We start from the raw sequence: 57,671 nt of genomic DNA, 5'->3' as shown, positions 1-57,671 counted from the left end.
CCCTGCACGGTCCAGGCGCCCGGGACGTGGGCCGTGGACCAGGAGCCGCCGACCGGCGCGTCCGGAGCCGGCAGCAACTGGAAACGCCAGTCGCCGTCCAGGGGGAGTACTCCGGTGCGCCGGTCGACGGCGTTCATGGGGAGCCGCCCCCAGGAGGTCACCTCGGGGGCTTCCCAGGGGCGGAGGGCGATCAGGGGATCGGCGGGCCGGGCCCCGGGGATCGACGGACCGTTCATCGGCGGGTGGCTCACTTCTCTGGTGACGTGGGTGATGTGGGTGACGTGGCGGGCCTGGGCAGGACGCGTCCTTCCCAGCCCCAGGCGGGGTCGACGGGGATGCCGAGCCGGTCCAGGACGGTGGGGGCGATGTCGATGAGGCGGGGGGTGTCGAGCAGGGTGCCGCCGGGCGCGCCGGGCTCGGCGAGGATCACGAAGACCTCACGTTCGGCACGCGTGTCGCCGCCGTGGCCGCCGGTGTCGAGGTGACCGTGGTCGGTGGTGACCACTACGGTCCACCGCTCGCCGCGGCGCCGGGCGTCGATCGCCGCCAGCAGGCGTCCGAGGTGGGTGTCCTGGGCGAGCAGGGCGGCGTCGTGGGCGGGGGAGAGCGGGCCGGTGGCGTGGCCGGCCTCGTCGGTGCCGCCGAAGTACACGAACAGCAGGTCCGGGTCGTGCTCGGCGAGCCGGCGGACGGCGGTGCGTGCGACGAGGTCGTCCGCGGCGAGGTAGCCGTCGCGCTCGCCGTCGTAGTGGATGCGGCAGCCGATGGCGGGGCCGAGGGTGCCGCGGTGGACCAGCTCCGGCCAGGAGACCACGGCGGCGGTGCGCAGGCCGGGGCGGGCGGCGGCCGCGCGGGTGAGGAAGTCGGGGTGGCGGCCGTAGTCGGCGCCGTGGAAGTCGTTGCCGGTCACGCCGTGACGGTCCGGCCACACCCCGGTCAGCACGCTCGACCAGCCGGGGCCGGAGTCGGTGTAGGCCATGCTGGTGGCCGGCCCGTCCGCGGCCTGGCCGTCCGCCTCGCCGTAGGGCAGCAGGCTGGTGCCGTGGGCGCCGGCGGCCATCAGGGCGTGCAGGACGGGTGCGTGTGCCGGGGAGAGGGCCAGCCGGTCGTGGCGCAGCCCGTCCATGCCCACCACGAGCACTCTCGCGCGCCGGGCGCCGTCCGGCCCGGCGGACACGGCACGGCGCCGGGCGAACGGCAGGCGGGCCGAGGGCCCCTTACCCTCTGCTCCTGGCGTCCGCTCGGCGTCGGCGTCCGTCACCGGATCCCTCCCTCTGTCTCGCGCGTACCGCGCGGGCCGGGCCGGCCCGCGCGGGTCAGGTGCCCTGCACGGCGCCTTCGGTGGCGCCGGCGATGAAACCGCGGGCGAATATGGCGAACACCAGCACCAGCGGCAGGGAGGCCATCAGCACCCCGGCCATGACCATGCTGTAGTCGGTGGTGTGGCCGACGTTGAGCTGGGCCAGCTCCACCTGGAGGGTCACGTGGTCGGGGTTGGTGAGCACGACGAGCGGCCAGACGTAGTCGTTCCAGGCGCCGACGAAGGCGTAGATGGCGAGGAAGGACAGCGCGGGCCTGATCATCGGCAGCGCGATGTTCCAGTACTGCCGGAAGAATCCGGCGCCGTCGATGCGCGCGGCGTCGAGGAGTTCGTCGGGCACGCCGTTCTCGATGTACTGGCGCAGCCAGAAGATGCCGAAGGCGTTGGCCAGGGCGGGCGGGACCAGCGCCTTGAGCATGCCGACCCAGCCGATGTTCGACATGAGGATGAACTGCGGCAGGATCGCCAGCTGCAGCGGCAGCATCATGAACAGCAGCAGTGTGCCGAAGAGCACCTTGCGGCCGGGGAAGTCGAACTTCGCGAAGGTGAAGGCCGCCAGCGAGTCGATGAAGAGCACCAGGACGGTGGTGACGGTCGCGACGATGACCGTGTTGAGCATCGACCCGAAGAAGTCGATGGTGTTCAGCACGTGCCGGATGTTCTCCAGCAGGTGCGAGCCGAAGGTGAACTTCGGCGGGCTCTTGTAGATGTCCTGGGTGGTGTTGGTCGCCATGACGATCGTCCACAGGAACGGGAAGACCGAGAGCAGGACGGCCGCCATGAGGATGATGTGCGCGGTCAGGCCCTTGGGGCGGCGCAGCCGCCTCGCGCGCGGGGCCGGCCGCGTCGGGTCGGCTGTCGGGTCGGCTGTGGTCACGGCTTCCTCCCTCGTTGGGTGATGCGCCAGTTGACGGCGACGAGGACGATGATCAGCAGGAAGAAGGCCCACACGATGGCCGCGCCGTAGCCGTAGTCGTTGTTGAGGAAGGCCGACTGGTAGAAGTACAGCAGCGTGGTCAGACCGGCCTGTCCCGGGCCGCCGAGGTTCGCGTTGGCGGCGTTGCTGGCGAACAGGACCTGGGGTTCGCTGAAGCTCTGCAGACCGTTGATCGTCGAGATGATGACGGTGAACAGGATGATCGGCCGCATGATCGGGACGGTGATCTGGAAGAACGTGCGGACCGGGCCGGCGCCGTCGACCTTCGCCGCCTCGTAGATCGAGGCCGGGATCGCCTGGAGACCGGCCAGGTAGATGATCATGTTGTAGCCGGTCCACATCCAGGTCATCAGCAGCGCGATGACCACCTTGATCAGCCACGGGTTGCTCAGCCAGGGCACGGGCGAGATGCCGACCGTGCCCAGGATCGCGTTGACCAGACCGAAGTTGTTGCTGAACACGGCGCCGAAGAAGATCGCCACCGCCACGATCGAGGTGACGTTCGGCACGTAGAGGGCGATCCGGTAGAAGCCCTTGAATCGGCGCACCGAGTGCAGCAGCGTCGCCAGCACCAGGGCGCCCAGGAGGGTGGGCACGGTGGACAGCACCCAGATCACCAGGGTGTTGCGGATCGACAGCCAGAAGACCGGGTCCGACCACAGGAACCTGAACTGCTGGAGGCCCACGAACTGCATGTCGCCGAGCCCGTCCCAGCGCTGGAAGGCCAGGTACAGCGAGTAGAAGACCGGGAAGAAGGAGAACGCGGCGAAGATCAGGTAGAAGGGCGAGATCGCGAGGTACTGCCGCCAGTACGACAGCGGCCCGCGCCGCCTGGGCCGGGTGGTGGTGCCGGCGGGCGTGGCGCGCCGCGGGCGGAACCGGGCCGGGCCCGGCCCGCCGCGGTGCTCGGGCACCGCGGCGGGACCGGTGACCGGAGGTGACGTCACCTCAGTTCACCCCCTGACGCCGGGCGATCTGCTTGGCCTGGCTGACCGCGTCGTTCCAGGCGTCGTCGGGCTTCTTGCCCTTGGCCTCGATGTTGGTCAGTTCCGTCATGTACGGGGCCATGACGGCCGCGTCGGCCGGTGCCTCGTAGCTGTCCGGTATGGCCTTGGCGGCCGGTCCGAAGACCTCGATGATCTTCTGGCCGCCGAAGAAGGCGTCGGGGCCGGTCATGGCCGGCATGGCGTACGCGGCCGGGGCGGCGGGGAAGATGGCCGCGTCGGTGAAGCCGCGGGCGTCGTTGGTGGGGCTGAGGATCCAGCTGATGATCTTGAAAGCTTCCTCGGGGTTCCGGCACTGCCGGGGCAGCGCCAGGTAGGAGCCGCCCTGGTTGGACGGTCCGACGGGGTTTGCGCAGACCCGCCACTTGCCCTTGGTCTGGGGCGCCGCCTGCTCGATGTCCAGCGCGTGCCAGGCCGCGCCCAGTTCGGTGAGGAGGCTCTTGCCGACGGCCGCGTTCCAGGAGTTGTCGTTGATCTTGGCGTCGATGCCCAGGGTGTAGGGGCGGATCGCCGTCGTCCACGCGCTGCGGATGTGGTCCTGGTCACCGATGAAGTGGTTGTTCTTGTCGATGAACCGCTGGGTGCCCTGGCCGACCGCGATGTTGAAGACGGAGCTGATGTTGTTGACCAGGAAGGTGCCGGGGTTCTTCTTCTGCAGTTCGGTGCCGAGCGTGAAGTAGTCGTCCCAGGTCTTGACCAGGTCGGCGACCTTGGCGGGGTCGGTGGCCACGCCGGCCTTGGCGAACAGGTCCTCGCGGTAGAAGAGCGCGGTGGGGCCGATGTCGATCGGGAAGCCGATCTGCTTGCCGTCCTTGGTCTGGGCGAGCTTGGTCTTCCAGTCCAGGTACTGGGACGAGACCTTCTCGAAGCCGAGGTCGTTCAGGTCGAGGAAGCGGTCGGCGTTGGGCAGGAAGGACGCCATGTCCTCGCCCTTGATGCCGGTGATGTCGGGCACGGAGGAGCCGCCCGCGGCGAGGGTGGTGGTGAGCTTCTGCTTGAAGTCGCCGCCGATGGAGGAGGCGGTCAGCTTCACCGAACCGCTGAAGTGGGTCTTCGCCTCCGCGACCACCTTGTCGCTGAGCGCACCGCCCCAGTACCACAGGGTGAGGTTCTTGCCGTTCTTGGTACCGCCCGATCCCGAGCCGCTGCCGCAGGCGACGGTCAGTCCGGACGCGGCCGCGGTGAGTGCGGCGGCCTGGAGGAAGCCTCTACGTGAAAGGTCCACGGGTCACTCCTGTTGTTCCTGTTCGTGGTACTGAGGGGCGTTGAGCTGTGGGGCTGTGGGGCTGTGAAGCGGTGGGGTCCGGGGGCGGCCGTGAACCGGTGGGGGTCAGTGCGGCCGGGCGGGCGGGGTGACGGGCGCGTGGTGCACCGGGGGGCCCACGTCCGCCGGCAGGCGGTCGGCGAGGAAGCCGTAGGCCTTCTTCAGTTCGGGATCGGTCAGCGAGCGCCACCAGCGGTCGACGCCGTACCAGCCGGGGGCCGCGAGGGCGCCGCCGTGGTGCCGGACGGAGAGCCCGGCCGCGAGGACCGCGAACCGCAGCCGCTCGGTCAGCGGCCAGCCGCCGAGGGAGGCCGTGACGAAGCTCGCGCCGAACACGTCCCCGGCGCCGGTGGCGTCCAGGACCTCCACGGGGAGGGCCGGGACCTCGGCGTACTCGCCGGTGGTCTGGTCGACGGCCACCGCGCCGTCCCCGCCCCGGGTGACGACCGCCACCGGCACCAGCTCCGCGAGCGTGCCGAGGGCCGCGACCGCGCTGTCGGTGCGGGTGTACGCCATCGCCTCGGTCTCGTTGGGGAGGAAGGCGTGGCACAGGGCGAGCTGGTCGAGGAGGTCGCGGGACCACTCCTGGGTGGGGTCCCAGCCGACGTCGGCGTAGACGTGGGTGCCGTTCGCCGCGGCCTTGGCGATCCACTCGCGCGGCTCGGCCTCGATGTGCACGAGCGCGGTGCGCGCCTCGGGCGGGTCGCCCATCAGTGTGTCCTGCGAGTACGGGGGTTCCTGGCCGTGGGTGACGAGGGCCCGGTCGTGACCGGTGGCGAGCGAGACGGTGACGGGGGTGGGCCAGTCGTCCGCGGTGCGGGAGAGCGAGAGGTCGATGTCCTCCTGGTCGCACAGGACGTCCCGGCAGTACTCGCCGTAGAAGTCGTCCCCGAAGACCGTGGCCAGCGAGGTGCGCAGGCCGAAGCGGGCCGCGGCCACCGCGAGGTTCGCGATGCCGCCGGGGCCGCAGCCCATGCCGCCCGTCCAGATCTCCTCACCCGGTGTCGGCGGCTTTCCCAGCCCGGTGAGGACGAGGTCGTAGAAGAGGAGCCCGGTCAGCAGCACATCGGGCCTGTCGTCGTCCACGCGCGCAGCCTCTCGTCAAAACTCGTCATTTTCGATGACCGGAATCGTGCGCCGATCGAAGAGATTGGTCAATACCCGAGCAGAACTGAGCATGGATTTGATTGAAGATGACGAGTAGTGTTCGCCGCGTGCTGGCAGAACGACGACACCAACTCATCCTGCGGGCCCTTCGCTCCGGTGGCCCCGCGGCTGTGACCGACCTCTCCGAACAGCTGGGTGTGAGCCCGGCCACGATCAGGCGTGACCTGGTCAAACTGGAGGAGGACGGGCTGCTCACGCGTGTCCACGGCGGCGCCGTCGTCGACGAGGGCGACCAGCCCTTCGCCGAGGTGGCCGAGGTGCGCGTGGCCGAGAAGGACGCCATAGCCGCGTGCGCCGCGGCTCTGGTGCAGGACGGCCAGTCGGTGCTGCTCGACATCGGCACCACGGCCTTCCGGCTCGCCCGCCAGCTGCACGGCCGCCGCCTCACCGTCATCACCAGCAACCTGGTGGTGTACGAGGAGCTCGCCGACGACGAGGGCATCGAACTGGTGCTGCTCGGCGGCATGCTCCGCCGCGAGTACCGCTCCCTGGTCGGTTTCCTCACCGAGGACAACCTGCGCCAGCTGCACGCCGACTGGCTGTTCCTCGGCACCAGCGGGGTGCGGCCGGGCGGGCAGGTGATGGACACGACGGTCGTGGAGGTGCCGGTCAAGCGCGCCATGATCGGGGCGAGCGACAAGGTCGTGCTGCTCGCCGATGCCGCCAAGTTCCCGGGCACGGGCATGGCGAAGGTCTGCGGTCCCGGGGACCTGGACAAGGTGGTGACCAACGCGCCGGTGGATCCGGCGACCCGAGCCGCCCTTGAGGAGGCCGGTGTCGAGGTGGTCCTGGCAGGAAAGGCTCAAGCGTGAAACTGACGATTCTGGGCGGCGGCGGGTTCCGCGTGCCGCTCGTGTACGGCGCACTGCTGACGGACCGGGCCGAGGGGCGGGTCACCGAGGTCGTGCTGCACGATCTCGACGCCGGCCGGCTGTCCGCGGTCGCCCGGGTCCTGACCGAACAGGCGGCCGGCGTCCCGGGCGCCCCCGCCGTGACCGCCACGACCGACCTGGACGAGGCCCTCACCGGTGCCGACTTCATTTTCTCGGCGATCCGGGTGGGCGGCCTGGAGGGCAGGGCGAACGACGAGCGGGTGGCCCTCGCGGAGGGCGTCCTCGGCCAGGAGACGGTCGGCGCCGGCGGCATCGCCTACGGCCTGCGGACCGTGCCCGTCGCCGTCGACATCGCCCGGCGGGTCGCCCGGCTCGCCCCCGACGCCTGGGTCATCAACTTCACCAACCCCGCCGGACTGGTCACCGAGGCCATGTCCCGGCACCTCGGCGACCGCGTCATCGGCATCTGCGACTCCCCGGTGGGCCTCGGCCGCCGGATCGCGCGCGTCCTCGGCGGGGACCCGAAGGAGGCCTGGATCGACTACGTCGGCCTCAACCACCTCGGCTGGGTGCGCGGCCTGCACATCGCCGGCCGCGACGAGCTCCCGCGCCTGCTCGCCGACCCCGACCTGCTCGGCTCCTTCGAGGAGGGCAAGCTCTTCGGCGTCGACTGGCTGCAGTCCCTCGGTGCCATCCCCAACGAATACCTGCACTACTACTACTTCAACCGCGAGGCCGTCCGCGCCTACCAGCAGGCCGAGCGGACCCGCGGCGCCTTCCTGCGCGACCAGCAGGCGCACTTCTACGAGGCGGTGACCGATCCGGGTGCCAGGGCCCTGGACGTCTGGGACCGCACCCGCGCCGAGCGCGAGGCCACCTACATGGCGGAGAACCGGGAGACGGCCGGCGCCGGCGAGCGCGACGCCGACGACCTCTCCGGCGGGTACGAGAAGGTCGCCCTGGCCCTGATGCGGGCCATCGCCCGCGACGAGCGCACCACTCTGATCCTCAACGTCCGCAACCGCGGCACCCTCTCGGCGCTCGACGGCGAGGCCGTCATCGAGGTGCCCTGCCTGGTCGACGCCAACGGCGCCCACCCGGTCGCCGTCGCCCCGCTGCCCGACCACGCCACCGGCCTGGTCTGCGCGGTCAAGGCGGTCGAGCGCGAGGTGCTCGCCGCAGCCGAGTCCGGCTCCCGCACGACGGCCGTGAAGGCGTTCGCGCTGCACCCGCTGGTCGACTCGGTGAACGTCGCCCGGCGCCTGGTGGAGGGGTACACCGAGGTGCACCCCGGCCTCGCGTATCTTAAGTAGCCAGCCGCTCGGAAAGCGCTTTCCATCCCTCTTCTGGAGACTTCCCATGCACGACGAACGCCGCCGGATCGAGGAGCGCGTAGAGCGCCTCCACAACCAGCGCATCAAGCCCGCGATCTACGCGGCCACCGTCCCCTTCGAGGTGTCCGCCTGGCAGGCACCCGGGGAGCCGGTGCCCTTCGAGGAGGCCGCGGCCGCCGCGTACGAGCCGTTCGCGATGGACACCCCGTGGGGCCCGCCCTGGGGCACCACCTGGTTCCGGATGCGCGGGCAGGTGCCCGCTGCATTCGCGGGCCGCCGCGTCGAGGCCGTCATCGACCTCGGCTTCGTCGGCGACTGGCCGGGCAACCAGGCCGAGGCCCTGGTCCACCTCACCGACGGGACCCCCCTGAAGGCGGTCAACCCGCTCAACCAGTACGTGGCGATCGCCAACCCGGCGACCGGCGGCGAAGTGATCGACTACCTGGTCGAGGCCGCCTCCAACCCCGACATCCTCGCCAACGACTTCGTGGGGCCCACGCCTCTGGGTGACGTCCTGACGGCCGGCGACAAGCCGCTCTACACCTTCAGGCGTGCCGACATCGCCGTCCTCGACGAGGACGTCTGGCACCTCGACCTGGACGTCCAGGTGCTGCGCGAGCTGATGCTGGAACTCGGCGAGCACGACCCGCGCCGCCACGAGATCATGCACGCCCTCGACCACGCGATGGACCTGCTCGACCTGGACGACATCTCCGGCTCGGCCGCCGCCGTCCGCGAGGCCCTGAAACCGGTCCTGTCGAAGCCCGCGCACGCCAGCGCGCACATCGTCTCCGGCGTGGGCCACGCCCACATCGACTCGGCCTGGCTGTGGCCGATCCGCGAGACCAAGCGCAAGACGTCCCGCACCTTCTCCAACGTGACATCGTTGGCGGACGAGTACGAGGAGTTCGTCTTCGCCTGCTCGCAGGCCCAGCAGTACGAGTGGGTCCGCGACAACTACCCGCAGGTCTGGGCCCGGATCCAGGAGTCGGTCAAGAAGGGCCAGTGGGCGCCGGTCGGCGGCATGTGGGTGGAGTCCGACGGCAACCTGCCGGGCGGCGAGGCGGTCGCCCGCCAGTTCGTCCACGGCAAGCGGTTCTTCATGGAGCACTTCGGGGTCGAGACCAAGGGGGTGTGGCTGCCGGACTCCTTCGGCTACAACGCGGCCTACCCGCAGATCGCCAAGCTCGCCGGCAACGAGTGGTTCCTCACCCAGAAGATCTCCTGGAACCAGACCAACAAGTTCCCCCACCACACCTTCTGGTGGGAGGGCATCGACGGCACCCGCATCTTCACGCACTTCCCGCCCGTGGACACCTACAACGCCCGCTTCAGCGGCGAGGAGATGTCCCGCGCGGTCCGCAACTACGCCGAGAAGGGCGGCGCGACGCGCTCGCTGGCCCCGTTCGGCTGGGGCGACGGCGGTGGCGGCCCCACCCGCGAGATCATGGAGCGGGCCCGCCGCCTGAAGGACCTGGAGGGCTCCCCGCGCGTCGAGGTCGAGCACCCGGACGCCTTCTTCGCCAAGGCCCGCGCCGAGTACGAGGACGCCCCGGTCTGGGTCGGCGAGCTCTACCTGGAGCTGCACCGCGCCACCTACACCTCGCAGGCCCGCACCAAGCAGGGCAACCGGCGCAGCGAGCACAGGCTCCGCGAGGCCGAGCTGTGGGCGACCACGTCCGCGCTGCACGCGCCCGGCTACCGCTACCCGCACGAGAAGCTCGACCGGCTCTGGAAGACGGTCCTGCTCCACCAGTTCCACGACATCCTGCCCGGCTCCTCGATCGCCTGGGTGCACCGCGAGGCCGAGGCCGAGTACGCCCGGGTCGCCGAGGAACTGGAGGCGCTCACCACCGAGGCGGTCACCGCCCTGGGCGGCGGCACGGCCCGCGTCTTCAACACCAGCCCCTACGCCCGCGCGGAGGTCGTCCGGGACGCCGCGGGCACCCCGGTGTACGTCGAGGTCCCGGCGAGCGGCAGCGCGCCGCTGACGGCCGCCGCCGACGCCCCGCGGCCGGTGACGGTCGAAGGCCGGGTCATCGACAACGGACTGGTCCGGGTGGAGATCGCCGAGGACGGCACCCTGTCGTCGGTGTACGACCTGCGCGCGAACCGCGAGGTCCTCGCCGGCCAGGGCAACCTGCTCCGCCTGCACACCGACCTCCCGAACTACTGGGACGCCTGGGACGTCGACAAGCACTACAAGAACCGCTACACCGACCTGCTCGACCCCTCCGAGATCACCGTCGCCGACACCGACCCGCTGCTCGGCTCGATCCGCGTCACGCGCCCCTTCGGCAACGGCTCGACGATCACCCAGACGATCAGCGTCCGCGCCGGCAGCCCCCGGATCGACTTCGAGACGGACATCGACTGGCACGAGGCCGAGAAGTTCCTCAAGGCCGGCTTCCCGGTGGACATCCGTGCCGCGCACTCCTCGGCCGAGATCCAGTTCGGCCACGTCCAGCGGCCCACGCACACCAACACCAGCTGGGAGGCGGCCCGCTTCGAGGTCTCCGGCCACCGCTGGGTGCACATCGGGGAGCCCGGCTACGGCGTCGCCGTCATCAACGACTCGACGTACGGCCACGACGTCTCCCGCACGGTCCGCGAGGACGGCGGTACGACCACCACGGTCCGGCTCTCCCTGGTGCGCGCCCCGCGTGTCCCGGACCCGGGCGCCGACCAGGGCCGCCACCGCATCACCTACGCGCTGCTGCCCGGTGCCACCATCGGGGACGCGGTGGCCGAGGGCTACGCCCTCAACCTCCCGCTGCGGGTGGCCGACGCGGCCGGCGAGCCGCAGCCGGTCGTCTCGGTGGCGGGCGAGGGCGTTACCGTCGAGGCGGTCAAGCTCGCCGACGACGCCTCCGGCGATGTCGTGGTCCGCCTCTACGAGTCCCGCGGCGGCCGCGCCCAGGGCGTCCTGCGCACGGGCTTCCCGCTGGCCGGCGCCCGGGTGACCGACCTGCTGGAGCGCCCGCTGGAGGACGCCGACGTGGACGGTGACACCGTCTCCGTCACGCTGCGCCCCTTCCAGATCCTCACCCTCCGGCTGCAGAGGAGCTGACCGGATGGCCATGCAACCCTGGTTCACCGACGCCAAGCTGGGGATCTTCGTGCACTGGGGCATCTACGCCGTGGACGGGGTCCAGGAATCCTGGTCCTTCTACGACGACATCGTCCCGCACGACCAGTACATGTCCCAGCTGGACCGCTTCACCGGAGCCAAGTACGACCCGGAGGCGTGGGCGGACCTGTTCGCCCGCGCCGGCGCGAAGTACGCCGTGCTCACCAGCCGTCACCACGACGGTGTGGCCCTCTGGGACACCGGGTACGGCGACCTCAACCTCGGCAGGGACTACCTCGGCCCCTACGCCGAGGCGCTGCGCGCGCACGGCCTCAAGGTCGGCCTCTACTACTCGCACTCCGACTGGAACCACCCCGACTACGCCTCCACCCGCAAGCCGGGCCGCCCGCCGGAGCTGGAGGACAACCGGTACTCGGAGGTGGCGGCCGAGGACGAGGACCTGGCGGCCTGGGAACGCTTCATCGCCTACCGGGACGGCCAGATAACGGAGCTGGCCTCCCGCTTCCGGCCGGACCTGATGTGGTTCGACGGGGAGTGGGACCGCAGCGAGGAGCAGTGGCGGATCCCCGAACTCGCCGCGCTGATCCGCTCGTACGTCCCGCATGTCGTCTTCAACGCGCGCATGCTCAGCGAGGGCGACTACGCGACGCCCGAGCAGGGCGCCCCCATCGTGCCGCCGGACGGCCCGTGGGAGCTGTGCCTGACGATCAACGACTCGTGGGGGTACCAGCACCACGACGACAACCACAAGTCGCTCGCCCAGCTGATCCGCTACTTCACCGAGACCATCGGGGGCGGCGGCAACCTGCTGCTCGACGTCGGCCCCATGGAGGACGGCACCATCCCGCAGCCGCAGGTCGAGCGGCTCGAAGGGCTGGGGGAGTGGATCCGCAGGCACGCGGAGGCGGTGTACGGGACGGGGCGCGGTCTGCCGGCCGGGCACCACTACGGCCCGAGCACCCTCTCCGCCGACCGGCGCACCCTCTACCTCACCCTGTTCGACGTCCCGCGCGCCGAGATCGGCGTCCGGGGCCTCGCGACGGCGGTCCGCAGGGTCACCGTCCTGGGCACCGGCACCGAACTCGGCCACCGGGTGGTCGGCGGACTGCACGAGGCGGTCGGTGTGCTGTGGATCGACCCGCCGGCCGCGGCCGACCTCGACCCGTACGCCACCGTCCTCGCCGTCGAACTGGACGGGGAGCTGGAGCTGTACCGCGGATCCGGACGGTTCTGAGCCGGTTCGAGTCATAGGCCAGGATTTCTCGTATGAAGAATTAAGAGAACGGTAAGTGTGCTGGTCACGGCGGCTTTTCGGGCCGCCGTGACCCTGTCGGTTTCCCTCTTGGACACCTTGAGTTCGCCTGGCACCCCTGGGATGCGGGACGGCAGGGACGACAGAAAGGCATCACCGTGCGAGACCCGCGAATGTCAGCGATCGCCAAGGGGCTCAAGCGCCGGGGCCGGCTCATGGCGCAGGCGGTGAGCCCGCCGCGCAAGACCCTCGACGCCATCCCGACCCAGCGTCCCGCCGAGCGCCCGCGGCAGGACCCCGACGACGGCTACACGGCCCCGCTCGCCCCGCGCCTGGTGCGGTCCCCGGCCTTCGTGCTCTCCTCGGTGCGCTCCGGCTCCACGCTGCTGCGCGTCCTGCTGAACAGCCACAGCCGCATCCGCGCCCCGCACGAGATGCACCTGCGCACGGTGCACGTCCGCATGTCCCGGGAGTTCACGGCGGACGCCATGAAGGAGCTCGCCCTCGACCGTGAGGAACTGGAGCACGTGCTGTGGGACCGGGTGCTGCACCTGGAGCTCAGCCGCAGCGGCAAGGACGTCATCGTCGACAAGACGCCGCCGAACACGCTCATCTGGCCGCGGCTGCACCGATGTTGGCCCGAGGCCCGGTTCATCCTGCTGCTGCGCCACCCCGGCGCCGTCATCCAGTCCCTGACCAGCCGCCGCGCCGACCCCGACCACGAGGCGATCCGCGCCGAGGTCCTGGGCTACGCGGAGAAGCTCGAAGAGGCCCGCCAGAGCCTCACCGGTGCCCACGTGATCACGTACGAGGACCTCACCGCCGACCCGGAGCGGGTCACCCGGGGCCTGTGCGAGTACCTCGGCGTCCCGTGGGAGAGCGGCATGCTCGACTACGGCGAGCAGGACCACGGCACCTTCAGGCCGAAGCTCGGCGACTGGAGCAGGGAGATCAGGTCCGGCAGGGTCCAGGCCGCCCGCCAGGCCGACCCGGACGCCGAACTCCCGCCCCGGCTCGCCGAGATGGCGAAGGCGTGGGGATACCCGGTCTAGGCATCCCCACGCCGGTCGGTCTCTCCTCGCTCAGCCGGTGAAGCCGGCCGTGATCGACGTGAACTGCCAGTCGCTCTGGCTGATCCCGGAGCAGTTGCTCACCACACCGCCGCCCGCGCAGCCGCGGTCCCGGTTCGCCGCCCAGAACGCGAGCCGGGCGATGTGGTGCGAGTTCCCCCAGTCACGGATCTGCGTCCAGATCGCCGGGGTGGTGTTCTCCTGCTGGTCGGACAGCCCGTTCATGCCGGAGATCCCGATGTGCGCGTAGGCCGTCGCGTCGTCCCAGCCGAACGTGGACTTCAGCTTGGTCTTCAGCCCCTCGGCCGCGGCCACGGTGTTGCCGTACATGTCGGAGCCGCCGCCGAAGTCGAACGGCATGATCGTGAAGACGTCGATGTCGGCGCCGATCGACTGGGCCTGCTCGATCAGCCGGTTGCCGTAGTACGTCGGGCCGGTGGTGGACGTCCCGAAGGTGACGATCGTCTTCAGCCCGGCGTTGTTGGCCTTGACCGTCTTCAGGGCGGTCAGGATCTTCGCCTGCACGGCCTCGTTCTCGAACTCGTCCGTGTTCTCGATGTCCATGTCCACGGATTTGAGGCCGTAGGCGTCGATCACCTTCTGGATCGCCCCGGCCAGCGCGCTCGCGGAGGAGCAGTTGGCGCCGAGCTTGCTGCCCTGCCAGCCGCCGAACGACGGGGTGACGTCGCCGCCGGCCGCCCGGATCTGGTTGATCGCGGTCTGGTCGGCGCCGCCGGTGAGCGCGCGGCTGCCGTCCCAGGCCGGGGTGCAGCCGCCGGAGTCCAGCACGAAGGCCATGGTGAAGTTCTTGATGCCGGTCGCGTTCATCACGGTCGCCGGGTTCGGCGGGTCGCCCCAGCCCTCGTAGAGGTAGGGCGCGGCCTGCTTGAACCCGGTCCCGCCGCCGGTGCCCGCACTCGTCGTCACGGAGACGGAGTTGGAGGCGGCCGACACGTTCCCGGCCGCGTCCCGCGCCTTCACCGTGAACGTGTACGCCGTACTGGCCGACAGCCCGCTCACCGTGGCGGAGGTCCCGGAGACGCTCGTCGCCAGGGTCGACCCGCGGTAGACGTCGTACGCCGCCACCCCGACGTTGTCCGTCGCCGCCGACCACGACAGGGACACGCTGGAGGAGGTCTTCCCGGTGGAGGTGAGGTTCGTGGGCGCGGTCGGCGCCTGGGTGTCGGAGCTGCCGCCGGGCCCGTCGAGGCTGATGTCGTCGGCGTAGTACGTCCCCTGGGCGTACCACCCGTGGACGTAGATCTGGGCGCTGGTCTGCGAGGCCCCGGTGGTGAAGGACACCGTCAGCTGGCTGTACTGGGAGGCCGAGGTCGTCCAGGTGGACGCGCCGCCGGTCACCCCGAGATAGACGTAGGAGCCGCGGACCCAGCCGCTGAGCGAGTACGTGGAGTTGGGCTGCACCGCGACGGTCTGCGTGCACTGGGCGTTGTCACTGGAACTCGCGGCCCCCGCGAGCGCCTTCGAGCCGCCGTGCACGGGAGAGGACACGACCGAGCCGAGGTTCCCGGAGCAGGACCACGGCGAGAGACTCCCCGACTCGAAGCCGGGGTTGGACAGGACGTTGGCCGCCTGCGCGGTACCGGGCAGCGCGATGGCCCCGGCGAGCGCGAGAGCGGCCGACCCGAGCAGGGCGAATATCCGGCGTCTGGAACGTCTGAGCGAGTTGCGCACGCGATCTCCCTGAAAGAATGGGGGTGTTCGGGAGTTGCACCAAGGTGCAAGGATGTGCGCAACAAATTTGGTCTGGACCAATCCACCTGTCAAGAAGGCGAACGTGAATTGGTCCATACCGGTGAGTTGTAGCGCCCCTTCAGGGGCGCGGGGAACTGCGCGAGCAACCACGACGGCGCAGCACCCGGCCGCCAACCTAGAGCGGCAACACCGCAGCCGCAGCGTCCACCGACTCCACTTCCACCGGCAACGCCGGCGCCAGCACCACGTCGGCCTCCTCACGCTGCACGGGAACCGACGGGAGTACGGGCTTCGGCCCCGACACCACCGCGTAGTCCTGCCCCAGGAACGGCGGCTCGATCACCCCGGGGTCCTCGCCCAGCGCCAACTGCACGGCCGCCCAGGGCGCGTTGACCCCGCAGAGCGACAGCTGGTGCAACCCCCCGGCCGGCCGCGTGTTGACATCGAGCAGCACCGGCTGGTCGCCGTACATCCGGAACTGGATGTTGGACAGGTAGTGCAGCCCGAACCCCTCGGCGATGATCCGCGCCGGCTTCAGCCACTGCTCGTCGAGGGTGAACCCGCGCCGGCGCCCCTTCTTGGTGCGGCCCACGGCCAGCCGGATGCGGTTGTCCGGACCGGTGAGGCAGTCGACGGACACCTCCGGCTCCTCCAGTCGCGGCATCACCAGCCAGTCCACCGGCTCCTCGGCCCGCCGCAGCGCGTCCACGACCAGGTCGAGCTGGACGTAGGGGCCGGGGAAGCCGTTGAGGTGGAAGAGCGAGAAGGGGGCGCGCGTGATCACGCGGAAGCCGACCCCACCCGCACCGGCGGCCGGCTTGAAGCAGGCCTTGTGGCCGTCGGCCTCCAACTTCTCGACCGCCGCGACGAGTTCGTCCGCCGTCCGGACCCGCGACCAGGGCGGCACCGGGACGCCCACCGAGCTCACCGCCTCGTACGCGGTCGCCTTGTCCTCGAAGACCGCGGTGCCCTCCGGCGTCGGCGCCAGCAGGGCCGTGCCGACCGCCTCGAAGTCGGCCCGGTGGGCCACGATCGCCGACTGGTGCAGCCGGGGCACGAAGACATCGATGCCACGACGCTGGCACTGGTCGAGGGCGTACTCGACGTAGGCGGCCGGGGACAGGCCCTCCGGCTCCAGGTCGGCGGTGTCGGCGGCGGCCAGCACGGGGGAGTCGGCGTCACCGTGCGTCGCGTGGATCTCGACCGCCCGGTCGCTGGGATTTCTCCGCAGCTGCTCCATGAAGAACACGTTCTCCGCGTACGTGCGGTTGAGCCAGACGCGTACGCGAGAGCGCATTAAAGCCGCCTTTCGGGGTTTTCGGGCAGGGCGCAGCGGGCCCGTGCCCGGGCAGGTTGGTTGGAGGGACACCAAACCGCCCTGGACGAAGGGAAGTTCGTGGCGGTGGTGTTGGGGGGATCATACGGCTTTCGAGGGGCCCCGCGTGCAACGCGAGTGTTACGGATTTCCCCGTCCTGTCCACGCGCGTTTTCCTGCACCGTCCCCGCCGGTTTCCTTGACGGCCCGAAACCCGGCGCCGGCCCCCGGGCGGGTGTTCTTGTTCCCGGCCCTCGAAATGTGCTGTGGTGGGGACCGACGACATGATCGGAAGGGGTACGGGGTGGAGTCCACGGCCGGTGCCGGGCAGTTGCTGGCCATCAGCGACCTGCACATCTCGTATCCGGAGAACCGCGAGCTCGTCGAGAAGATGCGGCCCGAGACGGACGAGGACTGGCTGATCGTCGCCGGTGACATCGCGGAGACCGTCGCGGACATCCGCTGGGTGCTGGAGACCCTCGCCGGCCGCTTCCGCAAGGTGCTGTGGGCCCCCGGCAACCACGACCTGTGGACCCACTCCAAGGACCCGGTCACCCTGCGCGGGGTCGCCCGCTACGAGCACCTCGTCGGCCTCTGCCGGGAGCTGGGCGTGCTCACCCCCGAGGACCCGTACCCCGTCTGGGAGGGCCCGGGCGGCCCGGTCGTCGTCGCGCCGCTGTTCCTGCTGTACGACTACTCCTTCCTGCCGGCCGGCTGTGCCACGAAGGAGGAGGGCCTCGCGTACGCGCACGGCACCGGCGTCGTCTGCAACGACGAGTACCTGCTGCACCCCGACCCCTACCCGACCCGCGAGGACTGGTGCCGGGCCCGGGTCGAGGAGACCGAGCGCCGGCTCGCCGAGCTGCCACAGGAGCTGCCGACGGTGCTGGCGGGGCACTATCCGCTGGACCGGCACCCCATGGACGTCCTCTGGTACCCGGAGTTCGCCATGTGGTGCGGCACCACCCGCACCGCCGACTGGCACCGGCGGTTCCGCGTCGCCGCCATGGTCTACGGTCATCTGCACATCCCGCGGACCACCTGGCTCGACGGGGTCCGCTTCGAAGAAGTCTCCGTGGGATATCCCCGCGAGTGGCGCAAGCGGTCCGGGGAACCGGGCCGGCTGCGCCGCATTCTGCCGATGGAGGTCGGAACCGGTGATCGAGGAGCTGCTCCCGGAGTCGGTGGTGGCCGTGGAGATGCTCGGTGACGAGGCGATCCGCGAGGCCCCGCTCTACCCCGAGGAGGCGGCACTGGTCGCCCGGGCCGTGCCCAAGCGGCGACGCGAGTTCTCCGCCGTGCGCGCCTGCGCGCGCAGTGCCATGGAGAAGCTGGGAGTCCCGCCGCAGCCCGTCCTGAGCGGCGAGCGCGGCGCCCCGCGCTGGCCGGACGGGCTGGTCGGCAGCATGACCCACTGCGAGGGCTACTGCGCCGCCGCCCTGGTCCGCGCCACCGACCTGGCCTCCCTCGGCATCGACGCCGAGCCGCATGCCGCGCTCCCCGAGGGCGTCGCCGAGGCCGTGCTGCTGCCCGCCGAGCGGCAGCGCCTCGGCCTGCTCGCGGCCGAACGGCCCGGCGTGCACTGGGACCGGCTGCTGTTCAGCGCCAAGGAGTCCGTCTACAAGGCGTGGTTCCCCCTCACCGGGAAGTGGCTGGACTTCATGGAGGCCGACATAGAGCTCCTCCCGGAGCCCGGTGAGCGGCCGTGCGGCACCCTGCGTGCCCGCCTCCTCGTCCCCGGCCCGGAGGTCGGCGGGCGGCGGCTGGAGGTCTTCGAGGGCCGCTGGAGCGTGGGGCACGGCATACTGACCTCGGCCGTGGTCGTGCCGCACCCCTGACGCCCCCTGACGCACCGCGCAGGCTCAGGTGGGTGGGCACCAGTCGTGCAGCAGCCGGAAGAACGCCTCCTCGTTGCCCGCCAGTCCGGCGCCGGCCAGGGCATCCTCGGCCTCGGCGAGCACGGCGGGTGGCACCACGAAGGGGCGCGGGGCGTCGGGCGGTCCGTCGAAGGCCGCGCGCACGGTGTGCAGCAGCCGCAGATAGGCCTGGACGGCGGCGCGTTCACGGTCGGTCAGTACGGCGGTGTGCATCGGTCGGCTCTCCCCGTCGGTCGTCGTGGTCACGCGCCCGGACGGCGCGGGCACACCCGGTGTGCGGTGCGCACCCCCCAGCTTGCCGGTCACCACTGACAACGCCCCCGTGCCGGCCCTCGGTTCGCTCGCTTAGCCGAGGCGAAACCTCACCGAAACTCCCCGGGGAAAAGTCTTCCTACCCTGGAAGGAGACGCATCCGGCCGGGTCGCAGCGGGCCCGGGACAGCGGGGGAGGCCGACCGTGTCAGAAGCGGTGCCCAGCCGTCCGCAGCGCACCGCGCACCTGCGCCCGGTGGGCGACGGCGAACTGGAGACGCGCCACCGGGTCGTGCACGGCTACCGGCGCGCCTACCGCATCGCCGGCGACGGGCCCGCCCTGGTCCTCGTCCACGGCATCGGGGACTCCTCGGCGACCTGGGCACGGCTCATCCCCGACCTCGCCCGCACCCACACCGTGATCGCCCCCGACCTGCTCGGCCACGGCGAGTCGGACAAACCGCGGGCCGACTACTCGGTCGCCGCCTACGCCAACGGGGTGCGGGACCTGCTGACCACCCTGGGCATCGAGTCCGCGACCCTCGTCGGGCACTCGCTCGGCGGGGGAGTCGCGATGCAGTTCGCCTACCAGTTCCCCGAGCGCACCGAGCGGCTCATCCTGGTCAGCGCAGGCGGGGTGGGACGCGAGGTCAACCCGGCGCTCCGGCTCGTCTCGCTCCCCGGAGCCCACCTGCTGCTGTCGGCGCTCCGGCTGCCCGGCATGCGCCTCCAAGTGGGCCTGGCCGTACGCCTGCTGAGGCTCCTGGACACCGGCCTCGGCCAGGACGCCCCGGAACTGCTCACGCTGGTCGACGCGCTCCCCGACGAGACCTCCCGCAACGCCTTCGTCCGCACCCTGCGCGCGGTCGTCGACTGGCGCGGCCAGGTCGTCACCATGCTGGACCGCTGCTATCTCACCGAGGGCATGCCGACCATGCTCCTGTGGGGCGACCGCGACAGCGTGGTCCCGGTCCGGCACGCCCACCGCGCCCGCGAGGCGATGCCCGGCGCCCGGCTGGAGATCTTCGAGGGCGCCGGGCACTTCCCGTTCCACACCGACCCGGCCCGGTTCGTCGCCCTGGTCCAGGATTTCACCGCCACCACCGCCCCGGCGGACTGGAGCCGCGAGCACTGGCGCAGCCTGCTCCTCGACGGCCGCCCCGACCCCGGACCCGGCCCGGCCGCGCAGCGAGACCTGCGCGCGGCCAGCGAGCGCAGCGCCACCTGAGTCCGCGCCGCGCAGCGCCGGTCGCGGCCCCGGCATCCCCGCCGCCGCGACGGAACGGCGGGACGACGACCGGCCGGGCCCGGCACCCGTCCCGGGCCCGGCACCCGTCCCGGGCGTGCGGACATGGTTCCGCCCCGGGGGTGGGTCACTTGCCCAGGTAGCCCAGTGACGTCTCGATGCGGCCCGCCACGTCGTGCCGTCGCGCCGGCCCGCGCAGCGCCGAACCCGCGAGCCAGGTCCGGCACTTGCTGGCCAGCAGCAGCCCGAAGGTCTCCGCGTCCCGTTCCTCGGCCCGGTCGAAGCGGGTGCGGGCGACCACCCGCTGGACGGCAGCCTGGAGCGCGTCCCGGTCGGCCTCGGTGCCCGCGTCGGAGCCGGTGCCGGTGACCGCGCCGAGCAGCCGCGCGGCCACCCCGACCCCCTCCACGTCATGGCCGCAGTGCTCGGCGTGCATGTGCCACAGCTCGTGACCGAGGATCACCAACTGATGGTCGGGCACAGTGCGTTCCTCGACGACGACCAGGTCGCGGTCGGCCAGGTCCAGCCACAGCCCGCTGGCCGTGCCGGGCGGGAAGACGGCCGTACGGAACTGCACGGGGCGGCCGCGGCGGCGGCCCAGCGCGTCGCACAGCGCCCGGTACAGCTCCTGCGGCGGCGCGGGCGGGGGCAGGGTCAGTTCCCCGACCAGGTCACCGCTCAGCCGGCGCATGTCCCTGCCGATGCCCACTTTCCTCCCTCGGGTCACGACTCTCGGCTCACGACTCGGGCCGCTTGACGCTCTCCAGGAGCATGTCCAGCCATTCCGCGACCTTGTCCCGGTGCTGGTCGGTGGGCAGCTGGGCGGCCCGCCAGGCGATGCCGCGCACCCCGTGGTCCTGCAGAAGCCGCTCCAGCGGGTCCTCGGCCGCCTCGGCCGCGGCCCGCTCCCGGTCGGCGAGCTTCTGCAACAGCTCCTGCTCGACGCGCTGCAGGGCACCGGCGAGGGCCTCCGGGTCCTCGGCCGTGAGGAACCCCGCGTGCACGCGGAAGAAGCGCTGGAGGGCGTCGCAGTGCTCCATGGTCGGCCGCCGGTCACCGTTGATGAGGGCGCCCGCCTGCTGCCGGGACATGCCCGCGCCGTCGGCGATCTCCTGCTGGGTGTGCCTGCGGCCGTTCGGCTTGAGCCGGGTGCGGCGCAGCAGGTCGAGGCGCTGCAGGAAGCGGGCCTGGACGTCGGGTTCGCCCGCCGGGCGGCCGGTCAGCAGCGCCCGGACGACGGGCTCGGGGACACCGCAGGCGTGGGAGAGCCGTCCGACGTGGAGGACCTCGGCGTGCGCGACGCCGAGCCGGTCGGCGAGCGCGGTGACGCGGGCGACGGCGGCCGGCAGCTGGGCGGTCGCCGTGGCGCCCGGATCCTCGTAGCCATCCGTCACCGACAGAACTCCTACGTCTCTCAAGGGAATCAGGGGCTTCTCACAAGCTGCGCCGTGAACTTCCCGGCACCCGCGCGACCCCCCGGAGAGTAGCGGGTCGTTCGAACGCACATCCAGGTCTCGCCACAACTGTGGCCAATTTCAGACGTCAACGGGCATGAAATGCCACGATAGTTGACATGACTCCGGGTGGGGCAGCAGGATCACAACGCCGCGAGAAGGCCGCATAGGCAAGAGGGGTGACCTCCCGATGGCATATCAGGCAGGTGGGCAGCGGCCGGCGCCGCGGCCCGTCCCCGAGAGCCTTGAGGCCCAGGCGTACCTCCAGGACTACGTGTTACTGCTGGACGCCGTCCCCTTCCCGTCCCTGGTGGTGGACCACCGCTGGGACGTGGTGCTGGCCAACGACGCGTTCGAGACACTTTTCCGGGCGGTCGCCCCGCATCCCACCGCGATGCCCGGGGACAACTTCCTACGTTTCGTCCTGTTCCACCCGGATGCCGGAACGATTCTCGGCGCCCACGAGGACGGCTGGTGCCTGCCGATGCTGGCCCAGTTCAAGACCACCCTGGAGCGGTACGGCCACGACCACGGACTCCAGGCGATCCGCCGGGAGATCGCCCAGGACCCCATCATGGAGGCCGCCTTCCGGCAGGGCCTGCCGCACTGGCTGCGCGCGGTCGGCGAGGGCGGCGCACAGCTCGACGGAGCCGTCCGGCTGCTGCTGCACCCGGACCCGCTGCTGGGCGCCACCGAGTGCCGGGTCGTCGGCGAAACCCCCAAGACCCTTCAGGACATGGGCTACGCGCGTTACACGCTGGTGCTGCGCGCCGTCCCCCGCCCCGCCGCCCCGCGCCGCTCCCGGCGGCCCGGCGGTCTGGGTGCCCATCTGACCGTCGTCCCGGCCCCCGAAGGCTGACCCGGCACCGTCGGCGTTCAGGTCGCCGACGGCGCCGGGCCGGACGCCGGCGCCGGCCCTCGCCCGGCCCCGCCTCGCCGCGTCCCGGCGCCGCCTCATCCGCCCGCCACCACCAGGACCAGCGGCACGCCCCGGCACGGCACCAGCCGCAGCCCGCCGAACGTGCCCGCCCGCCCGCTCTCCAGGACCGCCGCGAAGTCCGGCCCCTTGGCCAGCGAACCGGCCAGCTGCGCCGGGTCCGCCGACGCCGCCACCCGGCCGCGGGCGTTGACCAGCCGCGCGGGTCCGGGCAGCTCGCGCAGCAGCGGCAGCGCGGCCGCCTCGAAGTGCCGCAGGTACACGTCGGCCGCGGCCACGCCCAGGAACCGGCCGCCCACCTCCACCGGCGCGGACAGCGTGAGGCTGTACTCGTCCGAGCAGAGGTAGTCCACGTACGGCCCGGCCACCGCCCGCCGCCCGGTCTCCCGGGGCAGCGCGAACCAGTCCCAGTGCGTGTAGTCCGAGTAGGCGGAGGTGCGCGGGTCCAGGTCGAGGAGGAGCGGCCGTACGTCCCCGGAGGCGTCGCTCTGCCACCACTCCAGCCATGCCGGCACGTCGGCCAGCACCCCGGGCGCGGCCACGAACCCGACACCGGAGACCAACTCCTGCCGGGCGAGGCGCAGATGGAGCCCGGGGCGGAGCGCGGCCAGGTCCGCGGTCACCGGCCGGCGGCCCTCGGCGGCCACCCGGGCCAGCAGCGCGGCCGTGTCGGCACGGGTGGCCGCGACGGCGTCGAACACCGCCTCCAGGGCGTGGCCGACCCGCGCGGCCACGTACTCCTCGGCGGCGTCGAGCGTGGCCGCCGCCGGACCGGAGGGGACGGTGCCGCGGCTCATGGTGCCCTCCGGCGGACGGGGGAGCGGGCGCGGCGCGGCTACAGGGCCAGCCGCAGGGCGATGAGCCGCGCCGTCGAGCCCCGTACGCACCGCTCGGCCAGCTCCCTGGCCGATGTGTGCGCCCCATCCTGCACGGCCGAGATCACGGACCGGTGACGGTCCGCCACCTCTTCACGATATTCGTCGTCCCCGAGCACAAGGCACAGCAGCGCCCCGACCTCCGCCTGCAGCGCGACCTGTTCCCGGGTGAGCCGGGCCGACTGGGCGGCGGCGGCCAGCTCCACGTGGAAGCGGCCGTACACCCGGCTGCGCGCCGCCGCGTCCGGCGCCCACCGCAGCTCCTCGGTGGTCCGGCGGAGCTGGTCGAGGTCGTGGTCCTCGGTGCGCTGCGCCGCGAGCTCGGCGGCGGTGCCGGACAGGGCCGCCCAGTGGTCGCCGAGGTCGCGCAGCTCCTCGGGGCTCCAGCCGCGCAGCCGCTGCGTGAGCCGCTCCCGGTCCGGCACCTCCGGGGAGGACACGAAGCTGCCGCCGCCCCGGCCCCGGCGGGTGACGACCAGTCCCTGCTGGCGCAGGGCCATCAGCGCCTCCCGCAGGGTCACCGTGGAGACCCCGAGCCGTCCCGCCAGCTCGGTCTCGCCGGGCAGCTGCTCCCCGTCGGAGAGCAGCCCGAGCTCGATGGCGTCGCCGATCCGGCGGACCACGGCGTCGACCCGGGCCCCGCTGTCCACCGGGGCGAAGACGGCCTTCCGGGCCCCGCCCACGGTCTGGTGCTGTCTCACGGCCCACCACCCTATGCGTTGACCCAACCTTTACCTCGGAAGGGTCTTGAGATGTGAACTATGACTTCATATCTTTCCGATCACCAGGTGCAACGCACGAGAGCGGCAGAGAGGTTCCCGCCCATGGAGGCCAGCGCGATCCGGTTGCGGGATCTGCGGAAGTCGTTCGGCGACACGAGCGCCGTGGCCGGGGTCGACCTGGAGATCCGGGACGGCGAGTTCTTCTCGATGCTCGGCCCCTCCGGCTCCGGCAAGACCACCGTGCTGCGCCTGATCGCCGGCTTCGAGACGCCCACCTCGGGCACGATCGAGCTGGCCGGGCAGGACGTCACCCGCCGCGCCCCCTTCGAACGCGACGTGCACACCGTCTTCCAGGACTACGCCCTGTTCCCGCACATGAGCGTCGAGCAGAACGTCGCCTACTCCCTCAAGGTCCGCGGCGTCCACAAGGCCGAACGCCTGGTCCGCGCCCGCAAGGCCCTCGCCGAGGTCCGCCTCGACGGCTACGGCACCCGGCGCCCCTCCCAGCTCTCCGGCGGCCAGCGCCAGCGCGTCGCCCTCGCCCGCGCCCTCGTCGGACGCCCTCGTGTGCTGCTCCTGGACGAGCCCCTCGGCGCCCTCGACCTGAAACTCCGCGAGCAGATGCAGATCGAACTCAAGGCCCTGCAGCGCGAGGTCGGCATCACCTTCGTCTTCGTCACCCACGACCAGGAGGAGGCCCTGACGATGAGCGACCGCGTCGCCGTCTTCCACCAGGGCCGCATCGAACAGGTCGGCACCCCCGCCGAGATCTACGAACGCCCCGAGACCTCGTTCGTCGCCTCCTTCGTCGGCACCTCCAACCTGCTCACCGGCGAGACCGCGCTGCGCGTGCTCGGCGAGAGCGGCACCCACAGCGTCCGCCCGGAGAAGATCCGGGTCCTCGGCGAGACCGCCGACCCGGACCCGGAAGGGCAGGTCACCGCGCACGGCACCGTCGCCGAGGTGGTCTACCTCGGCGACGCCACCCGCTTCCTGGTCGACCTGGACGGCGGCGGCCGCCTCACCGCGCTCCAGCAGAACCTCGACACCTCCGCCGAGGACGTCACCGCCTACCGCGGCACCCGCGTCCGGCTGCGCTGGCCGCGCCGGCACACCGTCCGCGTCCCCGACTGACCCGCCCGACCCGCCGTCCCCTCACGTCCGGATCCGCCGTCCCTCACGTCTGGAGTACGCCGTGCGCCTCACCCGTCCCCTCACCGCGGCCGCCTTCGCCGCGCTGCTGCTGGCCGCCACCGCCTGCGGCTCCTCCGGCTCCGGCTCCTCGACCGGCCTCAACCCGCCCGACCTCAAGCCCCTGGCCGAACTCGGCAGGTCCGAGGGCCAGGTGAACCTGATCGCCTGGGCCGGCTACGTCGAGGACGGCTCCGACGACCCCAAGGTGGACTGGGTCACCGACTTCGAGAAGCAGACCGGTTGCCAGGTCAACTCCAAGGTCGCCGCGAGCTCCGACGAGATGGTCAAACTGATGAAGACCGGCCAGTACGACGCCGTCTCCGCCTCCGGCGACGCCTCCCTGCGCCTGATCGCCTCCGGCGACGCGGCCCCGGTCAACACCAAGCTCGTTCCGAACTACAAGGACGTCTTCAGCGGCCTGAAGAACGGTGCCTGGAACTCGGTCAAGGGCCAGATGTACGGCATCCCGCACGGCCGCGGCGCCAACCTGCTGATGTACAACACCCAGAAGGTCAGCCCCGCGCCCACCTCCTGGTCGGCCGTCTTCGACGACGCCGGCGCGTACAAGGGCCATGTCACCGCCTACGACTCGCCGATCTACATCGCCGACGCGGCCCTGTACCTCAAGGCCACCAAGCCCGAGCTGAAGATCAAGGACCCCTACGCGCTCGACCAGAAGCAGTTCGACGCGGCCGTGGCCCTGCTGAAGAAGCAGAACGCGGACATCGGCGAGTACTGGAGCGACTACCTCAAGGAGATCTCCGCCTTCAAGAGCGGCGACTCCGTCATCGGCACCAGCTGGCAGGTCATCGCCAACCTGGCCGCCGGCGAGGGCGCCAAGGTGAAGGCCTTCGTGCCCAAGGAGGGCTCCACCGGCTGGTCCGACACCTGGATGGTCTCCGCCAAGGCCAAGCACCCCAACTGCGCCTACAAATGGCTGAACTGGATCGTCTCCCCGAAGGTCAACGCCGAGGTCGCCGAGTACTTCGGCGAGGCCCCCGCCAACGCCAAGGCCTGCGCCCTGACCAGCGACAAGAACTTCTGCACGACCTACCACGCGGCCGACGAGAGCTACTGGAAGAACATCGCCTTCTGGAACACGCCCATCGAGCAGTGCCTGGACGGCCGCACCGACGTCACGTGCGTGCCGTACGCCAAGTGGGTACAGGCCTGGACCGAGATCAAGGGCTGACCCATGGCCCTGCTCACCCGGACCGCGGGGGCGCTGCACCGGCGCCCCCGGCTCCGCCTCGCGCTGCTGCTGACCGCCCCGCTGCTGTGGCTGGCGGTGCTCTATCTCGGCTCACTGGCCGTGCTGTTCGTCTCCGCGTTCTGGACGACGGACTCCTTCACCTCCGAGGTCGTCAAGGTCTGGTCGACCGACAACTTCCACGAGCTGTTCACGACGCCGGTGTTCCGGCAGGTGATCCTGCGCAGCGTCGGCGTCGCCCTCGCGGTGACCGCCCTGTGCGCGGTGCTCGCCTTCCCGGTCGCCTTCTACACCGCCCGCATCGCCAAGCCGAGCCGGCGCCCGCTCCTCGTGGTCGCCATCCTCACGCCGCTGTGGGCGAGTTACCTGGTCAAGGTGTACGCGTGGCGGCTGATCCTGTCCGAGGGCGGGCTCGCCGACTGGCTGCTGAAGCCGTTCGGGCTGAGCGGGCCGGGCTTCGGACTGCCGGCCACCGTGCTGACTCTGACCTACCTGTGGCTGCCCTACATGATCCTGCCGATCCACACCGCGCTGGAGCAGCTGCCCGAGACCCTCCTCGACGCCTCGGCGGACCTGGGCGCCCGGGCGGGGCGGACCTTCCGGTCCGTGGTGCTGCCGATGGTGCTGCCGTCGGTCGCCGCCGGATCGGTGTTCACCTTCTCGCTCAGCCTCGGCGACTACATCACCGTGCAGATCGTCGGCGGCAAGACCCAGCTCATCGGCAACCTCGTCTACGCCAACATCGAACTCAACCTGCCCATGGCCGCCGCCCTCGCCACCGTCCCGGTCGTCGTCATCGTGCTGTACCTGCTGGCGATGCGGCGGACGGGGGCGTTGAGCAGCCTCTGACAACAGGGTGCTATGTCACATGTCACACATGACACTCTCCCGGCCCGCCCGTGTCGCCCTCCGCCTCGCCGCCGCCCTCGGCTTCGCCGTGATCTACGTGCCGTTGCTGCTGGTCCTCGTCAACTCCCTCAACCCGGACCGCAGCGCGAGCTGGCCGCCGCCCGGCCTGACCACCCGCTGGTGGTCGGCCGCCTGGCACAGCTCCGGCGCCCGCGAGGCCCTGTGGACCTCCGTCAGGGCCGGGCTCGGTGCCACTGCGATCGCCCTGGTGCTCGGCACGCTGATCGCCTTCGCGGTCGCCCGGTACCGCTTCTTCGGCCGCGACGCGCTCTCCTTCGTGGTCGTGCTGCCGATCGCGCTGCCCGGCATCGTCACCGGCATCGCCCTCAACTCGGCCTTCAGCACGGTCCTCGAGCCGCTCGGCGTCGGGCTCGGCCTGTTCACCGTGGTCGTCGGGCACGCCACCTTCTGCGTGGTGATCGTCTTCAACAACGTCGTCGCCCGGCTGCGCCGCACCGCCGGCAGCTATGAGGAGGCGGCGGCCGACCTGGGCGCCGACACCTTCCGCGCCTTCGCCGACGTCACCTTCCCCCTGGTGCGCTCGGCGCTGCTCGCGGGCGGGCTGCTCGCCTTCGCGCTCTCCTTCGACGAGATCGTGGTCACCACCTTCACCGCCGGTCCGGGCGTCCAGACCCTGCCCCTGTGGATCTTCGACAACATGACCCGCCCGCAGCAGGCGCCGGTGGTGAACGTGGTGGCGGCGGTGCTCGTGCTGCTGTCCGTCGTCCCGATCTACGTCGCGCAACGGCTTTCGGCCGACACGGCGACCGCCAGCCGCGTCTGACCCTTCATCCAGGCCGTTACGCAAAAGGCTTGCGTAAATTGCGCTACTCTTGCGTGCATGACGCGACGACTTGCGGAAGTAGCCAAGAAGGTCGGGGTCAGCGAGGCCACGGTCAGCCGGGTGCTCAACGGCAAGCCGGGGGTCTCCGAGGCGACCCGGCAGGCGGTGCTCTCGGCCCTCGACGTGCTCGGGTACGAACGCCCCACCCAGCTGCGCGGTGAACGCGCCCGGCTCGTCGGTCTGGTCCTGCCCGAGCTCCAGAACCCCATCTTCCCGGCGTTCGCCGAGGTCATCGGCGGCGCCCTGGCCCAGCTCGGCCTCACGCCCGTGCTGTGCACGCAGACCAAGGGCGGGGTCTCCGAGGCGGACTACGTGGAGCTGCTGCTGCAACAGCAGGTCTCCGGCGTGGTGTTCGCCGGCGGGCTCTACGCCCAGGCCGAGGCGCCGCACGACCACTACCGGCTGCTCGCCGACCGCAACATCCCGGTGGTGCTGGTCAACGCGGCCATCGAGCACCTCGGCTTCCCGGGCGTCTCCTGCGACGACGCCGTCGCCGTCGAGCAGGCCTGGCGGCACCTCGCCTCCCTGGGGCACGAGCGCATCGGCTTGGTCCTCGGCCCCGGCGACCACGTCCCCTCGGCCCGCAAGCTGGCGGCGGCGCGGGCCGTCGGCGGCGTGCCCGACGAGTTCGTGGCCCGTGCGATCTTCTCCATCGAGGGCGGCCGCGCGGCCGCGGCCCGGCTCATCGACCGGGGCGTCACCGGCATCATCTGCGCCAGCGACCCCCTCGCCCTGGGCGCCGTCCGCGCGGCGCGCCGCAAGGGGTACGAGGTGCCCGCCCGGGTCTCGGTCGTGGGCTACGACGACTCGGCGTTCATGAACTGCACCGAGCCCCCGCTCACCACCGTCCGCCAGCCCATCGAGGCCATGGGCAGGGCCGCCGTCGAGCTGCTCAACGCGCAGATCGGCGGCACCGTCGTGCCGGCGGAGGAGCTGCTGTTCGAGCCCGAGCTGGTCGTCCGGGGGTCGACCGCGCAAGCGCCGAAAGGCTGAGGCCCGGTAGATCCCATCCACTGTCGAATAATTACAGATTCTGCGTGACATCTTGCGCGGCGGTGCTGCCGGTGCTTGAGTGTGCGGCGCCCACCGGTCCCGGTGCGGCGCCCAACTGCTCCTGTTCTGGGGGGTCCACCGATGTCCAGCACCGGGTTCCGCCGTGCTCTCGTCGCGTTCGGCGTCTGTTCCTCACTCGCGCTCTCCGCCACGGCCTGCGGGTCGGGCGACGACGACGCGGGCAGCGGCAGGACACGCATCACCGTCAACTGCGAGCCGCCGAAGAGCGCCAAGGTCGACCGGTCCTTCTTCGAGCAGGACATCGCCGCCTTCGAGAAGAAGAACCCGGACATCGACGTCGTCGCGCACGACGCGTTCCCCTGCCAGGACCCGAAGACCTTCGACGCCAAACTCGCCGGGGGCCAGATGGAGGACGTGTTCTACACGTACTTCACCGACGCCAGGCACGTCGTGGACATCAACCAGGCGGCCGACCTCACGCCGTACCTCAAGGACTTGAAGAGCTACGACACCATCCAGAAGCAGCTGCGGGACATCTACACCGTCGACGGCAAGGTCTACGGCATCCCGCGCACCGGCTACTCGATGGGCCTGATCTACAACCGCAAGCTCTTCCAGCAGGCCGGCCTCGACCCCGACAAGCCGCCGACGACCTGGGACGAGGTCCGCGCCGACGCCAGGAAGATCGCCGCGCTCGGCAACGGGACCGTCGGGTACGCCGACTACAGCGCCCAGAACCAGGGCGGCTGGCACTTCACCGCGGAGATGTACTCACAGGGCGGGGACGTGGTGTCGGCCGACGGCAGGTCGGCGACCGTCGACACCCCCGAGGGCCACGCGGTCCTGCAGAACCTGCACGACATGCGCTGGAGCGACGACTCGATGGGCAGCAAGCAGCTGCTGATCATCAACGACGTGCAGCAGATGATGGGTTCCGGCAAGCTCGGGATGTACCTCTCGGCGCCGGACAACATCCCGATCCTGGTGAAGGAGAAGGGCGGCAACTACAAGGACCTCGCCCTCGGCCCGATGCCCGGCGGCAAGGGCACGCTCATCGGCGGCGACGGCTACATGTTCAACAAGAAGGACACCCCCGCCCAGATCCGGGCCGGCCTCAAGTGGCTCGACTCCATGTTCCTCACGCCCGGTGACGGCTTCCTCGGCGACTACGCCCGCGCCAAGAAGAACAACGCGCCCGTCGGCCTGCCCGAGCCGCGCCTGTTCACCGGCGCCGCCGACGCCAAGGACCAGGCGGTCAAGAAGGCCAACGCCAACGTGCCGGTGGAGAACTACCAGGCGTTCCTGGACGGCAACCAGTCGCTGCAGATGAAGATCGAGCCGCCGGACGCCCAGCAGATCTACTCCGTCCTCGACGGCACCGTCTCCGCGGTCCTCACCAAGAAGGACGCCGACATCGACCAGCTCCTCAAGGACGCCAACGACAAGATCGACGGCATCCTGGCCAGGGGCTGACCCGTGACGACCAAGACGGCCGCGCGACGACCCGCCCAGGCGGCGGCCGGCGCCCGGCAGACCCCGGCGCCGCCCCCGGCAGGGGACCGGAGGCGGCGCCGGATCACCGACCAGGCCAGCGCCTACGGGTTCCTGCTCGGCGGACTGATCTGCTTCGCCCTGTTCTCCTGGTACCCGGCGATCCGCGCTGTCGTGATCTCCTTCCAGAAGTACACGCCCGGCTCGTCGGCCGAGTGGGTCGGCACCGCCAACTTCACCCGGGTCCTGCACGACCCCGAGTTCTCGGCGGCCTGGCGCAACACCCTCACCTTCACGCTGCTGGCCCTGCTGATCGGCTTCGCGATCCCCTTCGTCCTCGCCCTGGTCCTCAACGAACTGCGGCACGCCAAGGCGTTCTTCCGGGTCGTGGTCTACCTCCCGGTGATGATCCCGCCGGTGGTCAGCGCCCTGCTGTGGAAGTGGTTCTACGACCCGGGGGCCGGCCTCGCCAACGAGACGCTGCGCTTCCTGCACCTGCCCACCTCGAACTGGACCAACGGCACCGGCACCGCGCTCGTCTCCCTGGTGATCGTGGCCACCTGGGCCAACATGGGCGGCACCGTCCTGATCTACCTGGCCGCCCTCCAGTCCATCCCCGGCGAGCTGTACGAGGCCGCCGAACTGGACGGCGCGAACCTCCTGCAGCGCGTCCGGCACGTGACGATCCCCCAGACCCGGTTCGTCGTGCTCATGCTGATGCTGCTCCAGATCATCGCCACCATGCAGGTGTTCACCGAACCGTTCGTCATCACGGGCGGCGGCCCGGAGAACGCCACGGTCACCGTGCTCTACCTGATCTACAAGTACGCCTTCCTCTACAACGACTTCGGCGGCGCCTGCGCGCTCAGCGTGATGCTCCTGGTGCTGCTCGGCATCTTCTCCGCCGTGTACCTGCGGCTGACCCGGTCCGGGGAGGACGGATGAGCGGCGCCACCCGCACCCTGATCTCGCCCGCGACGCTGGCCCGTCCACGCGGGAGGGCGGTCTACTGGAGCGTCTTCACCGGTGTCGTCGTCCTCTTCGCGCTCGCCTTCCTGTTCCCCGTGTACTGGATGGTGACCGGGGCGATGAAGTCGCCGGACGAGATAGCCCGGACCCCGCCCACCGTCGTCCCCAGGCACTGGCACCTGTCCGGCTACACCGATGCCTGGGACCTGATGCAGCTCCCGGAGCACCTGTGGAACACGGTGGTGCAGGCCGCCGGTGCCTGGGCCTTCCAGCTGGTGTTCTGCACGGCCGCCGCCTACGCCCTGTCGAAGCTGAAGCCGGCCTTCGGCAAGGTGATCCTCGGCGGCATCCTGGCCACCCTGATGGTGCCGGCCCAGGCCCTGGTCGTCCCCAAGTACCTGACCGTCGCCGCCCTGCCGTTCATCCACACCAGCCTGCTCAACGACCCGCTCGGCATCTGGCTGCCGGCCGTCGCCAACGCCTTCAACCTCTATCTCCTCAAGCGGTTCTTCGACCAGCTGCCCCGCGACGTCCTGGAGGCCGCCGAGATCGACGGCGCCGGAAAGCTGCGCACCCTCTGGTCCGTGGTCCTGCCCATGTCCCGTCCGGTCCTCGGGGTCGTGTCGATCTTCGCCCTGGTGGCGGTCTGGCAGGACTTCCTGTGGCCGCTGATGGTCTTCTCCGACACGGACAAGCAGCCCATCAGCGTGGCCCTGGTCCAGCTGTCGCAGAACATCCAGCTCACCGTGCTCATCGCCGCGATGGTGATCGCCAGCATCCCGATGGTCGCGCTGTTCCTCGTCTTCCAGCGGCACATCATCGCCGGGATCAGCGCGGGCAGCACCAAGGGCTGACGGCCCTTCCTCCGACAGAAAGGTTCGCCCCGTGGGACAGCCCAGCCATGCCCCGAAGGACCCCGAGGACCGCGAAGACCACGAGGACCACGACTGGTGGCGGTCGGCCGTCATCTACCAGGTGTACGTCCGCAGCTTCGCCGACGGCGACGGCGACGGCACCGGTGACCTCGCGGGCGTCCGCGCGAAGCTGCCGTACCTCGCCGAACTCGGCGTGGACGCACTGTGGTTCAGCCCCTGGTACCCGTCCCCCATGAAGGACGGCGGTTACGACGTCGCCGACTACCGGGCCATCGACCCGGCCTTCGGCACCCTCGCCGAGGCCGAGAAACTCATCGCGGAAGCCAGGGAGCTGGGCATCCGGACGATCGTCGACATCGTCCCCAACCACGTCTCGGACCAGCACCCCTGGTTCCGGGCGGCACTGGCCGCCGGGCCGGGCAGCCCGGAGCGCGAGCTGTTCCACTTCCGTCCCGGCCGCGGTCCGGACGGCGACCTCCCGCCCAACGACTGGCCCTCGCAGTTCGTCGGCTCCACCGAGCCGGTCTGGACCCGGCTGCCCGACGGCGAGTGGTACCTCCACCTCTTCACCCCGGAACAGCCCGACCTCAACTGGGCCCATCCGGCCGTCCACCAGGAACACGAGGACATCCTGCGCTTCTGGTTCGAGCGGGGCGTCGCGGGCGTCCGCATCGACTCGGCCGCCCTGCTCGCCAAGGACCCGGACCTGCCCGACCTGGCCACGGACCCGCATCCCCACCCCTTCGTCGACCGCGACGAACTCCACGACATCTACCGCTCCTGGCGCGCGGTCGCCGATGCCTACGACGGCGTCTTCGTCGGCGAGGTCTGGCTCCCCGACGCCGAGCGCTTCGCCCGCTACCTGCGCCCCGACGAACTCCACACCGCGTTCAACTTCTCCTTCCTGTCCTGCCCCTGGGACGCGGCCCGGCTGCGGACCTCGATCGACACCACCCTGGCCGAGCACGCCCCGGTCGGCGCCCCCGCCACCTGGGTGCTGTGCAACCACGACGTGACCCGCACCGCCACCCGGTACGGCCGCGAGGAGACCGGCTTCGACTTCGCGGCCAAGGCCTTCGGCGTCCCGACGGACCTCGCCCTCGGGACCCGCCGGGCCCGCGCGGCCGCCCTGCTGTCCCTGGCCCTGCCGGGCGCGGTGTACATCTACCAGGGCGAGGAGCTGGGGCTGCCGGAGGCCGAGATCCCGGCCGACCGCATCCAGGACCCGATGTACTTCCGGTCCGGCGGCACCGACCCCGGCCGGGACGGCTGCCGGGTGCCGCTGCCCTGGGCGGCCGGGGCGCCGCACGCGGGCTTCGGCTCGCGCGAGGAGCCGTGGCTGCCGCAACCGGCCGGCTGGGCGTCGTACGCGGTCGACCGGCAGCAGGACGACGCGGACTCGGTGCTCTCCCTCTACCGGCGCGCCGTGGCGCTGCGCCCGCGGTTCGGTGCCGGCCCGCTGACCTGGCTGCCCGCTCCGGAGGGCGTCCTCGCCTTCACCCGCGGCGACGGCGTGACGTGCGTGGTCAACCTCGCCGCCACCTCCGCCGAACTTCCCGCCCACTCCCGACTCCTGCTCAGCAGCGGCCCGCTGGACGACGCCGGCCGGCTGCCGCAGGACACGGCGGCCTGGCTGACGAGCTGAGCCGCCGGTACCGCTCGCGCCATCCCCGTCCCCCCACACCCGAAGGGATCAGCCCATGCAGCACCCCACAGGCAGAGCTGTCAGGAGCATGCCAGCAGTTGCGGCGGCCGTCGCGCTCGCCGCGGGCATGCTCGTCGCCCTCGCGCCCGCCGCCCACGCGGCCGCGGGCGCGAGCCTCCCCTTCACCTCGGTCGAGGCGGAGTCCGCGACCACCACCGGCACCAGGATCGGCCCCGACTACACCCAGGGCACCCTCGCCTCCGAGGCCTCAGGCCGCCAGGCCGTGCGCCTGACCTCCGGGCAGCGGGTCGAGTTCACCGCGCCCCGGGCGGCCAACGCCGTGAACCTCTCCTACAGCGTCCCCGACGGCCAGACCGGCACGCTGAACGTGTACGTCAACGGGGTCAGGCTGGCGAAGACCCTGGCCGTCACGTCGAAGTACTCCTACGTCGACACGGGCTGGATCGCGGGCGCCAAGCAGCACCACTTCTTCGACAACGCCCGGCTGATGCTCGGCCAGAACATCCAGGCCGGCGACAAGGTCGCCTTCGAGTCCACCGGCACCCAGGTCACCGTCGACGTCGCCGACTTCGAGCAGGTCGCCGCGGCCGCCTCGCAGCCCGCCGGCTCGGTCTCCGTCGTCTCCAAGGGCGCCGACCCGAGCGGCAACGGCGACTCCACCCAGGCCTTCCGGGACGCCATCGCCGCCGCCCAGGGCGGGACGGTGTGGATCCCGCCGGGCGACTACAGGCTGACGTCCTCGCTGAGCGGCGTGCAGAACGTGACCCTGCTGGGCGCCGGCAGCTGGTACTCGGTCGTGCACACCTCGCGGTTCATCGACCAGTCCAGCTCCTCCGGGAACGTCCACATCAGCAACTTCGCGGTCGTCGGCGAGGTCACCGAACGCGTCGACTCCAACCCGGACAACTTCGTCAACGGCTCGCTCGGTCCGAACAGCTCGGTCTCCGGCATGTGGATCCAGCACCTCAAGTGCGGGTTCTGGCTGACCGGCAACAACGACAACCTCGTCGTCGAGAACAACCGCATCCTCGATACCACCGCCGACGGCCTCAACCTCAACGGCAACGCCCACGGTGTCCAGGTCCGCAACAACTTCCTGCGCAACCAGGGCGACGACTCCCTCGCCATGTGGTCGCTGAACTCGGCCGACACCAACTCGAGCTTCGCGAACAACACGATCTCCCAGCCGAACCTGGCCAACGGCATCGCGATCTACGGCGGCACCGACATCTCGGTGAAGAACAACCTGATCTCCGACACCAACGCCCTCGGCAGCGGTATCGCCATCTCCAACCAGAAGTTCCTCGACCCGTTCTCGCCGCTGTCCGGAACCATCACGGTCGACGGCAACACGCTGGTGCGCACGGGCGCGATGAACCCCAACTGGAACCACCCGATGGGTGCGCTGCGCGTCGACTCGTACGACAGCGCCATCAACGCAACCGTCGACATCACCAACACCACGATCACCAACAGCCCCTACAGCGCCTTCGAGTTCGTCTCCGGCGGCGGGCAGGGGTATCCGGTCCGCAACGTCAACGTCACGGGTGCGACCGTGCAGAACACCGGCACGGTCGTGGTCCAGGCCGAGGCGCAGGGCGCCGCCGCCTTCCGCAACGTCACCGCCACCGGCGTCGGCGCGGCCGGCATCTACAACTGCCCCTACCCGGCGAACTCCGGCTCCTTCGCGCTCACCGACGGCGGTGGCAACTCCGGCTGGTCGAGTACCTGGTCGGACTGCTCCAGCTGGCCGACGCCCGGGCAGGGCAACCCCGACCCGGACCCGAACCGCAACCTCGCCAAGGGACGCCCGGCGACCGCCACCGGCTCGCAGGACGTCTACACCCCGGGCAAGGCGGTCGACGGCGACGCGAACAGCTACTGGGAGTCCACCAACAACGCCTTCCCACAGTCGCTCACCGTCGACCTCGGCTCCTCCTACGCCGCCCGGCGGCTGGTGCTGAAGCTGCCGCCGTCCTCCGCCTGGGCCGCCCGGACCCAGACCGTCACCGTGCTGGGCAGCACCGACGGGTCGAACTACTCGACCGTGGTGGGCGCCACGGGCTACCGCTTCGACCCGGCCACCGGCAACACCGTCACCGTACCCCTGCCCGGCACCACCAGCCTGCGCTACCTGCGGCTCACCGTCACCGCCAACAACGGCTGGCCGGCCGGCCAGTTCAGCGAGGTGGAGGCGTATCTGACGCCGTGACCGGGCCCTCCCCCCGGGGAACCCCGCGCTTCGCCGCCTGGATCTGCTCGTACACATGGGTCCGCAACTCGGCGAAGCGCGGGGCGACCCGCGTGTGCAGCTGGTCGCGCTCGTCCGGCAGATCGACCTTCAGCTGCTCGCGGACCACGGTCGGGGAGGCGGAGAGGACGATCACCCGCTGCCCCAGGTAGACCGCCTCGTCGATGTCGTGCGTGACGAACAGGATCGTGATCCCGCGCTCCCGCCACAGCCTCCGGACGAGGTCCTCCAGATCGGCCCGGGTCTGGGCGTCGACGGCGGCGAACGGCTCGTCCATGAGCAGCACCCGGGGCTCGTAGGCGAGGGCGCGCGCGATCGCCACCCGCTGCTGCATACCGCCGGAGAGCTGCCACGGGTAGGCACCGGCGGCGTCCGCGAGTCCGACCGAACCCAGCGCGTCGGCGACCAGCTCCTTCCGCCGGTCGCGCGGCAGATGCTTCTGCTTCAGCGGGAGTTCGATGTTCTCGGCGACCCGCATCCAGGGGAACAGGCTGCGGCCGTACTCCTGGAAGACGAACGCCGTCCCGGGCGGCGGCCCGGTCACCTGCCGCCCCTCCAGGAGGACTTCACCGCCGCTCGGGGTGAGCAGGCCGCCCATGCACTTCAGCAGGGTGGTCTTGCCGCAGCCCGACGGCCCGACCAGGCAGACGAGTTCACCCGCCGCCACGGTGAAGGTGAGGTCCCGTACCGCCTCCACGCGGCGGCCGGATCCGTCGTAGACCTTCTTCAGGCCGCGTACGTCGAGCATGGACCGCCCCTTCGCGAGGTTCATTCAGGACCGCCGGGATGTCGCGCGCAGCCCGTGGTACCAGCCGAGCACCCGCCGCTCGACCACCTGGAAGACCACCGACAGCACGAAGCCGAGCAGGCCCAGCAGCAGGATCCCGGTCCACATGTCGGGGATCGCGAACTCGCGCTGGAACTGCACGATGGTGAAACCGAGCCCGTTGCTGGCCGCGAACATCTCGCTGATGACCATCAGGATGATCCCGATCGACAGCGCCTGCCGCAGACCCGCGAAGATCTGCGGACTCGCCGAACGCAGTACCAGCGTACGCAGCCGGGCCACGCCTGTGATGCCGTAGGAACGGGCCGTCTCCGCCATCACCGGATCGACCGCCCGGACACCCTCGACCGTGTTGAGCAGGATCGGCCACACGCAGCCGCTGGCGATCACCACGATCTTCATGGAGTCGCCGATCCCCGCGAACAGCATGATGACCGGGACGAGCACCGGCGGTGGCACAGCCCGCAGGAACTCCAGGACCGGTTCGCACACCGCCCGCACCCGCCGGTACGAGCCGATGACCGTGCCCAGGGCCACGCCCACGACGGCCGCCGACGCGTACCCGGCGAGCAGCCGCAGCACACTGCGCAGCAGGTCGTCGCGGAGCCGCTGACCGGTCCAGACGTCCGGGAAGGTCTTCAGGATCGTGCGCAGCGGCGGCCAGTAGACGTCCGTGCTGCCGGCGGAGGCCAGCCACCACAGCGCGACCAGGACGGCGGGCAGGGCGAGGACGTACCCGGTCCTCAGCAGTACGTTCCTCACACCGCCACCTCCCCGCGCACCGACTGGTGCCAGGCCAGCGCCCGCCGCTCCACCGACCGGGCGCCCACGTTGATGACGAGCCCCAGCAGGCCGGTCACCACGATCAGGGCGTACATGTCCGGCACCGCCTGCGAGGCCTGGGCCACCGCGATCTGCTGCCCCAACCCCGGTGCCCCGATGACCAGTTCGGCGGTGATGGTGAGGATCAGCGCGACCGCGGCGGCCAGCCGGACGCCGGTCATGACGTACGGCAGGGCGGTCGGCCACAGCAGGTGGCGGACCCGGGCCCAGGTGCCGAGACCGTACGACCGTGCCGTCTCCTCGGCGACCGGGTCGACGTCCTGGACGCCGTACATCACCTGGATCAGCACCTGCCAGAACGAGGCGTAGACGACGAGCAGGAGGACCGAGCGGAGTTCGGTGCCGTAGAGGAGGACGGCGAGGGGGATCAGCGCGACCGAGGGGATCGGGCGCAGGAACTCGATCGTGGAGGCGGTGGCCGCGCGCAGGTGCGGGACGACCGAGAGGACGACGCCGGCCACGATGCCGGCGCCGACCGCGACGGCTAGGCCCACCGCCCAGCCGGTGAGGGTGTCGCCGAGCGCCGACCAGAAAGCGCCGTCGACGAGTTCGGTGCCGAGGGCGCGGGCGATCCTGCTGGTGGGCGGGAAGTAGTCCGCCTTGACCAGGCTGAGCCGCGGCACCGCCTCGCCGAGGGCGAGGAAGGCCGCGAGCCCGGCCGCACCGAGTGCGGTGTTCAGCCCCTTCACGGGTTTCCTCACGGCAGCAGCTTGTCCAGGTCGGGGGCCGCCTTGAAGAGGCCGTCCTGCTCGCTGAGCTTCTCCAGCGCCTCGATCGACGAACGGTTCGCCTCGGCGGGCCACTTGGGCAGCGTCACCTTGGCCAGGACATCGGCCGGGGTCTTGGTGTAGGTGGTGACGATCTGCCGGACCGCGTCCGGGTGCGCGTCCGCGTAGGACAGCGACTCCGCGACGGCCTCCTGGAACTTCTTCACGACGGCCGGGTTCTTCTGCGCGTACGACGTCGACGTGAAGTACATGGCCACAGTGAGGTTCTGCGCCACGTCGACCAGCGGCGAGGCGATCTCGGTTGCGCCCTGGAGTTTCATGGTCGCGAGCGCCGGCTCGACCGCCATCGCCGCGTCGATCCGACCCTTGTCGAGCGCGGCCGGCATCTGGTCGAAGGCGAGCTCGACGAAGTCCACCTTGTCCGGATCGCCGCCCGCCTTGCGCACGGACTCGCGCACGGCGGTCTCGTTGATGTTCTTCAGCGTGTTGACCGCGACCTTCTTGCCCTCCAGCTGCCCGGGCGAGGTGATGCTGCTGCCCTTCTTCACCACGAGCCCGCCGAAGTCCTTGCCCGCGACGCCGGTCGAGGCCACGCCGCTGGCGATCGCCTGCACGGGCACGCCGTTGGACTGCGCGATCATCAGCGAGGTCATGTTGGAGAACCCGAACTGGAACTGACCGCTCGTCACCCCCGGCACGATGGCCGCGCCGCCCTGCGCGAGCGTCGTCGACAGCTTCAGGCCGCGCTTGCCGAAGAAGCCCTCCTTCTCGCCGAGATAGAGGGGGGCCACGTCGACGATGGGGATGATCCCCACCTTGACCGTGGTGGTGCCGCCCGAGGTGGCGGTGGACGACGAGCCCCCGGAGGAGCCGCAGGCCGCCGTGGCGAGCAGGAAGGTGCCGGTCGCGAGACCGGCGAGCAGACGGCGCATGGCTCCTCCTGTGCAGACAACGGTGTTCCGACAGGCTGTGCGCACTGCGCACAGTGGTGCTCGATCGGGGGGTGCTGAGCGGGACGGTAGAACTGGCCGGAGGAGCCGGTCAATGGGTTTGGCTGACAAAATTGTTGACAGTTATCGAACCGCGCTCTCACCGTGTTCCAGGTGTCGGCCGAGTCGGACCGGGGAGGCGACGACGCCCGCGAACGCCCGCGCACCGCACTTCGTGAGGTCCTTCGAGCGCGGCCTGGCCGTCATCCGCGCCTTCGACGCCGAGCATCCGGCGCGCACGCTCAGCGAGGTGGCCCGCGCCTGCGACCTGACCCGTGCCGCCGCCCGCCGCCTCCTGCTCACCCTCGCCGACCTGGGATACGTCCACTCGGACGGCCGCCTGTTCCGCCTCACCCCGCGCATCCTGGACCTCGGCTACGCCTACCTCTCGGGTCTCGACCTGCCGCGTCTCGCCGCCCCACACCTGGAGCAACTCGCTTCGCTGGCGGGGGAGTCGGCGGCGCTGTGCGTCCTGGACGGGGACGAGGCCGTCTGCGTCGCCCAGGTGCCGGCCCGCCGGGTCATGGCGGCGGCCGTCGCGGTGGGGGCGCGCTTCCCGGCGCGCGGTACGGCGGTGGGCCGCGCGCTGCAGCCCTCCTCGCCGGAGGCCGTGGGCGCCGAGGAGTACGTGCTGCTCGACGGCGACCCCGAGGAGGGCGTGACGACACTGGCCGCTCCGGTCCGGGACCGGAGCGGCCGAGCGGTGGCCGGGGTGGCCCTGGCGATGCACTCCGGCCGGAGGTCCGCCGCGGCGGCCCGCCGCGATCTGCTGCCGCACCTGCTGGCGGCGGTGGCGCGGATCGAGGCGGACCTGCGGATCACAGATCCAGTACCAGACGCCCCCCTCGGCAGCGCGACACGCAGATGAGCATCGTCTCCCCGGCCGCCCGCTCCTCCTCGGTGAGCACCGAGTCCCGGTGGTCCGGCTCGCCCTCGAGGACATCCGTCTCACACGTCCCGCAGGTGCCCTCGGTGCACGAGTAGAGCACCTCTACCCCGGCGGCCCGGACGGTGTCGAGCACGGAGACACCGGGCGCCACGGTGAGAGTACGGCCGCTCTGCGCCAGCACCACCTCGAACTCCCGCTCCACAGCACCCTGTTGCACCTTCGGCTGGAACCGCTCGACCCGCAGTACGCCGGCCGGGCAGCGCTCCTCCACCGCGTCCAGCAGCGCCCCCGGACCGCAGCAGTACACGAGCGTGCCGTCCGGGACGTCGTCGAGCACGGCCGCCAGGTCCAGCAGCCCGGACTCGTCCTGCGGAACGACGGTGACCCGCGCGTCCCCGTACCGGGCCAACTCCCCGGTGAAGGCCATCGACCGGCGTGTCCGTCCGCCGTACAGCAGCGTCCACTCGGCGCCCGCCGCCTCGGCGGCGGCCAGCATCGGCAGGATCGGGGTGATGCCGATGCCGCCGGCGACGAACCGGTAACGGAGTGCGGGTTCGAGCCGGAAGTGGTTGCGCGGCCCGCGCACCCGCACCTTGTCGCCGACGCCCAACTGGTCGTGGACGTATGCGGATCCGCCGCGCCCGTCCGGCTCCCTGAGCACCGCGATACGCCAGCCGGAGCGGTCCCCGGGATTCCCGCAGAGCGAGAACTGCCGTTCCAGCTCCGGCCCGAGCGCGACATCGACATGCGCGCCGGGCTCCCAGTCCGGGAGTTCCTCGCCGAGAGGGTGCCGAAGGGTGAGGGCGACGACACCGTCCGCTGCCGACTCCCTCTCGCCTACGACCAGTTCGGCTTCGTAGAGGCTCATGGGGTGCGCTCCGGGGGCTGATGGCCTTCGGGGTGGCCGAGCATCCACTCCCACATCTCGACCGGGTCCTGGGCGGCGTGCTCGGCTCCGCAGTGACAGGTGCCGTGCAGGACGTCGGTGCCCGGCAGCCAGTCGATGCGGTAGATCTCACCGGTCCCGCCGGCCGGTGCGGTCACAGGACCTTCTCCACGGGCTTGTCGCCCTCCTCGACCAGCCGGGCGAGGATACGGCGGGCGGCGAGGCCGCCGGTGTCGATGTTGATGCTCAGCTCCTGGTAGCCGGCCCGCTCCGAACCCAACGTCCGCTGGAGGAGGTTGAGGGCGTCCACGTCCTGCATGACCACCGTGTGGTTGTTGCTCCGCAGGAACTCGGTGACCTCGGCGTCGTCGGTCGCCCAGTCCCGGGAGACCATCCAGAAGTCGTACACCTTGCCGTCCGAGGACGGGGTGATCGCGTAGGTGATCTCGGTGTGGAAGCCGTTCGGGTCGCTGCCGTCCGCCTCCGGCACCACGCCGACCGGCGCGATCCGGCTGTGCAGCAGGTACAGACACGGCGCGTGGTACTCGATGTCCTGCCAGCGCGTGATCCGGCCGGCGATCCCGGTCGAACGGGCGTAGAACGGCGGGCACTCGGCGTCGTCCATGTGCCGGCTGACCCGCACGATCCCGGCGCCCTCGTCGACCTCGGTGGTGATGGGCGTCTCGGCGACCTCGGGGGTGCCTATGTACCCGCCGTGCAGGTAGGTCTCGTGGGAGAGGTCGAGGAGGTTGTCGACGAGGAGCCCGTAGTCGGCGTCGATGGGCTCCATGCCGCGCACGGTCAGCCAGCCGGGGGAGTCCAGGTGGCGGGCGCGCGGGACGGTGTCCGGATCGGCGAGCGCCGGGTCACCGACCCACACCCACACCAGCGAGTCCTGCTCGACCACCGGGTAGGAGGCGACCCGGGCGGTCCGCGGAACGCGTTTCTGGCCCGGCACGTACACGCAGGCGCCGGTCCGGTCGTAGGTGAACCCGTGGTACCCGCACACGATCCGGTCGCCGTCGAGACCGCTCTCCGACAGCGGGTAACGACGGTGCACACAGCGGTCGCCGAGGGCGACGGGCGTGCCGTCCTCCTCCGCCCGGTAGAACACGAGGGGTTCCCCGAGGATCGTCCGCCCGAGCAACTCGCGCCCCACCTCGTGACTGTAGGCGGCGACGTACCACTGGTTCCTGGCGAAGGCGGTGGTGTGAGGCATGGGGTTCGGCTCCCGTCTTTGGGTCGTGGCGACATCGTCGGTAAGGGTTCCATCAGGCCGCAATACGGCTTCCGTGCCACGGAAGGCCAACTGGAAAGTGCCTGTTGAGAGGCGTGGTGCGAGGCGTGGTCCCGCTGCCTGCTTGCCATGAGGATGGCAGCTGCGCCCTGTGGTTGAGCTGCCGATCAGTGTTGGTCTGTGGTCAATGAATTGTGAGGTATGCCTGTTTTTGTGCTTGTCTGCCGATTCTTTGGCGGCATATGGCTGGTACAGCGGCAGAATTCGCATAGCTGCAGATCAACGTTGGTCCTTGCCATGAGGGGAGGGGGTCGGGGGCGAATCCGGGGCGAATTCGCCGCCCTTTCGCCCTGTTCGCTAAGTTGTTGCAGGTCAACAGCATGATCGACTGGAAGATCGGACGTCGTGACGCCGGGTTGCCTGAGGCGGTCGTCGACCTCGGGGGCCGACGGGCGGGCACCGGCAGGTTCTTCGTCTGCTGGCGGTGCAGGCATCGCGCACAGTTTGACCAGCGGAAACCGCCGTCATCGAGACAAGCGATGGAGGGGCGGCCCTAGTGTGGTCCGGATCTTGCTCGGACACGCATCCGACGTCGCGCGTATGTCACCCTTCGAGGCAGTGCTACCGCCCTTTTCACGCGATACGCGACAGGCAGCGGTGTGACGTACGAGGCTGGCGGGGGCCGTTCACGGCTGGAAGTCACTCCCCGGCGGCTGACCCATTCTGGCTGCTTGATGTTCACCGCGCGGAACCGCGCCATCGTCGGCTTCAGGTCGATGACTGGGGTGCCGGAGACCGCGTCGGGGCGCACCACCGTCAGTTGGCGACGTGGACGGATGGGATGGCGCAGGACGCCACCCCGATGCGGTTCGGTCTGCGGGGGTCGTGGCCGGCGAAAACGCCAATGGGCGGGGTTGGAGGTAGCCGTCGTGGTCCGGGAACCGGTCGAGGAGGAAGAGGACCTCCAGTGGGAGAAGCCATCTAGACCCTTGGCGCAGGGCCTCGGCCTTCGGCTCCGGGCTGGGGAAGTCGGTTCGTCCCGCGCCGGGTGACGGCCCCCGGCGGCGGGTTTGCCCCAGTGGGGCATAGGGAGGACCACGGGCCCTCACCACGGCAGGCGTCAGCCACCGCGCCGGGTGCTACACGGACGCCGACCGCTGCAACGCCGAAGCCGCCCGACGCCACTGGGCCGGAGTGCCCGGCGTCCGGAGGCGGACGTCGGGCACTGTCGGACTCCGGCGGAGGGATTACGCGGCGAGTTCCTTGGTGATGCGGTCGAGCATGAACGCGGAGGATTCGTGGGCGCGTTCCTCCCAGGCGAAGACGCAGGCGGTGGCGACGCCGTCGAAGTTCAGCTCGCGCAGGGTGCTGAAGAAGGCGTCCCAGTCGACCTCGCCCTGACCGATGTCGAGGTGCTGGTGGATACGGGCCGGGGTGCCGGGCGGATTGAGGATGTAGCGCAGGCCGGAGGAGCCCTTGTGGTTGAAGGAGTCGGCGATGTGGACGTGCTGGAGCTTGTCACCGGCGTAGCGCATCATCGCCGCGATGTCGGCCTTCGGGTCCGTCCCGGACAGGTGGAAGGAGTGCGGGGCGCAGTAGAGGTAGTTGACCCACGGCTTGTTGATCGCGCGGACGAGGTCGACGGCCGGGGTGTTCTCCTCGCAGAAGTCGTCGGGATGGGCCTCCAGGTTGAGGGCGATGCCCTCCCGCTCGAACAGCGGCAGCAGTTCCTCCAGCGAGCGCCAGAACGCGGCCTCGCTCTCGGCGGCGCGCTCGGGACGACCGTTGAACTCGCTGTTCATCAGCGGGCATTCGAGGTCGGCGGTGATCTCGATCATCCGCTTCCAGTAGCGGACGGCGGCCTGCCGCTCGGTCTCGTCCGGTGAGGACCACTTGTACAACGGCAGTACGGAGCACAGCTTCACGCCGTGCGTGCGCAGGGCGTTCTTCAGTTCGGCGATGCGCTCGTCGTCCGCGCGCGGGTGGAGGAAGAACGGCATGAAGTCGTCACGTGGCGACAACTCGATGTATCGGTAGCCTAGTTCGGCCACCGTGCGGACCATGTCGTCGATCGGCAGGGCACGGAACATGTACGGGTCGAGGGCGATCTTCACGCGGCACCTCCGTAGAAGGCGGGACGGGGCTTGAGGTCGGTGGCGACGACGCGGCCCGACTCAAGGGCCTCGACGGTCGCGCTGGTGATGACGGTCGCGGCGTAGCCGTCCCAGGCCGACGGGCCCGTGGGCTCGTTGCCGGCCGTCAGGTTGGCTATCCACTCGCGGAACTCGGTGTCGAAGGCGTCCGCGAAGCGGCCCACCCAGTCCGTCAGCACCTCTGTGCTGTGCTGACCGGCGCTGCGCAGGCCGACCGTGGCCGGGTCGGGCAGCCGGACCAGCCCCTCCTCGCCGACGGCCTCGCACTGGATGTCGTAGCCGTACTGGCAGTTGACGAAGACCTCCAGGTCGATGCGGACGCCCTTGGCGGTCTCGAAGAGCATGATCTGCGGGTCCTTGAGGTGCTCGAACCGCTTGCTCGTGGCGCGCGGGGTGATCACCTGGGTGGAGATGATCTCGTCGTCGAGCATCCAGCGCAGTACGTCCACCTCGTGCACCGCCGTGTCCAGGGCGGCCATGGAGGACGTGTACGACTCGGGGACGGTCGGGTTGCGGTGGGCGCAGTGCACGATCAGCGGCTCGCCGATCCGGCCGGAGTCGATGACCTGCTTCATCTTCCGGTAGCCGGCGTCGTAGCGGCGCATGAAGCCGACTTGGACCAGCCGGCGGCCGTGCGCCGTCTCGGCCTCGACGATCTTCAGGCAGTCCTCGGCGGTCGTGGCCAGCGGCTTCTCGCAGAAGACCGGTTTCCCGGCGGCTATGGCATTCAGCACGTGCTCGGCATGGGTCGGGCCCCAGGACGTCACGAGGACGGCGTCGACGTCGTCCGCCGCGATCAGGGCAGCGCCATCGGGCAGCACCCGGGCGCCGACCGGCGCCGCTGCCTCCTCGGCGCGGGTGGCGTCGAGGTCGGTGACCGCGGTGACGCGGGCACCTGTGACGGTGTCGGTGAGGCGCCGGATGTGCTCCTTGCCGATCCAGCCGGCGCCGATGACCCCTACACGTACAGTCATGATCGTTTCCTAACTGGGTCCGACTGGGAGAAGCGCGCCCGGAGTTCGGCTTCGAGGGTTTCGAGGGTGCGGCCCTTGGTCTCGGGGACGTAGAGCTTCACGAAGGTGAGCGAGAGGACGCCCGCCACGACGAAGAGGAAGAAGGTGTTGGAGACTCCGATCCCGGAGACCAGCAACGGGAAGACCAGGCCGATCGCGAAGTTGGTCAGCCACAGCACCACCGCCGCGACACCCATGCCGAAGCCGCGCATCCGCATCGGGAAGATCTCCGAGAGCATCAGCCAGGTCACCGGGGAGATCGCGCCCTGCTGGAAGGCGAGGAAGGTGACCGTCATCGCGAGCACGGCGTACGCCCGGCCGTCGCCGGACGGCAGCGTCAGCGAGAACACACCGATCAACAACAAGGCGGCCGTGGTACCGATCTGGCCGGTCATCAGCATCGGCCGACGGGGCACGCGGCCCAGCAGCCAGATGCCGACGAAGGTGGCCAGTACCGAGATGACGCCGTTGGCGATGTTGGCGGTCAGGGCGCTGTCGGCGGCGAAGCCTGCGGCGGTGAGGATCTGGGTGCCGTAGTACATGATCGTGTTGACGCCGGTGATCTGCTGCACGATCGCGATGCCGAAGCCGATGAACATCAGCTTGCGCAACCACGGCGTGGAGCGCATGTCCTGCCAGCCGCCGAGCCTCTCCTGCTCCTCCTTGACCGCGAGCGCGGAGACCTCGGCGAGCTCGGCGTTGGCCCGCTGCTGGGAGCGCACCTGCTTGAGCACGTCGAGAGCCTCGGTGAAGCGGGTCTGGGAGGCCAGCCAGCGCGGGCTCTCCGGCATCACCAGCATGCCGAACCACAGCACCACGGCCGGGATGGTGGCGAGCACGAGCATCCAGCGCCACACCCCGCCGGACTCGCCGCCGACCTGGGCGATGATCGCGTTGGAGGTGAAGGCCAGCAACTGCCCGCTGACGACCATCAGTTCGTTACGGGTGACCAGCGCGCCGCGCCGCTCGGCGGGGGAGACCTCCGCGAGGTAGACGGGCACGGTCACCGAGGCGCCGCCGACCGCGAGGCCGAGCACGAACCGGGCCACCACCATGACCGCGACGTTCGGCGCGAGTGTGCAGCCCAGCGCGCCGACGAAGAAGATCACGGCGAGGGTGAGGATCGTACGGCGCCGTCCGCGCGCGTCCGACAGCCGGCCGCCGGTGATCGCGCCCAGCGCCGCGCCGAGGAGCAGCGAGCTGGTGACCATGCCTTCGGTGACCGCGGTCAGACCGAGGTCGTCGGTCATGTAGGGCAGGGCGCCGTTGATGACACCGGTGTCGTAGCCGAAGAGCAGCCCGCCGAAGGTGGCGATCACGGTGATGACGCGCAGCCGCCGGGAGACGGCGGGCGGGGCGTCGTTCGTGAGGGTGGGGGCCTGAGCCGCGTCGTCCCTGACGGTCATGGCGGCCTCCTACCGGTCGAGGTTCGGGCGTCGGGTACCCGTCAGCCCGCAGCCGGCCAGGTGCTCACGCGTGCTGACCGCGATGGGCAGCGGCACCTCGGGAGCGCACGGGTACAGGTCCTGTTCGACGATCACGAACAACTCGGCGTTCAGCTTGGCCAGTTCGGTCACCACGTCGGCCGGGTTCGGCACACCGGCCGGGGGCGACACACATACTCCGCGCTTGACGGCCTCGCCGAACGACAGGTCCTCGGCGGCCACTTGGGCCAGCACCTCGGGGTCCATCTGCTTGATGTGGACGTAGCCGACGCGCTCGCCGAAGCGGCGGATCAGATCGAGGTTGTCACCGCCGCCGTACGCCACGTGCCCGGTGTCCAGGCAGAGGTTGGTGTAGCGCGAGTCCGACTCGTTCAGCAGCCGTTCGATCTCCGGCTGGGTCTGGATGTGGCTGTCGGCGTGCGGGTGGATAACGAGGCGTACGTCGTACTCGTCGAGGAGCAGCTTGCCGAGCCGGTCGGCGGCCTTGCCGAAGCCGGCCCACTGCTCGGCGGTCAGCTCCGGCGACTCCGTGAACGCGCCGCTCTTCTCGTCCCGGTACATCGGCGGGATCAGGACCAGGTGGTGGGCGCCCGCGGCAGCCGTCAGCGTGGCGACCTGGCGGACGTGGGCGAGCATGTCGTCCCAGGCTTCCGGCCGGTGCAGTGCGCCGAAGGCGGTGCCGCCGGAGACCTGGAGCCCGCGGGCGTCCAGCTCTGCCTTCAGCCGCTGGGGGTCGGTGGGGAGGTAGCCGTACGGTCCGAGTTCCAGCCACTGGTACCCGGCCGCGGCCAACTCGTCGAGGAAGCGGGTGTACGACACCTGGTGCTCGTCCTCGGGGAACCAGATGCCCCAGGAGTCGGGGGCGGAGCCCAGGCACAGGTTGCCGGCGGTGGTGCGGAGCGGGGATGGCGCCGTTGCCATGGCGTGTCCTTTGGGGGGGGAGGGACGGGGGTCAGTTGGAGGTGGGGAAGTCGAAGCCGGCGGCGATGTTCTGGGTCTGCTGGGGCCAGCGGGTGGTGACGACCTTGGGGCGGGTGTAGAAGCGGACGCCTTCGGGGCCATGGATGGGGTTGTCGCCGATGAGGGAGTCCTTCCAGCCGCCGAAGGAGTAGTACGACATCGGGACGGGGACGGGCACGTTGATGCCGATCATGCCGACGTGGATGGTGCGCTGGAATCGGCGGGCGGCCTCGCCGGAGGCGGTGAACAGGGCGGTGCCGTTGCCGTAGGGGTTGGCGTTGATCAACGCGATCGCTTCGTCGAGGGACTCGGCGCGCACGATGGCCAGGACCGGCCCGAACAATTCCTCCTTGTAGGCGTCCATCTCGGCGGTGACGTGGTCGAGCAGGGACGGGCCCGTGAAAAAGCCCTCCTCGTGGCCGTCGACCTTCAGCCCACGCCCGTCGACGACGACGGTGGCGCCCTGGGCGGCGGCGGTGCCGACCGCCTTCTCGACACGTTCCTGTGCGGCCTTGGTGACCAGCGGGCCCATCTCCGTGCCGGGCACGTCACCGGGGCCGACCTTCACCTCGCGGGCCTTGCGCTCCAGGACCTCGACCAGGCCGTCCGCCGCGTCGCCGACGGCGACGGCCACCGAGACGGCCATGCAGCGTTCGCCCGCGGAGCCGTAGGCGCCGGCCGTGATGTGGTTGGCGGCGAACTCCAGGTCCGCGTCCGGGAGGACGACGGCGTGGTTCTTGGCGCCGCCGAGGGCCTGCACTCGCTTGCCGTGCGAAGTGGCCTGCTCGTGCACGTACTTGGCGATCGGCGTCGATCCGACGAAGGAGACGGCCTCGATGCCGGGGTGGGTCAGGATCGCGTCGACCGCGTCCTTGCCGCCGTGCACGACGTTGAAGACGCCGTCCGGGAGACCTGCCCTCGTGTACAGCTCCGCGACGAAGTTCGCGGCGGAGGGGTCGCGCTCGGAGGGCTTGAGGATGAACGTGTTGCCGGTGGCGATGGCGATGGGGTGCATCCACAGCGGGACCATCGCGGGGAAGTTGAAGGGGGTGATGCCCGCCACCACACCGAGCGGCTGGCGGAAGTTGTGCACGTCCACGCCACGCGAGACCTGGTCGGAGAAGCTGCCCTTGAGGACGTCGCCGAGGCCGCAGGCGAACTCGACGACCTCACGGCCGCGGGTGATCTCGCCGCGCGCGTCGTCGACGGTCTTGCCGTGTTCGGCGGAGATGATCCGGCCGAGTTCTTCCTCGTGCTCGACGAGGAGCTGGCGGAAGGCGAACATGACCTGGGTGCGCTGGGTGAGGGACGACTCCGACCAGGTCTCGAAGGCGCGGGAGGCTGCCTGGACCGCCGTGTCGACGTCGGTGGCGCCGCCGAGGACCACCTGGGCCTGCTCCAGTCCGGTGGCCGGGTTGAACACCGGCTGGGTGTCGGAGGCTGAGCCCGGGGTGAGGGAGCCGTTGATCCAGTGCTCGATGGTCTTCACGGTGCGGGTTTCCTTTTCGGGGACGGGGTCTTACAGGTAGTGGCGCTGGGTCTGCTTGTGGCCGGCGTAGGTCTCGTAGGCGGCCTGAGTGGTGCCGAGGGCGGAGACCTCACTGACCGGCACGTCCCACCAGCCGTGGCCGGGCGGGTTGGGCCCGTAGAGGTCGGTCTCGACATGCACGACGGTGGTGCGGCTCGACGCCCTGGCCTTCTCCATCGCGGTGCGGAAGTCCTCGACGGTGGCGGCGTGCAGCACGTCGGCGCCGAGCGATGAGGCGTTGGCAGCCAGGTCGACAGGGAGGACGTCGCCGTCGAGCTGACCTGAATCGCCGTTGCGGTAGCGGTACTTGGTGCCGAAGCGCTGTGAGCCGAGCGACTCCGACAGGGCGCCGATGGAGGCGAAGCCATGGTTCTGGACCAGGACGATGATGACCTTCAGGCCCTCGGAGATCATGGTCACGATTTCCTGCGCCATCATCAGATACGAGCCGTCACCGACCAGGACGACGACCTCGCGGGAGGGGTCGGCCATCTTGACGCCGACGCCGGCAGCGACCTCGTAGCCCATGCAGGAGTAGGCGTATTCGACGTGGTAGGCCTTGGGGTCCCGGGCCCGCCACAGCTGCTGCAGGTCACCGGGCATCGAGCCGGCCGCGTTGATGACCACGGCGCGGTCGTCGAGCACGGAGTTGAGCGCGCCGAGGATCTCGGTCTGAGCAGGCAGCGGGCGGTGGCCGATGGTGAAGCACCGGTCCTCGATCTCCCTTGTGCGGGCGATGAGGTCGCGGGTGCGTTCGCGGTACGACGGGTCGACCTCCCAGTCCGTGAGCGCGCCGGCGAGGGCCTGGATGCCCAGCCAGGCGTCGGCGACCAGTGGTTCGGCGGAGTGCTTGACGGCGTCCAGGCGGGCGACGTTGAGGTTGACGAAGGTGACGTCGGGGTTGGCGAAGACGGTGCGGCTGGCGGTGGTGAAGTCCGAGTAGCGGGTGCCGATGCCGAGGACGACGTCGGCTTCCTTCGCGAGCTCGTTCGCCGCGTACGAGCCAGTGGAGCCGATGCCGCCGACCGCGTAGGGGTGGTCCCAGGGGACGGCGCCCTTGCCTGCGTGGGTGTCGGCGACCGGGATGCCGGTGGCCTCGGCGAACGCCCGCAGGGCGGTCTCGGCACCGGAGTACACCGCCCCGCCACCGGCCACGATCAGCGGCTTCTTCGCGTTGCGGAGCAGGCGGGCGGCGCGCTCGATCGCGGCCGGTTCCGGCACCGGGCGGCCGACGTGCCATACCCGCCGCCGGAAGAAGGAGAGGGGCCAGTCGTGGGCCTCGGCCTGCACGTCCTGCGGCAGCGCCAGCGTCACTGCGCCGGTCTCCGCCGGGTCGGTCAGCACCCGCATCGCTGCCAGCGCGGCCGGGATCAGCTGCTCGGGGCGCGAGACGCGGTCGAAGTACTTCGACACGGCGCGGAAGGCGTCGTTGACGGTGACGTCGCCGCCGCGGGTGTCCTCCAGCTGCTGCAGCACCGGGTCGGCGGCACGGGTGGCGAACATGTCGGACGGCAGCAGCAGCACTGGGATCCGGTTGGTGGTGGCCAGCGCCGCGCCGGTGATCATGTTGGTGGAGCCGGGGCCGGTCGAGGCTGTGCAGGCGAAGGTGGCCAGCCGGTCGCGCATCTTCGCGTAGGCGACCGAGGCGTGCACCATGCCCTGCTCATTGCGGGCCAGGTAGTAGGGCAGGTCCGCCTCGCCGGTGGTGGCTGCCTGCAGAAGCGCCTGCCCGATCCCGGCCACGTTGCCGTGGCCGAAGATGCCCCACACCCCGGGGACGAGGCGCTGTTCCTGGCCGTCACGCTCGCTGTACTGATGCGCGAGGAAGCGCACCAGGGCCTGCGCGGTGGTGAGTCGGACGGTGTTCATCGCTGCGTGAGTCCTTCGAAGGGGAGCCGGTCGTCGATGTCCTGGGACTCCCAGGTGGTGCGGACCCAGCCGTGGGCGGGGTCGTCGCAGATCAGCCAGGCGCGGTCCTGGCCCGGGCCGGCCATGACGTGCCGGGAGCAGGCGCCGGCGCCGCGCAGCTCGACGGGGACGGCCTCCTTGGGCCCGTACCGAGCGGAGAGTGAGCTCCGTTCGGTACGGGCGGAGGGCAGCGCGAACAGACCTCCCTGCGCGCTGCTGATCAGGGCCGCCGACTCGGGCGGCAGATGGGCGAAGTCAGTGACCGAGGCGAACCCGCCTGTCCTGCCTTCGAGTTCGAAGGACGCACCGTCCGTGGTGACGGTGCAGGAGCCGGTCAGCGGCAGGACCAGGAACTCGGAGTCATGGGTGGACAGGGCGTGTGCCTCGCCCGGCTGCAGGGTCAGGATCCTGAGGCCGGCGTAGCCCCAGCCCGCCGACTCGGGCGTGACCAGGACGTCGTAGGGCCCGTCGGCCGAAGTGCCCCTGGGCAGGTGGTATTTGTTGCTCACAGCAGGCTCACCGCCTTGTCCACCGCACCGGCCACGTCGCCGCCCGCCGGATAGAGCAGGGAGCGGCCCACGACCAGGCCCTGCGCGGTGGGCTGCTTGAGCGCCTTGCCCCAGGACGCGAACGCCGCCTCCGGGTCGGTCACCTCACCACCCAGCAGCAGGGCCGGCAGGGTCGAGGAGGCCAGCACGCGCTCCATGCCGGCCACGACCGGGAGCTTGAGCCAGGTGTAGGCGGTACGTCGGCCCAGCCCGGACGCGATCGTGACGGACTTGACGACGGCGTCCGTCGACAGGTCGTTGCGGATCCGGCCGTCCTGCCATGCCGACATGAACGGCTCGACCATGGCGATGAGGTGACGGTCATTGAGCTCGTTGACGGCACGCGCGGTCTCGGACAGGGCGGCCGGGGTGGCCGGGTCGTCGAGGGCGATGCGGGTGAGCATCTTGCCGCCGTCGAAGCCCATCGCGGCGATGGTCTCGGCGTCGTAGCCAGTGAATCGGTCATCGATCTCGAACACCGAACCCGCCAGCCCGGCCCGGTTCATCGAGCCGAAGACGCTCTTGCCGTCCAGGACGCCGAGCAGGAGGAGGTCTTCGAGAATGTCGGCGGTGCCCAGCACGCCGGTCACGCCGGGGCGCTCCAGGGCGGTGCACAGGCGGTCCAGGAGCTCGGAGCGGTCGGCCATGGCGTTGGGGTCGCCGCCCACACCGTTGGCGCCGCGCGCGGGGTGGTCGGCAGCGATGATCATCGCCTTGCCCTGCTCGCCCAGCGGCGAGGTGGCCTTCACTCGGCGGGCGGCGGCGGCCGTGATGGCGCCGGGGTCGCCCACGCGGGCGGACACGATCCGGCTCAGTTTCTCACACCGCACGGGCCACCTCATCGAGCTTGGCGTTGACTTCGACCTCGGTCGGCATGGCGTCCGAGCAGGACAGTCGGCCGGCGACGAGGGAGCCGGCGGCGTTGGCGAAGGACACCGCGCGGCGGGTGTCCCAGGCGGAGAGCAGGCCGTGGCACAGGGCCCCGCCGAAGGCGTCACCGGCGCCGAGGCCGTTGACCACGGCGACCGGGACCGGGGGGATCTCGGCGACCGCGCCGCTCTGGTCCATAGCCAGGACGCCCTTCGGGCCCTGCTTGACCACCGCCAGCTCGACACCGGCGGCCAGCAGCGCCTTCGCCGCCGCGTAGGGTTCGCGCTCGCCGGTGGCGACCTCGCACTCGTCGAGATTGCCGATCGCCACCGTGCTGTGCCGCAGTGCCTGGCCGTACTGGGTGCGCGCGTGGGCGGCGTCGGACCAGAACATCGGCCGCCAGTCCAGGTCGAACACCGTCACCGCGCCCTTCGCCCGGTGCTCCAGTGCCGCCAGGGTGGCCGAGCGGCTGGGTTCCTCGCTCAGCCCGGTGCCCGTCATCCAGAACACCGCCGAGTCCCGGACCGCGCCCAGGTCCAGCTCATCGGCGGTGATGTCCAGGTCGGGTGCCTTGGGCAGGCGGTAGAAGTACAGCGGGAAGTGGTCCGGCGGGAAGATCTCGCAGAACGTCACCGGGGTCGGCGCGATGTCCGACGTACCGACGAAGCGGCTGTCGACCGGGTCCCGCCCGGTCTTCGTGATCACCGCGGCCGTACGGCCGTACCGCGCCGCGGCCACCGCGACATTGGTGGGGCTGCCGCCCAGGTACCTGCCGAACGAGGTGACCTTGGCCAGCCCCACGCCCGTCTGGAGCGGATACACATCCACTCCCACGCGGCCCATGGTCAGCACTTCGAACGGCATAACGCTGGTTTCCCTTCGTTCCGGAGACGCCGGTGAGGGCTCCGGGGAGCTGTCGCGGAAGAATTCCTGCCGCGCTCTACTAGCGCGCTCTAGTGCGAGTACGATGACCCCAGTCCAAATGTCATGTCAATAGGTTGTTGCCAGAAGATTTCGCGATCATCGCCAAGGTCGCGGGTGTCGGAGGGGGAGTTCACGGTGGATGCATCGGGCAAGCAGCGGCCCACGATGGCGGACGTCGCCGAGAAGGCGGGCGTCTCGCGGGCGCTCGTCTCGATCGTGTTCCGCAACCAGCCGGGCGCGAGCGAGGAGACCCGGCAGCGGGTGCTGCGGGTCGCCGACGAGATCGGCTACCGGCCCGACAGCGCGGCCCGGCTGCTGGCGCGCGGCCGCAGCCGCACACTCGGCGTGATGTTCACCGTCCAGCAGACCTTCCACACGAACCTGATCGAGGGGATCTACCCCGAGGCCGAGCGCCTCGGCTACGAGGTCCTGCTGTCCGGGGCCACGTCGGGCCGCAGCGAGGAGAAGGCCGTGGAGGCGCTGCTCAGCCACCGCTGCGAGGCGGTGATCCTGCTCGGCTCCTTCGCCGAACCCGACTTCCTGGCCGGGCTGGGACGCCGCACGGTCGCGGTCTCCGTCAGCCGCCGGGTCCCGCACGCGCACGTGGACTTCGTGCACTCCGCCGAGGCCAAGGGGGTGCGCCAGGCTATGGACCACCTCGTGGAGCTGGGCCACCGCACGATCGTGCACATCGACGGCGGCCGCGGCCCCGGCTCGGCCGAGCGGCGGCGGGCCTACCGGGCGGCGATGCGCCGCCATGGCCTGGAGGCCGAGGAACGCGTCATCCCCGGCGAGCACACCGAGCAGTCCGGCATCGAGACCGGGCGTCTGCTGCTGACGGAGCGCGAGGAGGGGCGCCCGCTGCCGACGGCGGTCCTCGCGGGCAACGACCGCAGCGCGATGGGCCTGTTGATGTCCCTGACCCGTGCCAGCGTCGAGGTTCCGCGCGACATGTCCGTGGTCGGTTACGACGACAGCCATCTCTCCCACCTGATGCCGATCGGGCTGACCACCGTCCGCCAGGACGCGGGACTCATGGCCGAGCACGCCGTCCGGTTCGCGGTGGAACGGCTGGAGGACCCTCAACGTGAGCCTCGGGAGGCCGTGGTGGAGCCGAAGCTGGTGGTACGGGGGACCAGCGGGCCGCCACCGAAGCGCTGACGCCGAGCGGCGGTCAGGCCCTCGTACGACGCTGCGGTGCCGCCTCTGCCCGGACCGCTCCTGAGCCCTCGCCGGGGAAGGAGATGCCGCACAGTCGGCGGATCTCGTCCATCACCCGGAGCGTGGACACGGAGTCGTCCAGCGGCCGCAGCGGCGTCTGGAGCCGTCCGGCGCCGATGCATCGGGCCACCTCCGCGGCCTCGAAGTGCAGGGCGTCGTGGGCGGTGCGCGCTTCGCCGTACGACAGCGGTGTCCCGCCGCCCGCCGGGGTGAGGTGCACCTCGCCGGGTTGGTAGAAGGGGCCCGACAGGCTCAGGGTGGCCTGGGTTCCGGCGACCGTGGCCGTGGTGGGCGTGTCGCTGAACAGCGTGGTGTGGACGCTGCCCTGGCCGCCGTCGGCGTCGCGGAGGAGGGCGGCGGTCTGGCCGTTGACGCCCGCCGGGTGGGGCTGGGCGAAGGCCTGGACCTCCACCGGCTCGCCGAGCACCGACACGGCGAAGGAGAGCGGGTACGTGCCCAGGTCGAGGAGGGGCCCGCCGGCCAGGTCAGGGCGGAGAATGCGGTGGCCGACCGCGAAGTGCTCGCCGTGGTCGGCCAGTACGGTGCGGATGTCACCGAGGACGCCCGCGTCGAGGATCTGCCGTACGACGTCGAATCTGGGCAGGAAGAAGGTCCACAACGCCTCGGCGCAGAACAGGCCGCGCTCCGTGGCCAGTCGGGCGATCTCCGCGGCCTGGGAGGCGTTGAGTGCGAGGGGCTTCTCCACGAGCGTGTGCTTGCCGGCCGTGAGGGAGATCCGGGCGCAGTCGAGGTGGGCGGTGTGCTCGGTGGCGACGTAGACGACGTCGAGGTCCGCCGCCGCTGCCAGCTCCTCGTAGGAGCCGTACGCGTGCGGGATGCCGTGGCGGCCCGCGAACTCCTTTGCGCGGGCGCCGTCACGCGACGCGACGGCCGTGAAGATCTGCCGGGTGTGGCGCTGCACGGAGGAGATGAAGCGCTCGGCGATCCAGCCGGTGCCCAGAACACCCCAGCGCAGTGCGGGCGCTTCCATCGAGGCCGGAGTGCGCGGGGCGGGAAGGGTGGTGGGGAAGGCGGGCATGCTCAGACCTCCGGGACCTGGACAGCGACGCTGCGGCCCCCGTTCTTCATGGACGTGATGACAGCCTCGGCCACCGCGCTCGCCACCAGCCCGTCGTCCGCGGTCGCGAGTGGGGAGGGCGTGCCGGAGGCGACCGCGTCGGCCCAGGCCTGGAGTTCGAGGCGGTAGGCGTCGGCGAACCGGGGGCGCCAGTCGGCCGGGTGGCCGAGGGAACGGGCGCGGGCGGAGTCGGTGACGACGCGCGCGGGGTGGGTCAGGGCCAAGGTGCCGCGCTCGCCCACCACCTCGCAACGGACGTCGTAGCCGTAACCGGCGTTGAGGAACACCTCGACGGTGGTCAGCGCGCCGTCAGCGGTGCGCAGCAGCATCAGTTGCGGGTCGCGCAGGCCAGTGACCGTGCTCGTGGAGCGGGCGGCATGCCAGCTCACCTCGTCGATTCTCGAGTCGAGCAGCCAGGGCACAGTGTCGAACTCGTGGACGGCCGACCCGGTGATGCTGAGTTCGTCGGTGGCACCGGGAGCTGAGAAGACGCCACGGCTGACACAGTGCAACAGCAGCGGCGCCCCGCAGACACCGTCCGCGATCGCATCCCTGAGCTCGGTGTACGCGGGGTCGAAGCGGCGCATGAAGCCCAGTGAGATCAGCCGTCGGCCCGTCTGCCGCTCCTCTCGTACGACACGGACACATTCGGCCGATGTGGGAGCCAGGGGCTTCTCGCACAGCACGGCTTTCCCGGCCCGTACGGCCGCGACGGTCAGATCGGCGTGGGTGGTGTCGTGCGAGGCGATGACGACGGCGTCGACCTCCGGATCGCCTATCAGGGCATAGGGGTCATCGGTCGCACGCGCCCCGGGGACGGTGTCCGTGACGGTGGCGGCCCGCTCCACGTCGATGTCCGCGACCATGGTGACCACGGCCCCGGAGACATGACGGTGCAGGGTGTTCACGTGATCGGCGCCCATGTTGCCGGTGCCGATCACTCCGATGCGTACGGTGCTCATGCGAGGTCTTCCCCAAGGTGGCTTGGATGCCGGTGGGCGCCTTCGGCCAGGCGTCCTGGGGGCGGGGGCCTGTGGCCGGACCGTGACGCCCACCTGGCATGTGTGGACAGTTGACGCGTGCGCCGTTGTCAGGACGCGGCCGCCTCGCCCGTGGCCGCCACGGGTACGGTGAGGTCGACCTCTTCGGGGAGTTCTTCGACGTCGACGCCGCGGACCTGAGACAGCTCGTGTTTGAGTGCGGCGAGTTCGGTGCCGCCGGCCATGTGGTGGGTGAGGTCTTCGAGAGTGATCCGGCTTCGTTCGGCGGACAGTTCGAGGGTGCCCAGGCGCAGCACGCTGAAGTGGTCGCCGACCATGTAGGCGTGGTGCGGGTTGTGGGTGATGAAGATGACGCCCAGACCGCGCTCGCGGGCGGCGGCCACGTACTTCAGCACGACACCGGACTGCTTGACGCCCAGCGCGGCGGTCGGCTCGTCCAGGATCAGCACACGGGCGCCGAAGTAGACGGCGCGGGCGATGGCCACGCACTGGCGCTGGCCGCCGGAGAGGGTGCCGATGGGCTGGTCGAGGTTGTCCAGGACGATGCCCATGTTGCGCAGTTCTTGGTCCGCGGTCT

The 57,671-nt window shown here is 70.8% G+C and carries 53 protein-coding genes (1 of these 53 running past the window's edge); 21 read left to right on the top strand and 32 right to left on the bottom strand.

The window, feature by feature from the left end; translation table 11 throughout:
* The 6 genes from JF597_RS17380 to JF597_RS17355 all read right to left on the bottom strand — a co-directional run.
* On the bottom strand, positions 1 to 236 hold the 5' end (the start) of the coding sequence (locus tag JF597_RS17380) for a glycoside hydrolase family 2 TIM barrel-domain containing protein (RefSeq protein ID WP_293995432.1). It extends 2,722 nt beyond the left edge of the window; the window shows 236 of its 2,958 coding nt (coding positions 1–236); it begins with the start codon at positions 234 to 236; the stop codon falls past the left edge of the window.
* Between the two features lie 11 nt (positions 237 to 247).
* Complete coding sequence (locus JF597_RS17375; RefSeq protein ID WP_293995501.1) at positions 248 to 1,177, bottom strand: alkaline phosphatase family protein; 930 nt, start codon at positions 1,175 to 1,177, stop codon at positions 248 to 250.
* A gap of 139 nt (positions 1,178 to 1,316) precedes the next feature.
* Positions 1,317 to 2,102 carry a carbohydrate ABC transporter permease gene (locus JF597_RS17370; protein ID WP_293995498.1) on the bottom strand — a complete coding sequence of 262 codons (786 nt, stop codon included), beginning with the start codon at positions 2,100 to 2,102 and terminating at the stop codon, positions 1,317 to 1,319.
* A gap of 92 nt (positions 2,103 to 2,194) precedes the next feature.
* Entirely contained in the window at positions 2,195 to 3,172 is a 978-nt protein-coding gene (locus JF597_RS17365) for a carbohydrate ABC transporter permease (protein ID WP_293995496.1), read from the bottom strand.
* A gap of 34 nt (positions 3,173 to 3,206) precedes the next feature.
* Positions 3,207 to 4,487 (bottom strand): extracellular solute-binding protein, encoded by a 1,281-nt coding sequence (locus JF597_RS17360; RefSeq protein WP_293995429.1) that lies wholly within the window; start codon positions 4,485 to 4,487, stop codon positions 3,207 to 3,209.
* Between the two features lie 105 nt (positions 4,488 to 4,592).
* Positions 4,593 to 5,612, bottom strand: coding sequence for a carbohydrate kinase family protein (locus tag JF597_RS17355; RefSeq protein WP_293995426.1), 1,020 nt, complete (start codon positions 5,610 to 5,612; stop codon positions 4,593 to 4,595).
* A 128-nt stretch (positions 5,613 to 5,740) separates the two neighbouring features.
* On the opposite strand from JF597_RS17355, the gene JF597_RS17350 reads away from it, so the two are divergent.
* From JF597_RS17350 to JF597_RS17330, 5 genes are all read left to right on the top strand, one after another.
* On the top strand, positions 5,741 to 6,505 hold the full coding sequence (locus JF597_RS17350; RefSeq protein WP_293995423.1) for a DeoR/GlpR family DNA-binding transcription regulator: 765 nt from the start codon (positions 5,741 to 5,743) through the stop codon (positions 6,503 to 6,505).
* Positions 6,502 to 7,839 carry a 6-phospho-beta-glucosidase gene (locus JF597_RS17345; protein ID WP_293995420.1) on the top strand — a complete coding sequence of 446 codons (1,338 nt, stop codon included), beginning with the start codon at positions 6,502 to 6,504 and terminating at the stop codon, positions 7,837 to 7,839. Before JF597_RS17350 ends, JF597_RS17345 begins: the two co-directional genes overlap by 4 nt.
* 46 nt (positions 7,840 to 7,885) lie before the next feature.
* The gene (locus JF597_RS17340) at positions 7,886 to 10,930 is read left to right on the top strand and encodes a glycoside hydrolase family 38 C-terminal domain-containing protein (protein WP_293995418.1); all 3,045 of its coding nucleotides are present in this window, start codon (positions 7,886 to 7,888) and stop codon (positions 10,928 to 10,930) included.
* 4 nt (positions 10,931 to 10,934) lie between these two features.
* Positions 10,935 to 12,185 (top strand): alpha-L-fucosidase, encoded by a 1,251-nt coding sequence (locus tag JF597_RS17335; RefSeq protein WP_293995416.1) that lies wholly within the window; start codon positions 10,935 to 10,937, stop codon positions 12,183 to 12,185.
* Positions 12,186 to 12,361: 176 nt separating this feature from the next.
* On the top strand, positions 12,362 to 13,255 hold the full coding sequence (locus JF597_RS17330) for a sulfotransferase (RefSeq protein WP_293995414.1): 894 nt from the start codon (positions 12,362 to 12,364) through the stop codon (positions 13,253 to 13,255).
* Positions 13,256 to 13,285: 30 nt separating this feature from the next.
* Here the strand turns inward: JF597_RS17330 and JF597_RS17325 are convergent, their stop codons facing one another.
* Both JF597_RS17325 and JF597_RS17320 read right to left on the bottom strand, forming a co-directional pair.
* Positions 13,286 to 14,965 carry a carbohydrate binding domain-containing protein gene (locus tag JF597_RS17325; protein WP_293995412.1) on the bottom strand — a complete coding sequence of 560 codons (1,680 nt, stop codon included), beginning with the start codon at positions 14,963 to 14,965 and terminating at the stop codon, positions 13,286 to 13,288.
* 196 nt (positions 14,966 to 15,161) lie between these two features.
* Positions 15,162 to 16,283 (bottom strand): ATP-grasp domain-containing protein, encoded by a 1,122-nt coding sequence (locus JF597_RS17320; protein WP_293995409.1) that lies wholly within the window; start codon positions 16,281 to 16,283, stop codon positions 15,162 to 15,164.
* Positions 16,284 to 16,605: 322 nt separating this feature from the next.
* Here JF597_RS17320 and JF597_RS17315 point away from each other — a divergent pair, with 322 nt between their 5' ends.
* Positions 16,606 to 17,511 (top strand): metallophosphoesterase, encoded by a 906-nt coding sequence (locus tag JF597_RS17315; RefSeq protein ID WP_293995407.1) that lies wholly within the window; start codon positions 16,606 to 16,608, stop codon positions 17,509 to 17,511.
* A complete protein-coding gene (locus JF597_RS17310) occupies positions 17,459 to 18,139 on the top strand; it encodes a 4'-phosphopantetheinyl transferase superfamily protein (RefSeq protein ID WP_293995404.1) in 681 nt (226 codons plus the stop codon). The genes JF597_RS17315 and JF597_RS17310 overlap by 53 nt, the downstream gene beginning before the upstream one ends.
* Positions 18,140 to 18,163: 24 nt before the next feature.
* Here the strand turns inward: JF597_RS17310 and JF597_RS17305 are convergent, their stop codons facing one another.
* Positions 18,164 to 18,391, bottom strand: a complete 228-nt coding sequence (locus tag JF597_RS17305; protein WP_293995493.1) for a hypothetical protein — start codon at positions 18,389 to 18,391, stop codon at positions 18,164 to 18,166.
* A 243-nt stretch (positions 18,392 to 18,634) separates the two neighbouring features.
* Here JF597_RS17305 and JF597_RS17300 point away from each other — a divergent pair, with 243 nt between their 5' ends.
* Positions 18,635 to 19,657: an alpha/beta hydrolase gene (locus JF597_RS17300; RefSeq protein ID WP_293995402.1), complete on the top strand. Its 1,023-nt coding sequence runs from the start codon at positions 18,635 to 18,637 to the stop codon at positions 19,655 to 19,657.
* A 145-nt stretch (positions 19,658 to 19,802) separates the two neighbouring features.
* Here JF597_RS17300 and JF597_RS17295 read toward each other — a convergent pair whose 3' ends face one another.
* Positions 19,803 to 20,366, bottom strand: a complete 564-nt coding sequence (locus JF597_RS17295) for a toxin-antitoxin system, toxin component (RefSeq protein WP_293995490.1) — start codon at positions 20,364 to 20,366, stop codon at positions 19,803 to 19,805.
* A 46-nt stretch (positions 20,367 to 20,412) separates the two neighbouring features.
* Positions 20,413 to 21,069, bottom strand: a complete 657-nt coding sequence (locus tag JF597_RS17290; protein WP_293995399.1) for a helix-turn-helix transcriptional regulator — start codon at positions 21,067 to 21,069, stop codon at positions 20,413 to 20,415.
* Between the two features lie 250 nt (positions 21,070 to 21,319).
* Between JF597_RS17290 and JF597_RS17285 the strand changes: the two genes are divergently transcribed.
* A complete protein-coding gene (locus JF597_RS17285; RefSeq protein WP_293995396.1) occupies positions 21,320 to 21,988 on the top strand; it encodes a hypothetical protein in 669 nt (222 codons plus the stop codon).
* A 95-nt stretch (positions 21,989 to 22,083) separates the two neighbouring features.
* Here JF597_RS17285 and JF597_RS17280 read toward each other — a convergent pair whose 3' ends face one another.
* Together JF597_RS17280 and JF597_RS17275 are read right to left on the bottom strand one after the other, a co-directional pair.
* Complete coding sequence (locus tag JF597_RS17280; RefSeq protein WP_293995393.1) at positions 22,084 to 22,863, bottom strand: cache domain-containing protein; 780 nt, start codon at positions 22,861 to 22,863, stop codon at positions 22,084 to 22,086.
* A 38-nt stretch (positions 22,864 to 22,901) separates the two neighbouring features.
* Positions 22,902 to 23,642 carry a GntR family transcriptional regulator gene (locus tag JF597_RS17275; RefSeq protein ID WP_293995390.1) on the bottom strand — a complete coding sequence of 247 codons (741 nt, stop codon included), beginning with the start codon at positions 23,640 to 23,642 and terminating at the stop codon, positions 22,902 to 22,904.
* A gap of 123 nt (positions 23,643 to 23,765) precedes the next feature.
* On the opposite strand from JF597_RS17275, the gene JF597_RS17270 reads away from it, so the two are divergent.
* From JF597_RS17270 to JF597_RS17225, 10 genes are all read left to right on the top strand, one after another.
* Entirely contained in the window at positions 23,766 to 24,797 is a 1,032-nt protein-coding gene (locus JF597_RS17270; protein ID WP_293995387.1) for an ABC transporter ATP-binding protein, read from the top strand.
* Positions 24,798 to 24,858: 61 nt separating this feature from the next.
* Positions 24,859 to 26,049 carry an ABC transporter substrate-binding protein gene (locus JF597_RS17265; RefSeq protein WP_293995384.1) on the top strand — a complete coding sequence of 397 codons (1,191 nt, stop codon included), beginning with the start codon at positions 24,859 to 24,861 and terminating at the stop codon, positions 26,047 to 26,049.
* Between the two features lie 3 nt (positions 26,050 to 26,052).
* Complete coding sequence (locus JF597_RS17260; protein ID WP_293995382.1) at positions 26,053 to 26,916, top strand: ABC transporter permease; 864 nt, start codon at positions 26,053 to 26,055, stop codon at positions 26,914 to 26,916.
* Positions 26,917 to 26,944: 28 nt separating this feature from the next.
* A complete protein-coding gene (locus tag JF597_RS17255; protein WP_293995486.1) occupies positions 26,945 to 27,760 on the top strand; it encodes an ABC transporter permease in 816 nt (271 codons plus the stop codon).
* Between the two features lie 57 nt (positions 27,761 to 27,817).
* Complete coding sequence (locus JF597_RS17250; RefSeq protein ID WP_293995380.1) at positions 27,818 to 28,813, top strand: LacI family DNA-binding transcriptional regulator; 996 nt, start codon at positions 27,818 to 27,820, stop codon at positions 28,811 to 28,813.
* 141 nt (positions 28,814 to 28,954) lie between these two features.
* Entirely contained in the window at positions 28,955 to 30,307 is a 1,353-nt protein-coding gene (locus JF597_RS17245; protein WP_293995377.1) for an extracellular solute-binding protein, read from the top strand.
* Positions 30,308 to 30,310: 3 nt separating this feature from the next.
* Positions 30,311 to 31,270 carry a carbohydrate ABC transporter permease gene (locus tag JF597_RS17240; RefSeq protein ID WP_293995375.1) on the top strand — a complete coding sequence of 320 codons (960 nt, stop codon included), beginning with the start codon at positions 30,311 to 30,313 and terminating at the stop codon, positions 31,268 to 31,270.
* Positions 31,267 to 32,148, top strand: coding sequence for a carbohydrate ABC transporter permease (locus tag JF597_RS17235; RefSeq protein ID WP_293995372.1), 882 nt, complete (start codon positions 31,267 to 31,269; stop codon positions 32,146 to 32,148). The genes JF597_RS17240 and JF597_RS17235 overlap by 4 nt, the downstream gene beginning before the upstream one ends.
* 31 nt (positions 32,149 to 32,179) lie before the next feature.
* Entirely contained in the window at positions 32,180 to 33,814 is a 1,635-nt protein-coding gene (locus JF597_RS17230; RefSeq protein WP_293995369.1) for a glycoside hydrolase family 13 protein, read from the top strand.
* Between the two features lie 88 nt (positions 33,815 to 33,902).
* On the top strand, positions 33,903 to 36,047 hold the full coding sequence (locus JF597_RS17225) for a discoidin domain-containing protein (RefSeq protein ID WP_293995366.1): 2,145 nt from the start codon (positions 33,903 to 33,905) through the stop codon (positions 36,045 to 36,047).
* Here the strand turns inward: JF597_RS17225 and JF597_RS17220 are convergent.
* From JF597_RS17220 to JF597_RS17205, 4 genes are read right to left on the bottom strand one after another with little or no spacing between them, the layout of a single operon-like run.
* The gene (locus JF597_RS17220) at positions 36,016 to 36,834 is read right to left on the bottom strand and encodes an ABC transporter ATP-binding protein (protein WP_293995364.1); all 819 of its coding nucleotides are present in this window, start codon (positions 36,832 to 36,834) and stop codon (positions 36,016 to 36,018) included. The genes JF597_RS17225 and JF597_RS17220 overlap by 32 nt on opposite strands.
* A 24-nt stretch (positions 36,835 to 36,858) precedes the next feature.
* Entirely contained in the window at positions 36,859 to 37,635 is a 777-nt protein-coding gene (locus tag JF597_RS17215; protein ID WP_293995361.1) for an ABC transporter permease subunit, read from the bottom strand.
* Entirely contained in the window at positions 37,632 to 38,405 is a 774-nt protein-coding gene (locus tag JF597_RS17210; protein WP_293995484.1) for an ABC transporter permease, read from the bottom strand. Before JF597_RS17210 ends, JF597_RS17215 begins: the two co-directional genes overlap by 4 nt.
* Positions 38,406 to 38,413: 8 nt before the next feature.
* A complete protein-coding gene (locus tag JF597_RS17205) occupies positions 38,414 to 39,376 on the bottom strand; it encodes an ABC transporter substrate-binding protein (RefSeq protein WP_293995359.1) in 963 nt (320 codons plus the stop codon).
* A 232-nt stretch (positions 39,377 to 39,608) separates the two neighbouring features.
* Between JF597_RS17205 and JF597_RS17200 the strand changes: the two genes are divergently transcribed.
* Entirely contained in the window at positions 39,609 to 40,301 is a 693-nt protein-coding gene (locus JF597_RS17200; RefSeq protein ID WP_293995357.1) for a helix-turn-helix domain-containing protein, read from the top strand.
* Here JF597_RS17200 and JF597_RS17195 read toward each other — a convergent pair.
* The 12 genes from JF597_RS17195 to iolC all read right to left on the bottom strand — a co-directional run bounded on the left by JF597_RS17195 (position 40,252) and on the right by iolC (position 53,734).
* Positions 40,252 to 41,190 (bottom strand): PDR/VanB family oxidoreductase, encoded by a 939-nt coding sequence (locus JF597_RS17195; RefSeq protein WP_293995354.1) that lies wholly within the window; start codon positions 41,188 to 41,190, stop codon positions 40,252 to 40,254. The genes JF597_RS17200 and JF597_RS17195 overlap by 50 nt on opposite strands.
* Positions 41,187 to 41,366, bottom strand: coding sequence for a hypothetical protein (locus JF597_RS17190; protein WP_293995351.1), 180 nt, complete (start codon positions 41,364 to 41,366; stop codon positions 41,187 to 41,189). Before JF597_RS17190 ends, JF597_RS17195 begins: the two co-directional genes overlap by 4 nt.
* Entirely contained in the window at positions 41,363 to 42,427 is a 1,065-nt protein-coding gene (locus JF597_RS17185; RefSeq protein ID WP_293995348.1) for an aromatic ring-hydroxylating dioxygenase subunit alpha, read from the bottom strand. Before JF597_RS17185 ends, JF597_RS17190 begins: the two co-directional genes overlap by 4 nt.
* Positions 42,428 to 43,692: 1,265 nt before the next feature.
* Positions 43,693 to 44,559: a sugar phosphate isomerase/epimerase gene (locus JF597_RS17180; RefSeq protein ID WP_293995345.1), complete on the bottom strand. Its 867-nt coding sequence runs from the start codon at positions 44,557 to 44,559 to the stop codon at positions 43,693 to 43,695.
* Positions 44,556 to 45,572: a Gfo/Idh/MocA family oxidoreductase gene (locus tag JF597_RS17175; protein ID WP_293995342.1), complete on the bottom strand. Its 1,017-nt coding sequence runs from the start codon at positions 45,570 to 45,572 to the stop codon at positions 44,556 to 44,558. Before JF597_RS17175 ends, JF597_RS17180 begins: the two co-directional genes overlap by 4 nt.
* Positions 45,569 to 47,017, bottom strand: coding sequence for a sugar porter family MFS transporter (locus tag JF597_RS17170; RefSeq protein WP_293995339.1), 1,449 nt, complete (start codon positions 47,015 to 47,017; stop codon positions 45,569 to 45,571). The genes JF597_RS17175 and JF597_RS17170 overlap by 4 nt, the downstream gene beginning before the upstream one ends.
* A gap of 9 nt (positions 47,018 to 47,026) precedes the next feature.
* The gene (locus tag JF597_RS17165; RefSeq protein ID WP_293995336.1) at positions 47,027 to 47,977 is read right to left on the bottom strand and encodes a TIM barrel protein; all 951 of its coding nucleotides are present in this window, start codon (positions 47,975 to 47,977) and stop codon (positions 47,027 to 47,029) included.
* Positions 47,978 to 48,008: 31 nt separating this feature from the next.
* The gene (locus JF597_RS17160; protein WP_293995333.1) at positions 48,009 to 49,505 is read right to left on the bottom strand and encodes a CoA-acylating methylmalonate-semialdehyde dehydrogenase; all 1,497 of its coding nucleotides are present in this window, start codon (positions 49,503 to 49,505) and stop codon (positions 48,009 to 48,011) included.
* A gap of 30 nt (positions 49,506 to 49,535) precedes the next feature.
* Positions 49,536 to 51,413: a 3D-(3,5/4)-trihydroxycyclohexane-1,2-dione acylhydrolase (decyclizing) gene (gene iolD, locus JF597_RS17155; RefSeq protein WP_293995330.1), complete on the bottom strand. Its 1,878-nt coding sequence runs from the start codon at positions 51,411 to 51,413 to the stop codon at positions 49,536 to 49,538.
* Positions 51,410 to 51,961 (bottom strand): 5-deoxy-glucuronate isomerase, encoded by a 552-nt coding sequence (locus JF597_RS17150; protein WP_293995327.1) that lies wholly within the window; start codon positions 51,959 to 51,961, stop codon positions 51,410 to 51,412. Before JF597_RS17150 ends, iolD begins: the two co-directional genes overlap by 4 nt.
* Positions 51,958 to 52,830, bottom strand: coding sequence for an aldolase (locus JF597_RS17145; protein WP_293995325.1), 873 nt, complete (start codon positions 52,828 to 52,830; stop codon positions 51,958 to 51,960). The genes JF597_RS17150 and JF597_RS17145 overlap by 4 nt, the downstream gene beginning before the upstream one ends.
* On the bottom strand, positions 52,820 to 53,734 hold the full coding sequence (iolC, locus tag JF597_RS17140; RefSeq protein ID WP_293995322.1) for a 5-dehydro-2-deoxygluconokinase: 915 nt from the start codon (positions 53,732 to 53,734) through the stop codon (positions 52,820 to 52,822). Before iolC ends, JF597_RS17145 begins: the two co-directional genes overlap by 11 nt.
* 225 nt (positions 53,735 to 53,959) lie before the next feature.
* Between iolC and JF597_RS17135 the strand changes: the two genes are divergently transcribed.
* Positions 53,960 to 54,955, top strand: coding sequence for a LacI family DNA-binding transcriptional regulator (locus JF597_RS17135; protein WP_293995481.1), 996 nt, complete (start codon positions 53,960 to 53,962; stop codon positions 54,953 to 54,955).
* A 13-nt stretch (positions 54,956 to 54,968) separates the two neighbouring features.
* Here the strand turns inward: JF597_RS17135 and JF597_RS17130 are convergent, their stop codons facing one another.
* From JF597_RS17130 to JF597_RS17120, 3 genes are all read right to left on the bottom strand, one after another.
* The gene (locus tag JF597_RS17130) at positions 54,969 to 56,054 is read right to left on the bottom strand and encodes a Gfo/Idh/MocA family oxidoreductase (protein WP_293995319.1); all 1,086 of its coding nucleotides are present in this window, start codon (positions 56,052 to 56,054) and stop codon (positions 54,969 to 54,971) included.
* A 2-nt stretch (positions 56,055 to 56,056) separates the two neighbouring features.
* Positions 56,057 to 57,055: a Gfo/Idh/MocA family oxidoreductase gene (locus JF597_RS17125; RefSeq protein ID WP_293995316.1), complete on the bottom strand. Its 999-nt coding sequence runs from the start codon at positions 57,053 to 57,055 to the stop codon at positions 56,057 to 56,059.
* 128 nt (positions 57,056 to 57,183) lie between these two features.
* Positions 57,184 to 57,671: ATP-binding cassette domain-containing protein (locus JF597_RS17120; protein ID WP_293995314.1), on the bottom strand; the 488-nt coding region annotated here is incomplete at its 5' end.

This window comes from Streptomyces sp. (assembly GCF_019510245.1).
Classification (GTDB): domain Bacteria; phylum Actinomycetota; class Actinomycetes; order Streptomycetales; family Streptomycetaceae; genus Streptomyces.
Note: the sequence above shows the minus strand (reverse complement) of the source record. Positions and strands in the feature narration are given on the sequence as shown.

Bases quoted from the DNA above. Each gene is read 5' to 3' on its own strand.
- JF597_RS17305 (WP_293995493.1), bottom strand. From the start codon at position 18,391: ATGCACACCGCCGTACTGACCGACCGTGAACGCGCCGCCGTCCAGGCC.
- JF597_RS17285 (WP_293995396.1), top strand. From the start codon at position 21,320: ATGGCATATCAGGCAGGTGGGCAGCGGCCGGCGCCGCGGCCCGTCCCC.
- JF597_RS17250 (WP_293995380.1), top strand. From the start codon at position 27,818: ATGACGCGACGACTTGCGGAAGTAGCCAAGAAGGTCGGGGTCAGCGAG.
- JF597_RS17370 (WP_293995498.1), bottom strand. From the start codon at position 2,102: ATGGCGGCCGTCCTGCTCTCGGTCTTCCCGTTCCTGTGGACGATCGTC.
- iolD (WP_293995330.1), bottom strand. From the start codon at position 51,413: ATGAACACCGTCCGACTCACCACCGCGCAGGCCCTGGTGCGCTTCCTC.
- JF597_RS17320 (WP_293995409.1), bottom strand. From the start codon at position 16,283: ATGCGCTCTCGCGTACGCGTCTGGCTCAACCGCACGTACGCGGAGAAC.
- JF597_RS17195 (WP_293995354.1), bottom strand. From the start codon at position 41,190: ATGAGCCTCTACGAAGCCGAACTGGTCGTAGGCGAGAGGGAGTCGGCA.
- JF597_RS17245 (WP_293995377.1), top strand. From the start codon at position 28,955: ATGTCCAGCACCGGGTTCCGCCGTGCTCTCGTCGCGTTCGGCGTCTGT.
- JF597_RS17225 (WP_293995366.1), top strand. From the start codon at position 33,903: ATGCCAGCAGTTGCGGCGGCCGTCGCGCTCGCCGCGGGCATGCTCGTC.
- JF597_RS17270 (WP_293995387.1), top strand. From the start codon at position 23,766: ATGGAGGCCAGCGCGATCCGGTTGCGGGATCTGCGGAAGTCGTTCGGC.
- JF597_RS17130 (WP_293995319.1), bottom strand. From the start codon at position 56,054: ATGCCCGCCTTCCCCACCACCCTTCCCGCCCCGCGCACTCCGGCCTCG.
- JF597_RS17205 (WP_293995359.1), bottom strand. From the start codon at position 39,376: ATGCGCCGTCTGCTCGCCGGTCTCGCGACCGGCACCTTCCTGCTCGCC.
- JF597_RS17260 (WP_293995382.1), top strand. From the start codon at position 26,053: ATGGCCCTGCTCACCCGGACCGCGGGGGCGCTGCACCGGCGCCCCCGG.
- JF597_RS17255 (WP_293995486.1), top strand. From the start codon at position 26,945: ATGACACTCTCCCGGCCCGCCCGTGTCGCCCTCCGCCTCGCCGCCGCC.
- JF597_RS17165 (WP_293995336.1), bottom strand. From the start codon at position 47,977: ATGGCAACGGCGCCATCCCCGCTCCGCACCACCGCCGGCAACCTGTGC.
- JF597_RS17295 (WP_293995490.1), bottom strand. From the start codon at position 20,366: ATGCGCCGGCTGAGCGGTGACCTGGTCGGGGAACTGACCCTGCCCCCG.
- JF597_RS17220 (WP_293995364.1), bottom strand. From the start codon at position 36,834: ATGCTCGACGTACGCGGCCTGAAGAAGGTCTACGACGGATCCGGCCGC.
- JF597_RS17340 (WP_293995418.1), top strand. From the start codon at position 7,886: ATGCACGACGAACGCCGCCGGATCGAGGAGCGCGTAGAGCGCCTCCAC.
- JF597_RS17235 (WP_293995372.1), top strand. From the start codon at position 31,267: ATGAGCGGCGCCACCCGCACCCTGATCTCGCCCGCGACGCTGGCCCGT.
- JF597_RS17170 (WP_293995339.1), bottom strand. From the start codon at position 47,017: ATGACCGTCAGGGACGACGCGGCTCAGGCCCCCACCCTCACGAACGAC.
- JF597_RS17185 (WP_293995348.1), bottom strand. From the start codon at position 42,427: ATGCCTCACACCACCGCCTTCGCCAGGAACCAGTGGTACGTCGCCGCC.
- JF597_RS17280 (WP_293995393.1), bottom strand. From the start codon at position 22,863: ATGAGCCGCGGCACCGTCCCCTCCGGTCCGGCGGCGGCCACGCTCGAC.
- JF597_RS17335 (WP_293995416.1), top strand. From the start codon at position 10,935: ATGGCCATGCAACCCTGGTTCACCGACGCCAAGCTGGGGATCTTCGTG.
- JF597_RS17125 (WP_293995316.1), bottom strand. From the start codon at position 57,055: ATGAGCACCGTACGCATCGGAGTGATCGGCACCGGCAACATGGGCGCC.
- JF597_RS17175 (WP_293995342.1), bottom strand. From the start codon at position 45,572: ATGACTGTACGTGTAGGGGTCATCGGCGCCGGCTGGATCGGCAAGGAG.
- JF597_RS17135 (WP_293995481.1), top strand. From the start codon at position 53,960: ATGGCGGACGTCGCCGAGAAGGCGGGCGTCTCGCGGGCGCTCGTCTCG.
- iolC (WP_293995322.1), bottom strand. From the start codon at position 53,734: ATGCCGTTCGAAGTGCTGACCATGGGCCGCGTGGGAGTGGATGTGTAT.